Here is a 57,671-nt window from a genome sequence, read left to right on the forward strand (position 1 = left end):
CTTTTTTAATCTTTTTTGAAACTTTTTTTATTAATACTCGCTATACCCTTATTATGAGACGATTGAAGATTATGATTATTTATATTTTACAGAAAGAAATTCCAAACAAGGCCGAAGCGAATAGCAAAGTCTCTATAAGGATAGTTTGGTGCTGAAAAATAATTATAGCCTGTAAAGGCTGCATTAAAGTGTTCAGCTTTTAAAAAGATTCTTGTTTGCCTGATTTTGGCATTGATAAAGAAATCTAATCTTGGAAAATTTCCAATCTCTGAATCATTTTGAACATAGAACTCAGCTAACAATGGATTATATCCATCCATATTATACTTAGTAAAATAATTAAGGGTCACTCCTGTTTGTAGAAATAATGCTTTCTTAAAAAAATGATTAGAATAGTATAGTGTATTTCTAGAAACAAGATCAGGAACATTTACTATTTGTTCTCCATTCAAAACGTTTTGATAAAGTATCGTATTATCTAAAGCAAACTTTCCATATTTGACTTCTTTATTTACCTTAACCCTTGCGTAATTAATTTGCTCTGAACTTTGAAATGGTTTTGTTACATTATTTAATTTATCATGAGCGAAAAAAGTATAATTATCAATATTTGTATAGTCGAAAGTAACATTTACTATTTTAGATGAATTTAAATTTAAAACTAATTGTCTGGTATTTTCATTATCAAAAGAATCGATATTATTCCAATTATAATTGATATAATCACTTTTGTATAATAAGTAATTATAATTTGGAGCTGACGAATTTAATTTTAAAGAAGTCTCTACACTAAAGTTATCATCAAACTTATATTTAGCATTAGCAACGAGCTTACTGCCTTCAAATTCTCCATTAATGTTAGCTAATATTTCTCCTGACAAGTATAGGTCTTTGAACTTCTTGTTATATTGTGCTCCTACAGCAAATGTATTTCCTTTTATTCTATTTGGTAATATTATGTTGTTCAATACAGTAACTCTATTGTAGCCATAATTGTAATTATTATAATCTAAATTAAATTGGAACTCACCAAAAGTAACATTATCATAATTGAAGTAGATACGATTATAAAAACTCTCTAAAGTTGTTTTATCAAAAATAACGCTCGCAAAAGCATCTCCAAAAAAATTGTTTGCACTATTTTGATTAAATTGGTAATATTTATCTTCAAAATGAATAATTTGTCCAACTGTCAAACTATTAGTTATTGAATCTTTAGGGCTAAGAAGCTTATACTCATGTTCTAAATAAAAACGTTTTCCTCTTAAAATATTTTCAGCATTCTCGAATTGAGGGTCAAACACTGCCCTGTCAATAAACTCTTCATTTCCAGATTCAAAATTCTCTATATCTTCATCTTTAATCCCTCCATTTTCTTGGTTTAACAAATCTTGAGTAACAATATGCGCTCTTAAATTGTATCTGTTGTTTTTCGTATGATAATTTGTTGTAATTCTAAAATTACCTGTACTGGTTAAAATATGCTGGTAATTCCCAAGAGATCGCAAACCTTTATAAGCTATCGAAAAGTTAAATTGAGAAGATGTATTTACAGAAAAAAAAGCATCTAAAACCTGACCTTGTTGAAATGCTGTTTTAAAAAATAATTCTGTCAATGGAGTAGGTACGTGATAATAATCAATGTCATCAATCTCCATATAATTAAAATGTCGTGCTCTAGCACCAAATACTGGTAAAATTGAATTGCTAAATAAGTTTTTACTAAGTGAATTATATGTCTGACCAATATTAGAAAACGGTATTAGTTCAAAATTATCTTGTCTAAGATAATTAAACTTATAATCTTTATGAACTGACAAAGTAGTATCTAGAAATGTCGTGTCTCTTTTGCGTGATATGATTTTATATTGTTCTATTGTGGCATCCTCATTTTTAAGACCTTTATTAGAAGTACTTTTTCTATTTACATCACTTGAATCTATATTCTGAATATTTTGGAGTTTATTTATCTTTTGCGCAAAAATGAATTCACTAAAAAGAAGAAAACAAAACACTAAAAAAACATATTTAAGCATTACTGACTATCATTAATTGTTTTATAAACACTTTCAAGATAAAAAAAGAAGGTGTAATTACACACCTTCTTTATATTAAAACATAGAAAAACTAAATTTAATTAATTACAATTTTCTTAGTCACTCTATTTTCTCCAACAGATATCTCTAATAAATAAACTCCTGATTGAACTTCATTCAATTTAATGACTTCATTGAATTCAGCTGCTTGTTTTTTGTATATGTTTTCAAAAACAGTTCTACCACGAATATCATAAACGTTAATAGTTACTGAATCGTTTAAGTTTGAATTTAATTTGATATTGAATTCACCATTATTAGGGTTAGGATAAATTGATAAACTGTTTTCTAAAACTTGATCGTCGATACTTAGTGATTCTTCAATTTCAAAGTTTCTGGTATTAATGTTGTAAAAAATATTATCAACAGCTTCAACCATTATTCTACAAGTTGTAGAATTAACATTAGCCAAGATTACGTCTTCAGATCCATCGTTAGGAGTATTAGCCAATAAAACAGTATCAAAATTCAAACCTCCATCGGTTGATAATAGTATATTGACATTGGTTGCATTAATAGGTGCTGAATTTGTGTTTGAAACATTCCAAGTTATGGTTTGCATCGAATTTCCTTCATAAACTGTACCTGGTGCAGCTTGAGAAGTCACCCTAAATGGACCTGCACTATTATCGGTTGTAACTTTCATAAAATCGACGCCTATTTGTCCTCCAGTAATATCATTATCTCTCACAGTGAAAGAATAATTAATTTCTCTACTGACAAGGACTAATTTTTCCCAACCTGTTGAAGAATTAACGTTGTTAACATAATCTTGTAATCTAGGGATATACCTTGTACTGTTAGTACTTGGCGGAAAAGATCTTACAATAGGACCATTCTCAGTAATATTACTTGGAACTGGAATACTAGGACCTAAGTCAAACTGTTCCCAAGTATATGTTAATGCTCCTTGGCCATCAACATCTGAACCTATTCCAATTAATTTATATGGTGTTCCAACAGGAATTGTGTAATCATTCCCAGCTTCAGCAGTAGGTTCTGAATTATTGGTAGCAGTTTGTGATGCACAGGTACTGTTACCAATTGTCAAATTAAGCCACATTTCGTTAATACTGTTCTGATGAAAATAATCATCAGCAACAGGTTGAATATTAGAATTTGAACCGCAAATACCAGCATAAGACATAATTGTAGTTCCTCCTCCAGGCTCGTATGCTGAACCTGGTGTTACAGGTCCTGCACAATTGTTTGCATTATAAGTATGAAAAGCTCCGTATTGATGCCCCATTTCATGTAAAAGTGTATTTTCAAAAACGACACCTTGAGGAATACTTGAAAGACCTCCAGTAACTGCTCTTGCTTTATTACTCGTACAAGGAGAAAATAGTTGAGCTAATCCACTCCCGGAAGTACTTAGCATATGACCAATATCATAATTATTAGCACCTACAAATAAATCAATAAAAGTTTGAGATTGATTAATTAATGAAGTAATGTCATTGTTAGACAAAAAGGTATCTTCTAAAAAAATAACATTGCTATTGTTGCTAACTATAGTCATAGTTAATGATAGCTCATTTTCATAAACTGCATTAACCCTAGTCATAATGTCGTTCATTACATTTAAAATAGCATCCTTTTTAACAGGATCTGGTGCAGATAATAAACCTAACTGAAGTAGATAATAATTTGAAAATTCTTCAGTACAAGCTAAAGCTAATCTAAATTCTCTCAAAACACCATCATCAACATGTCTGTTAAAACTTTCATTCTCGTCTGAATTAATTATGCTATCCGTAAATTCTTGTTCTTCAGTTAAACATACTATCTGATTTTCTAAAGGGTTTACGTCCTTTTTAAAATACATCATGTAAAACTGTCTGTCTTTAGTTAAACAATCGATATACTGAGTACCTTCCTCAGCATCAAACATTAAACCTTTCAGCCCCATAATCGACATACTGAATCTAATCGTCTTATGTTTATTATTTAATGATTTACCAATAAAGGATCGTGCGCTCTGTACTTCAGACTGCAATTGGTTTTCTAATACAGGTGCATCATAAACTTCAAACTCTTCAAAACCGCCATTGACTAACGGAAAAGTCACAACAATACCAGAAACTGAATTTGCGAGTTTTCGGTCTGGAGCATTTTGTAAACGAGAAAATAAATTATCAAAATCTAAACTAAATGTATTATAATTTAGTGGCATAGAATTAACTTCCCATCGAGGAGTCGTTATTGATTCTTCAGAGATCTGATTCCAAACATCAGATCTGACTTGTGCAAATAAAATTGCTGAACTTAATTGAGATAAAATAAATATCCCAAATATAATTGTAAACTTTTTCATCTATTTTTTTTACTAAAGTAGTTATTAAGTGCTAAAGATAAAAACAATCTATTATTTATTAAGAATATTTTATAGTATTGATTCATAAAAAAACCCACAATCAAATTTTGATTGTGGGTTTTTAGTGTATTTAAAACAAAAATCTGTTATTGGCCTTGTAGAACTACATCTGCCGATATTCCATTTTCGAATATTCCATCTGTTGCTACTGATAAAATGAATGCATCATTACAAGTATCATATGTACCTGATCCAGTAATATCATAAGCAATACCAAAACCATTATCTGATCCATCAGATCCACCTGATAGAATTTCTACTTCTAAGGTAGCAGGATCAATAGCTAATGTTACTGCAGCAAAAAACATATTTGGTAAATCTTGAGCAGCAAAAGTATCAATAAAGCTTGGTCCCCATGTAGTATCGAACATGTAAACATTGTTTCCTAGATCTGTTATAGTAGCTGGATAACCATCTTGAGCAACAGTACCACCACGAGATGACGTTCCAATGTATACAGTACCGTCTACGATTGGATTTAATGCACAAGGAGTAGACACTCTATAACTAACAATACTATCGTCGTCTAAACCAATAGTAACACCATCAACGTCAGTTGAAGATAAAACTACATCAAAAACAATTGGATCTGTCACAGTATCTAAATTATCAAAATTTAATATAATGCTTTTTACTCTAGCACTTCCATCTGGTCCTGGTAAATCATTAGGAGAGAAATTTAACACATTATCTGTTGTAACGATTGAAGAAAAATCACCTTCAACTGGCACTAAAGTATAATTTATATTAATCCCATTTTCATAAACAGGAACTCTTAAACTAACTGGTAAAGATAAAGTTTCCTGTACAGGTGAAACTGTAGTAGCACTTGTAGACGTAGCAAACTCAACCCATCCTGTTGTTGGCTCATCATAGAATTTGGTACTATCGTCGTCACTATCGCAACTAAATGCAAATACAAGAAGTACGATTGGCAATAATTTTAATATTTTTTTCATAAGATAAATTTTAATTTAATTATTATTCTACGATAGTAAAGTCAGTTGACTCTGAATCACCAAAGTTACCACCACCAGATGCATAAGTAACTACGGTTTGAGAAGTACAAACCAAAGCATAGCTACCTTCGATGCTTCCATCAAATTGACCATCTCCATAAGAATCGTAGATTGTAAATGTATAATCTCCAGCTGGTAATGTTGGAATAGCAAAATTATAAGTAGCTGGATCTAAACTACCTGATGCCGCTCCAGCAGGACAAGCAGGAAAATCTGCACATTCAACTACGATACCATTACTATTTGTAATTTCCCAACTTCTTTCATCAGCATATCCGTCTTCATTTAAAATAAGTGTTAAATCAGTACAAACAAATGTAGTAATGTCGTATTCTCTTAAAAAAGTAAATTCAACTGGTGGAAAAGCACTACCTCCACCTGGAACTTCAACTGCTAAAATTAAAGTGTTGAGTACAAAATCTTCCAAACCATCATAGTTAAAAGTTACATCTAATGTCCCTTCGTAAGAATTTGCTGGAATTGTAGCTGTTCCGATTGAATAGTCACTGGCTTCTACAGAAGACTCTACAACCACAACATTAAAAGTTCTGTCTTGTGAATCAGTTGTTGTTGACACTAGAGGAACACTTGTAGTAAGACCTCCTGTTGGAATGTCAAGATTAATTTCACTAACAGAAAAACCAACTGCTGTTCTACCATCAAAAGTCACTGACTCTGTTTCTTCACAAGAAGTAATAAGCAGACAAATGATGAATAATTTAAATATATTTTTCATAATTGTTATTTTTTTTAAGATTAATAACCAGGAGCTTGTTGCCCACTAATTACTGGATTACCATTAATTTCTCCTTGAGGTATAGGAAGTATGAACTTATTTGATGAAGCTGGTAAAGTACATGGAGTTGCTCCTTCACAGTCACCAAGATCTTCACTTCTTAATATACCATCATTAGTTATAGATCTAACTCTCTTGATGTCAGTATATCTATGTCCTTCGAAAGATAACTCTAATCTTCTCTCAGCAATTACACCTTCTACAGCTTCAGCAACATTATCATACTCTATTGCATCAGGTGTAGTTATAAGTCTTGCAGTACGTACTGCTAAAACATCTGCTGCTGCTAAACCAAATTGACTCGTCTTCGCATAAGCTTCTGCTCTAATCAAATAGATTTCAGATATTCTCATAGCTTTAAAATCATTAATAGCTTGAGTATCTGCATTGATTGGATACTTACCAATAACTAATCTGTCTTCATCTACATCACTAGCTGGATCTAAAACAACAGTTTTTCTGATGTCAGCATCATCATATAAATTAAATAACTCTCTTGATATTTCAAATTTAGGACCTTGTCCTGAGAAATTCCAAAGGAAATTGATACCATAATCAGCTCCTTGAACGTTATCATAGTTCCAAACTACTTCAGTTTTGTCTGCATCTTCATTGAACATACCAATATACTGGCTAAAGTCAGCCAAAGGATAGTTTGGAATTAAGTCATTACAATATCCAATTGCCTGAAGATTGTTACCTGTTTCTAAAGCTATTCTAGCTCTTAAAAAAGTCACAAAATCAGGAGTAGCAAAATTGATATCAGAAAAACCTGATGGAAATAAAGCTAAAGCCGCATCTAAATCACTTTGAATACCAGCTAAAACAGTACCAACTGTATCTCTTCCTGGAGTTTCACTAGCTGAAACATAATCTACGTAAGGCACACCTAACGCAGACTCATCAGTCATATCCAAAGCATAATACAATAATAATTCATAATGAGCTAATGCTCTAAAAGCATATGTCTGTGCTAATATGTTGTTATAGGTATCAGCTTCTTCTGCACTTGGAGTGATAGAAGACGCAGCTACTATCAACCTATTCATATCATTTATACCAGAATAACGGTTGTTCCATAGTACTGCACTACCATTTAGTGCTGGATAATCAGCATTCAAAATTTGGTTGTGATAACCTACTTCTTGACCACCATTATCAACACCTAATCTGGTGTTATCTGTAAAGATAGAGTTAAATCCAATGATGTAGTTATAGTTATAATTTCCTATAACCCCATTAAGACCAAATTGAAGATCACTAACGGTATTGTAAGCGGTATCTTCAACTAGTTGATCTACCGGAAACCTATCTAACTGGTCACTACAGCTTACAAAAACTGTCGCGACACTTAAAGTTAATATTACTAAATATTTTTTCATTTCTATTTTTTTTTAAAAAGTTAAATCAAATCCTAAACTAAAAGTTCTAGCTACAGGATATTCGAAGAATGTTGTAGCAACAGTTCCTTCTGGATCAAATCCTCTAAACTTAGTCCAAGTAAACAAGTTCGTTCCTTGTACAAATACACGAACTCCGGTAAACAAGTTAGTTCTTTCAAGTACTTTTTTATCTACGCTATAAGATAAAGATACGTTTCTTAATCTTAAGAAAGAAGCATCCTCTAAATATCTATCACCAGCTACAGCTCTTAAACCACCATATGATAATGCTGGTATATCAGTTACTTGTCCAGGTGTTGTCCAAGCATTTAACATTGATGAGGATAAATTTAAGTTAGCCCCTAAATTAGGATCTTCAATAAGTGCTAAAGAGCTATTTCTCTTCCAACGATCAGCTTGGAATGCAAATAATGCATTTAAAGCAAATCCTTTATAACTAATGTCTGCACCAAAACCACCTGTGTAAGTAGGATCAAAGTTTTTATCTAAATAAATCGCATTATCTAAACTGTACTCATTGGTTAAGTTGCCATCTACATCTAAATAAAGAGGTTCACCATTTGCTGGATTAACTCCTGCCCATCTTGGTAAGAACCAAGTGTTAGCAGCATAACCTTCAGCAATTCTTAATGAACCACCTGTAAATTCTCCTGGTAGAGACTCCACAAGGTTTTTGTTATAGTTAGCATTAGCATTTAAAGTAATTGACCAGTTATTAGATGCTGATTTTCTTAATAAATCATAAGAAATTTGTAAATCAATACCCTTGTTACTCATGTCTGCTACGTTAGTTGTAACAGCAGCTGATCCTGTTCCTGCAGTAGATAATAATTTACCAGCAAATAAATCTGTAGTTAAGTTATCATAAAAATCGATTTCACCCGATAGTCTGTTTTGCCAGAAACCAAAGCTTAAACCAATATTAGCTTGATTTGAAGTTTCCCATTGAATAGCAGGATCAATTAAAGTTCCTAACTGGTAAGAATTTCCTAATTGATATCCACTACCTGAGGTAACTGTCTGTAATCCTTGGTAACGTGTACCAACACCTTGATTACCTACAACACCGTAACTAGCACGTAATTTTAATACAGAAATCCAGTCCACATTCTCCATAAAGCTTTCTTTATCAATATTCCATCTACCTGAAACAGACCAGAATATACCATCTCTATTTTCAACAAAACGAGAAGTAGCATCATTTCTAATAGAACCTGATAAACCATAACGTCCATCATAATCTAAGTCTAAAGTTGCAAATACAGAAGCTAAAGCCAATTCAGATTCACTTGAACCAACATCAGGAATGTAATTATACACATTATCTCCTTCAACAGTATCTCCAGGAGTAAAACCAGAACCAGAAGTTGGTAATGCTGGATTTAAACCATAAGCCTGTAGACTTGCCACCTGTGTATTAGAGTAGTTATACTCAGCAAAAACAGCAGCATTTAAATTTAATTTATCAGTTATGTTATTATCATAACGTACAAATGCGTTTGTAATAAAGTTTGCATCTCTATAGAAACTTTCAAATTGAGTCCCTTTGAATTCAGAGGCATCAGTTGGAGTTCTAAAACTTCTAATACTTCCTGGAGGATTTATAAACAATCGCTCTCTATTAGTGTAATCAACACCGAAAGAAGTTCCGAAAGTTAAATTCTTAGCAAAGTTATAATCCACTGCAATTCTACCAACTATTTTAATTTCAGATTCTTGATCTGTACCTAAAGCAGCTGTGTTTAAAGCGATAAATGGTGTATTTCGAAAACCGTCAACATCATCAAAATTAATTGAACCATCTGCATTATAAGCTCCAGAACCTCCAGTAGAAGTTGGACCTGTACCCCAAATATTAATTGAACCATCTCCGTTGTAAGGAGATAAATAAGGTAAACCAATATAAGGAACAATGAACGGATTATCTAAATCACCACCTGTGTTTTGATCTCTAAGTGCATCTACTACGAAAGAACTAACAGAGTAGTTAGCTGTTAACGTCGTAGAGAAGTTTAATTTATTATCATTAGTATTTGCATTAAAGTTATTTCTAAAAGAAAAACGCTTTAAATCACTACCTAATGTTGTTCCTTCTTGTTTAAAGTATTGAACAGAAGAAAAAGATGAACTATTTTCTCCACCAGTAGTTACTGTAAGTTCGTGTGATTCTGTTTTACCTTGACGCAATAAAATATCTGACCAGTTTGTATTTGCTTGTTGAGCAATAGCATTGATTTGCTGATCCGTTAAACCTTCACCAAATGCTACACCAGGTATTTCACTAGCATACTGTCTTTGGAATGTTAAAAGTTCTCTTGTATTCATTACATCAAACTTAGGAGTAGGTAATTCAGAGAAACCAAATAAAGATCTGTATTTAACCTGAAGACCTGAACCTTTCTTACCAGTTTTAGTTGTAATAAGAATTACACCACCTGCACCTCTGTTACCATAAATAGCAGTTGCAGCAGCATCCTTTAAAACAGACATCGTAGCAATATCATTCTGGTTAATACTACGGAAGTTATCTTGATCAACTGGAACACCATCAATAATAAATAATGGTTCCGTATCACCGTTAAGCGAGTTTCTACCACGAATAATTATTGTAGCACTTTGTCCTGGTTGACCAGATCCAGTACTTACGTTAACACCCGCAGCCTGACCTTGTAACATCTGATCCACAGATGTAATTGGAACCTGCTCGATTGACTCAGCGTTTACAGTTGCTAGAGACGACGTAATCTTAGTACTATTAGTAGCACCTCTATAACCTGTAACCACAATTTCATCTAGAGCAGCAACATCCTCAGTCAATACTACATCTATAGAATTACTTGAACCAACAAGCATTTCAGTACTTTTCATACTGATAAATGAAAAAACCAATGTTTCTCCTTCGCTTGCTTTGATAGAATAATTACCATCAAAATCTGTTTGAACTCCTCTTGAAGTTCCTTTTACAATTACATTCACACCAGGCAATGGCAAACCATCAACTGCCGATGTAACTGTTCCTGTGATTGTTTTCTCTTGTGCAAAAGAAAATTGCATCACAAACGCCATAAAAAGCGTCATTAACCATGTTAACTTTAATTTCATAAAACAATTATTTGAGTTAGTCTAGCGCAAACATCTTAATAATATATTAAATAAACAAGTATTTTTGCCAAAAAAATGTTAACAACCTAACAATTAAAATGTTCATTAAATAATTGCACAATCAATGTGTTTACTAACTTTAAGATGCATTACTTTATGAAAGGTTGCGTTAAAATTTTAACTTTGTCCAAACTTTAACATTCTTGAGTCTTTTAGCTAACTTTTCAAAATTAAAATCAGAGTGCGGAACTGATGAAGCAGGAAGAGGTTGCTTGGCAGGTCCAGTAACGGCTTCAGCAGTTATTTTACCTGATAATTTCGCAAACATCATACTGAATGATTCTAAACAGCTTTCAGAAAAAAAAAGAGAACATTTAAAATCAATAATAGAAAGAGACGCTATTTCATTTTCTGTATCTCATGTTTTTCAAGATGAAATTGACAGCATCAACATTTTAAATGCTTCAATTTTAGCAATGCACAAATCCATTAATGATTTAAATCCACAACCCAATTTTATCATAGTTGATGGAAACAGATTCAAACCTTACCTATCAATTCCTCATCAAACCATAGTTAAAGGCGATAGTAAATTTCTTTCCATTGCAGCGGCTTCTGTTTTAGCCAAAACTTACAGAGATGCTTATATGGCTAAAATTCATGAAGAATATCCAATGTACAACTGGATTAAAAACAAAGGATATCCTACAAAAGAACACAGGCTTGCCATTAAAAAATATGGCATCACAAAATACCATAGAAAATCTTTTAGATTATTGCCCGAACAATTAAAATTAGAACTGTAACTTTTTATATTTGTAAAAATCTTTTCAATGAAAAACATTTGGCTATTAATCCTCTTGTGTGTTTTAATTTCAAGTTGTCATGATGATAAAAAAGCGGCATCAGATATTTTTAATTACATCCCTGAAAATGCATCGTTAATCATCAAAACTCATTCATTGCAAAGTTTAAAAAGCGCAGTAAGCAATAACGCTTTACTACAAGAACTTCTTAACTATTCTCAAATTCAGGATTTTAATAAAAAACTAAAACCAATTTCATTTTTAAAACCTGAAAACGACTTTTTAATTACATTGTCTAAAGACCCAAATGATAGTCTAGAAATTAGTTTTATCACCAATTTTAAGAGCTCTATTTTTGAATTAGATTCTATACCAAATAGCATCTCTGAAAAATTCAGCACCAAGCATACATCGATTTCGAAACTCAATATAGACAACTCCATTTTCTACTCACATGTAAAAGACAGTGTTTTATTTATTTCAAACAGATTAAATTTAGTGGAAGCTTCATTTGAACAAAAAGATTTAAACTCTGAAATTGAAAAACTACTAAACGTATCAAACCAAAACAAATCAGTTTCGGTATTAATCAACCTTAAGAAGAATGCATTTAATCCTCTGACTTTTAAAGATTCAAAATTAAATGCCGCACAGATTTCAAATTATTTACTACTTGATGGCGACATTTCGCAAAACGACATTGTATTAAATGGAATCACAAAAGCTTCAGATTCTACTAAATGCTTAATTAATCTATTTAAAAACACCATTCCGCAGGAAAACAAAATAGCCAAAGCCATACCTTACGACAGTGATTATTTCATTAGTTTCACATATAATCATATAAGGGTTTTTGAAGACCATTTAACAACCTACACTGCTACAGATTCTATCCTTCCAGAGCTATATCCTTTTGAAACTATTATAGAAAGTGGTTTTGTAGAGATTGATGACAATAGAGCCATAATCCTTCAATCTATTGATGCAGCAACGACTCAAGAGAGCTTGTCTTTAAACAGGCATTCTACATACAGATCTGTAGATATTTACAGTTGGGATAATTCTGAATTGATAAACGAATTATTTTCACCCTTAATTCCTGAAACAACAATTTCTTACTATGCCAATATTGAAGATTTCTTCATTTTTACAGAGGACGTCGAATTCTTAGAAAGAATAATCGCCAATTTTCAAAACAATACGACCCTTTTTGAAACAAGTCACTTTCAAAATATGATGCTCAACCTTAGTGATGAATCGTCCTTATTTATTTACAGCAACGAAAACGATTTGAATACGATTTTAAATTTAAATTTTAATGACGATAAAAACTTAAAATTAAAAGACTATAAAACATCTGCAATACAATACATTTATGATACCGACTTTGCTCATGTTAATGCTATATTTAAAACGAACAAGTCTAGAGTTATCAATAACACAGTAACTGAAGATTTAAATATCACATTAGACACCAGTATTTTAAATGAGCCTCAATTGGTTAATAACCATACCAACAATCAAAAAGACATCGCAGTTCAGGACATCAACAACAATTTATATCTCATTTCAAATCAAGGTAAAATATTTTGGAAAAAGCAACTTGACGGACAAATACTAGGACGAATCGAACAGATTGATATGTATAAAAACGGACGATTACAATTAGCTTTTGTGACTTCAAACAACATGTATGTTTTAGATAGAAATGGAAAAAATGTCTCTCCTTTCCCTCTAAAATTTAATGATAAAATCACTCAACCACTCTCCGTTTTCGATTATGACAATAAAAGAAATTACCGCTTAATGCTAACGCAAGGTAAAAACACTTTAATGTATGATCAAAAGGGTAAAATTGTTAGCGGGTTTAAATTTAAAACTGCAAAAAATAACATAACAACTCAACCTAAACATTTTAGAGTTGGCAGAAAAGATTACATAGTCTTTGCAGATGGCAACACTATGGAAGTTTTAGATCGTGTTGGAAAAAGAAGAGTTAATGTTAAAGAAAGTATTGATTTTTCAGGAAATGAGATCTTTCTTTACAAAAACAATTTCACGACAAGTAATTCCAGCGGAGAATTATTAGAGGTTAACCAAAGTGGTCATGTTAAACACCAAAATTTAAAACTCAGCGAAAAACATTCTATTGCTACCACAAGCAAAACACTCGTAGCTTTATCAGATAATAAACTGACGATAAAAACCAAAACTATAAATTTAGATTTTGGAGATTATACAGCTCCAAAAATATTTTATATTAATGATAAAATTTATGTAACTGTCACAGATTTACAGGCTAAAAAAGTATATGTTTTTGACAGTCAGGCAAAGCCTATACGCAACTTTCCTGTATATGGCAATTCATCAATTGAAATGGATGATATTGACAATGACAATTTGATAGAAGTGATTGTAAAAGGTGATGATAATTCAATCATCATTTACGAAATAAACTAGATAACATCATACATTCTTTTTTAAACTAAACGATACTGTTCTATTATGATTAAACGTACAAAAGCCTCAATTTCAAAATGTATTCTTCATAAAGTAGGAAACAAATTTAATAGCACAAAAAATGCGTTTTCAGAACAGGAACTTGAGTTTGACGACATGAGTTATGACCTCATTTTACCATATTTACTACGTCCTTTTTCAAATTTAGCAGAATCCTACCGTTTTAATCACCATTCTAATGTGGAACTCAATGAAATTAATAGTTACGCTTCACAATTGCTCAAAGATGACTCGAACTTTATAGAGACTTCAAAGCATATTGTCATGCATTTATTTGAACAATCAAATTCTGCTCAAATAAAAACGGGAGATGTCATTATTTGTATGTTTCGCGATTTGCAATATGAAGATTATCAAACAGATGCTGTTGGTATATTTAAAGTTGAAAACAAATCGCATTTCTTTCAGACCTATTTAGAGAATGGCAGTTACGATATCATCACACAAAAAGGTATCGCTACAAAAAAAGTAGACAAAGGCTGTTTGATATTAAATGCTGCAGATGGAGAAGGTAAAATCGTACTAAGTGTAGATCACAATAATTACGATGCCCAATACTGGATAAAAAGCTTTTTGAATGTAAAATATCCTGACGATTCAAACGAACATACCAAAAATTATATAGAGATGTGTCGCGAATTTTCCAAGGACATCATGCAACCTCAATTTGGCGGACAAGAACAAAGTAATTTCTTAGCAAAAACGGTTGACTTTTTTAAAGAGCATGAGATTGTAAATATCGAATCGTTTAAAGAAGACGTCTTTGACAAAGAAGATACTATTCCGCTATTTGAAGACTATAAAAAAGGGTATGAAAGTGACCACAACATTGTGATTAGAAATCAGTTTGACGTCTCTGAAATTGTCTTAAAAAAGCAAAAACAAAAGATTAAAACGGAAATTAAATTAGACACCAACATTCAAATTAAACTGGATGTCGATGCTCCTGATGCCTCAGCCGAATATTTAGAACGTGGTTATGATGAGGAAAAAAAAATGCATTTTTACAAAGTGTTTTTTAATGAGGAAGGTTAGTAGAATCCCAAAAAAATTATAGCGTTACAGTTTAGCTTATAAACTCAGCTTCAAACAAGACTCTAAAATGCTTTAAAAGCTTTTCTTTGACTTCAGTTTCATCCACTTTTTCAATTCCTAATTCAACATTAAGAGAGGTCACTGCTTTACCTCTAATACCACAAGGAATAATATTGTCAAAGTATCCTAAATTAGCATTGACATTTAAAGCAAAACCATGCATTGTCACCCAGCGACTAGCACGAACTCCCATTGCACAAATTTTACGAGCAAAAGGTGTTCCAACATCTAACCACACTCCTGTTTCTCCTGGACTACGTTCAGTTTTTAAACCATATTCAGCTAGAGTCAGAATAATCATTTCTTCTAAAAATCTGAGGTATTTATGAATATCTGTAAAGAAATTATCTAAATCTAAAATGGGATAGCCGACGATTTGTCCTGGACCATGATAGGTAATATCTCCTCCTCTATTTATTTTATAAAATGTTGCTCCTTTTTGAGTCAGTTGTTCTTCTGACAATAACAAGTTAGACATATCACCACTTTTACCTAAGGTATAAACATGTGGATGCTCTACAAACAAAAAATAATTATCTGTTGGCAAGCCTAAACTTTCTCTTCTATTTCTGATTTTAGTGTCTAAAATTCCTTTAAAAAGCTGCTCTTGATAATCCCAAGTATCTTTAAAATCTTTTACCCCTAAATCTTTAACTATAACAGTCTTATTCATAGATGACAAAATTACGATAATTTATAGGATTCTTTTAGACACGTACTTGTGAAAAAAGATCACTAGATTAAAGTCAAAAACAGAATTTATTAAAACAAGTATTATTCAGGATTGTTTAAGATTATTAAGGCTGCAATAACTCCAGGAACCCAACCACAAATCCACAACAAAAATACAATAAAAATAGAACCACAACCTTTACCTATAACAGATAATGGAGGAAAAATAATAGCCAGAAGCACTCTCCAAAAACTCATAATTTTAATTTTGATGATTGATGATGTAATTATTTGACGTATTCATTATGAATTTGTTACACCAAGTTAATTATAATGAAGTACATTTTCTATTAACAGAAATTATAGTAGTTTAGTGCTGTGAGATTTTTAAGTGTAATAGCATCCCTTATTTTCTTCGGAAACTTAGTTAATGCTCAACATCAATTTGATGGATACATCGATAATGAGCGTTGGCAAAGCAATGTCTATTTATCTGTAATTGAAGATTACCGAACACTTGATGGCATTAATGATGAGCAAATTATTACTAAAGTAGATTCAGATTCTTCTGGCTATTTTCAGTTTAAAGGAAATCAATTAGACAAGCAACAGAAAATCTATAAACTTCATGTCGACAATTGTGAATCTTACAATCAAAGCAGTAATCACTTTGATGGTCATTGTACAGATAGTAAAGACATTCTTTTTATTGCGAAAAGTACTGATAGTATTACATTTCCATTATCATTTGATGCGCAAATGTTTTGTGATGTGGTCTCTAACAACCCTAAAACCGCTTCTTTTATAAAAATTGATTCTTTAAAAGATGAAATGAAGTTCGCTTATACCGAATTCAGAAGCAAAGCGAATAGAGAATTAAATAACAAAAAATGGTTCAAAACACTTCAAAATTATGGTGAAAGCCTTGATGAACCTCTGGCAGAACTCTATATCTACGCGTTTTTATCAGACAGGAGTAATCAATTTCACAATTATTATCTTGAAGATATTAAAACGAATCGTTATTATGATGAATTATTAGAACGACTGGAAGCAAACTATCCTAATTCATCTTACGTCAGGCAATATAAAGCTGAATTAGCTTCAGACCAGTATATTGTTTCTCCTTCATTGGAAAATGAATCTGCTTTTAATTGGACCAATGTAGTTATCGGATTATTAATTGCTTCTGTTTTATTAAATCTTTGGTTTGTGTTTTCTGCAAAACAAAGAAAGCAAAAACAACATGCTCATGCCAAAGAGCAATTAACCAAACAAGAGCAAAATGTATTAGAGCTTTTGCTTGACGAAAAGACCAATAAAGATATTGCTGAAGCTCTATTTGTAAGTGTTAGCACTGTAAAAACTCATGTTAACAACGTATATAAAAAACTAAGTGTTAATTCCAGAGATGAATTAAAGTCGCTGTTTAACAGATAGTTATAAAATTCAACCCTAGTACTAGTACTCATTTCCAACCCTTAATAACCCTCTTTTTCTATTTCAAACCTTGATGTTTGTAATCGTAACAATCAAAAAACGAACAGACATGAAACATCAAGCAGGTATTAAAAACCAAAGCCAAATCAATCCCATCATTTTTGCACTAAGCATGTTATACGTTATGCTGCTTAGCTGTAATAATTTCGCACAAGAATTAGGCACAATCGAAGACATTGGTGTCTTTCATTTTGACGAAGAAGTTATCGATTATGGCACGATTGCTCAAAATGATAATGGTGTACGCACTTTTAAATTCACCAACAGAGGTCGAGCTCCTATTGTGATTTCTAAAGTAAAAACAACCTGCGGATGTACAGTTCCAACCTATCCTAAACAAGCTATTTTACCTGGCGAATCTGGAACCATCGATATCAAGTATGCAACCAATCGAATTGGCGTATTCTCGAAATCAATAACAGTCATTTCAAACGCAGATAATAAGCAGAAAACATTACGCATTAAAGGAAATGTCATTGCCAAAACTAAAATCGCTTTAAACTAAAAACAATGAGAACGTACACTTTAATTCCAGTAGCTCTATTATTCTCATTTGTTACTATGGCTCAAGACATCAATAATGAAATAAGCATTAATGACGACACCCCTTTTTTACTTGGAAAAATTGACAAAAAGGGATTAACATCCAAAAATTATAATGACTGGTTTTCAAAAAACCATGAAGCATATGAGGTAGACCAAGCTACAATAGAATCCATCGGTTCCAAGCTTAAAGACTATCACATCACGTTATTCATGGGAACTTGGTGTGGTGACAGCAAACTCGAAGTTCCTCGCTTTTATAAAATTTTAGAAGCTTGTAATTTTCCAGAAGAACAACTCACTGTCATAGCATTGAGCCAAAAATCTAACATGTATAAACAAAGTCCGAACCATTATGAAGCAGGATTAAATATTCATCGTGTGCCAACGTTCATTTTTTATAAAAACAGGAAAGAAATCAATCGCATCGTGGAGCATCCAGTTGAATCTTTAGAGAAAGACGTCTTGAACATTATAACTTCAAATACATATCAATCCAACTATCAAATCGTTGCTAAAATCAATAGCATCTTAATAGAAGAGGGTTTAAACGGGTTGAAAAAACAGAGTAAAAAACTAGTAAAAGCCTTTGACGGTAAAGTTAGCAGCATGTATGAACTCAATACTTATGGTCGCATCTTATATTCTACCAATAGAACTAATGAGGCTATTGAAGTCTTTAAGTTAAATGCAGAATTATTTCCAGACAATCCAAGAACTCATATGAGCCTAGCAAATACATTAGGCATTAATGGCTATAAAAATGAAGCCGTAAAAATTATCAAAAAAGCCATAAAGCAATTTCCAGACAATGAGGATCTTATAAAAAATCTTGATGCCTTGGTTAAACATTAAAATCATAAAAAATAAGAAGGCCATTAGGATTACAAAACCTAGTGGTTTTTTTACGTTAATTCTTGTAAATAATGTAATTTTGCAGTTTTAAAATACATTTAGCATGCAGCTTTCTGAACAAGAATTAGTACGTCGCGAAAAACTCGCCAAAATAAAAGCCTTAGGCATCAACCCTTATCCTGCTGATTTATTTCCAGTAAATCACACTTCAAAACAGGTTAAGGATATGTTTGAAGAAGGAAAAAAGGTCATTATTGCTGGTCGATTAATGTCTCGCCGTATTCAAGGCAATGCTAGTTTTGCAGAATTACAGGATAGTGCTGGTAGAATACAGGTTTATTTTAACAGAGATGAAATTTGTTCTGGTGAGGATAAAAGCAAATACAACAATGTTTATAAAAAATTATTAGATATTGGTGATTTTGTTGGTGTTGAAGGTGAATTATTTACCACTAAAGTTGGTGAAAAAACAGTCATGGTTAAAGATTTTACACTTTTAAGTAAAGCTTTAAAGCCATTACCTCAACCACGTGTAGATGCTGAAGGAAAAGTGCATGATGCTTTTACAGATGCTGAACAACGCTATAGACAACGTTATGCTGATTTAGTTGTTAATCCACATGTGAAAGACGTTTTTATCAAACGCACCAAATTATTTAATGCCATGCGTGAATTCTTCAATAACTCTGGTTACTTTGAAGTGGAAACGCCAATTTTACAACCCATTCCTGGAGGTGCTGCTGCACGTCCTTTTATTACGCATCACAATAGTTTAGATATTCCATTATACATGAGAATTGCAAACGAATTGTATTTAAAACGCTTGATTGTTGGTGGTTTTGATGGTGTTTATGAGTTTTCTAAAAACTTCAGAAATGAAGGTATGGACAGAACGCATAACCCAGAATTTACTGCTATGGAAATCTATGTGTCCTATAAAGATTACAACTGGATGATGGAGTTTTGTGAGCGTCTTTTAGAACATTGTGCAAAAGCTGTTAACGGAACAACTGAAGCAACTTTTGGCGAACACAAAATCGATTTCAAAGCTCCTTATGCTCGTGTAACCATGGCAGATTCTATTAAGCATTTTACAGGTTTTGATATCAATGGAAAATCTGAAGCTGAAATTCGTCAGGCTGCAAAAGATATGGGAATTGAAGTTGATGACACCATGGGTAAAGGAAAACTGATTGATGAGATTTTTGGAGAAAAATGTGAAGGCAATTACATTCAACCAACCTTTATCACAGATTATCCTAAGGAAATGAGTCCGTTGTGCAAAGAACATCGCGATAATCCAGACTTAACAGAACGTTTTGAGTTAATGGTATGCGGAAAAGAAATTGCAAATGCCTACTCTGAACTAAACGATCCAATTGATCAACGTGAGCGTTTTGAACACCAACTAAAACTAGCCGCAAAAGGTGATGATGAAGCCACCGAATTTATCGATTATGATTTCCTTCGCGCTTTAGAATACGGAATGCCTCCTACATCTGGAATGGGAATTGGAATGGACAGGTTAATCATGTTTTTAACCAATAATCAATCGATTCAAGAAGTCTTATTTTTTCCTCAAATGCGTCCAGAACGTAAACAAGTTGAAATGACTGAAGAAGAAAAAGCTGTATTTGAATTGCTTAAATCTAATTCACCTATCGATTTAAACGATTTAAAAACTCAATCTGGTTTAAGCAACAAAAAATGGGACAAAACTATTAAAGGTCTAACGAGTAAAAAAGTAGCAAAAGTTGTTAAAAATGATGAGGGTTTGTTTGTTGAAATTCAATAAATAGTACCAATAACTGTTTTTAGTTTTAGAACCAAACCAGTATGATATTAAAACAAAATTACAAAGCATATCTTTTAATAGGATATGCTTTTTTGTTGATTATCCATTTTATTTTAAAAGACAGAATTTTTCCTTTAAGCATCTTCTTCTATGGTTTTCCATTAATTATCATCATTGGCATTACTGTTTTTTTAATTATTCTATTTTACAAGAGACAATGGTACCGCTATTCATTAATAGCAATTTTTACAGTACTTACAATCATTTGGTACGATAATTATTATTTTCAAACGAATACAAATTACGAAGGAAACACTACAAAGATACTCTACTGGAATTTAGCAAAAAGAAACCAACTACCTGTTGATATCATTTCAGAAAAAGTGAACAATTATCAGCCAGAAATTTTAGCTTTTGTTGAAGCTCCTGAAAAAACTCTTAAAAATTTAAATGCCTTAAAAAGCGCTTTACCAAACTATAATTTCACAATCTTAAAAGGAGCAATGCTTGTTGCTGCAAAGGGAAACATAGTCTTCTTAAATTTTGAATATCAAGAAGATAGCTATAAAGCAAATCTATTAGAAGTGACTACAACATCTGAAAAAATTAAATTTATAGTGACAGACCTTACATCAAATTTATTAGTAAATAAAAAGAGACCAATGACATTTGTTTCTGATTTTGCAAAAAGAGAAACTGTCGATTTTATTACTGGTGATTTCAACTCCGTCTATGAAAGCATTTATTTTAATGAATTAAAAAACAATTTTACAAGTTTCCATAAGTATAACAACGGATTTACAGCAACATGGCCTTTAGGCATTCCCTTATTGGAGATAGACCATTTTTGGTTATCTCATAAACACCAACCTATTCAACTCATTAAGTTTCAAAATAATGCTTCTGATCATGCCATGTTAATTTCAGAGTTTAAGTTTAACAGGAATTAATTTTGAATCAGTCTAAATTGCTTTATTTCAAAGGTTAAACATAACTTCATATCGATTTTATGTTTTGCTAAAAAACTTTTTTACTACATTAGCACTCAGCTATTAATCAGAAAAATAGACCCAAATTATGAAAAAATTTAGTTTCCTATTCGTCTTTGCATGTTTAATTCTAGCCTGTAATAACGACGACGACACCATAGATTCCTGCAATAAAGCAACTAATATTTTAGCAGAAAACATCACTACAACTGATGCTACGATTAGTTGGAGCGATCCTAACAATGCTGCATCATACTTTATTGAATACGGTGTTTCAGGTTTTACAATAGGATCAGGAACTATAATTATTGCAAGCGATACAACTACAGAATTACAAAATTTATCAGCAGAAACCACTTATGATGTTTACATTCAGGCAGTTTGTAATACAGATAATTTAAGTATGTATTCAGACGTATATAGTTTTACTACAGCCACTTTACCTGTTATTCCAGAATTTAGACAAAACCTATCTGAATTGAATTTATTCTCTGGAAACTTGGGAGATTTACAACCGTCTCCTTTTGCTTTTAATTACGATTTAAACTCAAAGTTATTTACAGATTATGCAATCAAACAACGCTTAATTGCATTACCAGAAGGAGAAAAAATGACGTTCAATGGTGATGGTTTCCCTATGTTTCCTGACAATACTGTAATTGCTAAAACGTTTTATTATAACAATAATGAAACTGATTTATCTCAAGGAAAAAATATTATTGAGACTAGATTACTCATTAAAATAAATGGCTCCTGGGAACTTGGAAATTATAAGTGGAATGCAGCTCAAACTGATGCAACATTAGATGTTGATGGCGCTGTGGTTCCTGTAACTTGGGTAAATACTGAAGGTGAATCTCAAAGTATTGATTACGAAATTCCTTCAAGTACTGATTGCTTTACTTGTCACAGTAATAATTCGCAAACCACTCCTATTGGTCCAAAATTGAGAACACTAAACTTTAATGTTAATGGTTCTAATCAGTTACAAACATTAATAGATAACAATATGCTTGATGGGTTATCTGATCCATCTACTGTTGGTGTTTTACCAAACTGGGAAGATACAAGTTTAGGATTAGAAAGACGTGCCAGAGCATATATGGATATAAATTGTGCCCATTGTCATATTGAAGGTGGATTTTGTGCTGAAGAATCTAATTTAAGACTGGCATTTGAAACAGCATACGAAGAATCTAATATTTACCAAAAAAGAAATAGTATTGAAGCTAGAATTCAAAATACAATTCCACAATACGGAATGCCTTTAATTGGAACAACCATTGTTCATGATGAAGGAGTAGCTCTATTATTAGATTATTTAAGTTCTTTAGAATAAAATAACCTAAACCATATTTTTAAAAAGTCACTTTTAAAGTGGCTTTTTTTCGTTAAAAAAGTATTAAAAAATAAAGTTTGAAAAGGTAACTCAGCTAGGATTTCTTATTTTCACGTACTAATTTAAAATTCAATTACCTTGAAACATCTCTCCTATAAACTACTTTTTGTAGTTTCAGTATTTTTTGTTGTATCCTGTTCCTCAACAAAAGAAGCAAGCAAATCAAAAAAAGGAACTACTGCTGCCGCTAAAACACCAGCAAAAAAACCTGGCAAAGATGACATTCAACCTTTTAGCAAAGTCATTACAAAAGATGCAAAAAGCGATAAAGGTCTATTTACAGTTCATTCTCTAGATGAGAAGTATTTTTATGAAATTCCAGATTCTCTTTTTGAGCGCGAAATGCTTATGGTAACTCGTATTGCTAAAACTGCAAGTGGCTTAGGCTTTGGTGGCGGAAAGCAAAATGAACAAGTATTACGTTGGCAGAAAAAAGGGAAAAAAGTAATCTTACGCGTGGTATCCTATAATGTATTTGCTGCAGATTCACTTCCTGTGAGTGAAGCTGTTGAAAATTCAAATTTTGAACCTGTATTATTTACATTTCCTATCAAAGCTATTGGTAAAGACTCAACAAGTACTGTTGTAGACGTAACACCTTTATTTGAAAAAGATGTAAAATCTCTTGGTTTACCTAATTTCAGAAGAAGACCATACAAAGTAACACGTTTAGAAAGTGATAAATCATTCATTGAGAGTATTAAAAGTTATCCTAAAAACATTGAAGCTAGACACGTAAAAACATATGCTGCTGGCTCTCCTCCATCTAATTCAAGTACAGGAAGTATTTCTATTGAAATAAACAACTCTATGATTTTACTCCCTGAAAACCCAATGAAACGACGTTATTTTGATGAACGTGTTGGATGGTTTACAAGTCAGCAAACAGATTATGGATTAGAAGATCAGAAAAGCAAAACGCTGGAATATCTAGATCGCTGGAGACTTGAAGTCCGTGATGAGGATATCGAAAAATTCAAACGTGGCGAGTTAGTTGTTCCAAAAAAACAAATCGTATACTATATTGACAGAGCTACTCCAGAAAAATGGCGTAAATATATCAAACAAGGTATTGAAGATTGGCAGGTTGCTTTTGAGGCTGCAGGTTTTAAAGACGCTATTATAGCTAAAGATCCTCCAACCGTTGAAGAAGATCCAGAATGGAGTCCTGAAGATGTTCGATATTCTGTAGTGCGTTATCTGGCATCACCAATTCCAAATGCAAATGGTCCTCATGTTAGCGATCCAAGAACTGGCGAAATTTTAGAAAGTGACATTAACTGGTATCACAACGTTATGACCTTATTACGTGGTTGGTTCTTTGTTCAAACTGCTGCTATTAATCCAGATGCTCAAAGCCCGCAATTTAAAGATGAAGTTATGGGACGCTTAATCCGTTTTGTATCTGCTCATGAAGTTGGACATACCTTAGGTTTACCACATAACATGGGAAGTAGTGTGGCTTATCCTGTTGAAAAATTGCGAGATGCTGCTTTCACTCAAGAATTTGGAACAGCACCATCCATTATGGATTATGCTCGTTTTAACTACGTAGCTCAACCAGGTGATGAAGGTGTGGCTTTAATGCCTAATATTGGTGTTTATGATAAATATGCTATTTCTTGGGGTTACAGACCTATTTTGAACAAAACTGCTAAAGAAGAAAAACCAATTTTGAACCAATGGATAATGGAACATGCTGGAGATCCTAAGTATCGTTTTGGTCATCAACAAGTTGGTGATATTCATGATCCAAGTTCACAAACTGAAGATTTAGGTGACGATGCAATGCTTGCAAGTGATTACGGAATTAAAAACTTAAAACGTATTGTTCCTAACTTAATAAACTGGACCACTGAAGCTGGTGAAGATTATGACGACTTACAAGAAATGTATGGTCATGTGTTATCTCAGTTTAATCGTTATATGGGACATGTTTCTAATAATATTGGTGGTGTATATGAACATTACAAAGCTGCAGATCAGCCAGGTGCTGTTTATACTCCTGTTCCTAAGGAACATCAAAAACGTGCTATGACGTTTCTACAAGAAAACTTGTTTGATACACCAGATTGGTTAATTGATAAAACTATTTTTGATCGTATTGAATATTCAGGTTCTGTTGAGCGTGTGAGAGCATTACAGGAAAGAACATTAAAAAACATTATGAGTTTAGGTAAAATGCAACGTTTAACTGAAGCAGAAACGTTTAATGGTAATGATGCCTATGCGCTTACTGATATGATGAAAGATTTGCGTCAAGGTATTTGGAGTGAATTGCGTACTGGTAAGAAAATAGATACGTACAGACGTAATTTACAACGTGCACATATTGACAGATTAGGTTATTTAATGACTGCTGAAAACCAAAGCGGACGTTCACCTAGTCCTTATATAAAAGCAACAGCTGTAAACACAAGTCAGTCTGATATTAGAGCTGTAGTTAGAGCTGAATTGAAATCATTACGCAATCAATTACGATCTGCTCGAGGAGCTGATGCTATGAGTCGAATTCATATAGCTGATGCTTTAGAGCGTATTGATGCTATCCTAAATCCTAATGGATAATACAACTAAATCTTTTTAATTAAGATTAGAAACAAAAAAGCTTCAGAAATTTCTGAAGCTTTTTTTAATTACTTTTGTTCATCTGTTCATCAACAATCTACATGAGCAATCATAATCTAAAAGCATTATATTTTTGCCATACACATCCTAATTTGTTTTTATAAAAGCATTGTAAAAGCTGCAAACGTGGTATGTGTCATACCTGTATTCATAACAACAAGGAATATTGTCAAAGCTGTTTAAAAACAAATCACAAAAACAGTAGCCTTTATGAAGACACGCAAGAGATGTTTAGAGTTTTTCTTTTCAGTATCATTATTACAACTATAGCAGGCATTTATTTATATGTAAAGAGTCAATCATCAATTGTGAAAGATCTCAATGAAGTTCTCCTGATCGTATTCTTTTTTTCACTTTCAATCGCCAGCACGCATTATCTGATGAAACACACTAGTTTTATGGATGATGTTAGAAAAGTTCCCTTTTTAGGGTTTAAAATTTCAATCGTATTACTGGTTCTAATAGTAGTGTCAGGAATTTCAGTGATTTATATCCTATTTAAAACTATAAAAGTCCTAAAACACTTCTACCTTAAGAGGCTTAAAATCCCTTCACGATAGGCTTCAAAATTCATCAAATTATTATGATTTCCATCATCAATAGTAATAAATGAGGTATTATTTTGAGGCGCGACAGACTTTAGCTTCTGAGCAGAACTGTAAGGAATTATAGAATCATCAGTTCCGTGAAACATAGTGATTGGGCAATTTACATTGCTTATGAATTCGTTAGATGGAAACTCATACTTCAACAATGCTGTAACTGGAAAGACAGGAAAACGATTCTTTGCAACATCTATAATACTGTAATATGGAGTTTCCAAAATAAGTTGTCTGGGCTCATGTCTGGATGCTAAATAAGTAGCAATTGCTGTTCCTAATGAGCGACCATATACTAGTATCTCCTCTTCAGAATAAGATTTTAGAAGGTAATTATAGCAAAATTCTGCATCGTTATAAAACCCTTCTTCATGTAGTCTACCTGTACTCTTTCCGTACGTTCTGTAATCCATAATAAACACATCATAATTTAACGACACAAAATGTTCACCAATATTTCCCCAACGACTTAAATCTCCAGCATTTCCGTGGAAATACAAAATGACTCCTTTCGGATTTTCAGTTTTAAAATGAACTGCATTTATGGAGACATCTTCAGCCGTTTTTAAAAATAACTCTTCAAAAGGATATTTAAATTCATACTGATAATCTTGAGCCAGACTAGTTGGCAAAAACAACATCTTTTCTTGTAAAAAATAAAGAGAAGCTCCAACTAAAACATAGAGTAGTAAAAGAAGTTTAAGGACTATTTTAAGCCTTTTTTTTAGTTGGTTTTGAGGTACGGAAGACATTAACTACTTGGGTTTTTTAAGTCAATACAAGATAAGAAATTAATTAAGAATCTCATTTCAAAGTCATCGGTTAAGATTATCTAAGTTAAAATCATTTACTTTGTAGTTCAATTTAGATGAGATGTATTTTTTACCTGAAAAATTAGACGACTATGTTGTAGCACATTCTCAAGAAGAACCAGAATTACTACAACAACTTACCAGAGAAACCTATCAGAAAATTTTACAACCTATTATGCTTAGTGGTCCTTATCAAGGTCGAGTGCTGAGTATGATTTCAAAGTTAAAATCACCTAAAACTGTGTTAGAGTTAGGAACATTTACAGGTTATGCTACACTATGTCTTGCTGAAGGATTACAAGCGGAAGGAAGAATTGATACTATCGACATCAATGAGGAATTGATGGATTTTCAGCGCAAATACTTTGACAAGTCTGAATATGGAGCACGCATACACCAACATTTAGGAAGTGCATTAGATATTATTCCCAAATTAAAACACACTTATGATATCGTGTTTATTGATGCCGATAAACCTAATTATTCAAATTATTTCCATTTGATTATAGATAACATAAATCCTGGAGGTATTATTCTTTCTGACAATGTGCTTTGGCATGGAAAAGTTATTGAGCCTCTTGATGAAAAAGATACATCTACGAAAGCTGTTTTAGACTTCAATACACTTTTAAAGAATGATAGCCGGATTGAAACAGTGATGTTACCAATTCGAGATGGTTTGACCGTAAGTAGAAAAAAATAGAGCGTTTATTGTTCTCTTTTTATAGATCCTGAGAAGTCTTCAATTTCATCTTTAACCTTGGTTATTTCTTCTTTAATGTCTTGAGTGACATTAGTTTCTATTTTATTTCCTTCGGTAGATGATTTCTTAATTTCAGATTTGATATCATTAGATGCGTCTCTTAAACTACGCATTCCTTTACCCAGACCTTTAGCAACTTCAGGAATTTTATCTGCACCAAAGACCATCACAGCTATAAATAGTATGAACATGACCTCTGTGGTTCCTATAAATAAAAATGTTGCTAATATATTCACAATGCAAATATACTAAGATGTTTCGATTGGATTGAAATTGATCGTTAAATTATTTTCCATAGGTATTCAATTTTAATCATCAACACTTTCAACTTGAATATTAAAAGCCAGAAGTTTATCAATTAAAAACTCAAAAAGCTTAATATCACTGTCTTGCTTACAAACCTCTAAAAATTTAGGGTCTTCAGAAGCATAATAGAAAAACTCTACCTTTAATTCTTCTTGTAATTCTATATGTCCAAAAAGTTCATCAGACATTTCTGAAATAGCTTTATTCATACAAGCATCTTGTTCTTCTAATCTAACCAAACGTTTTAATTTCTTAGTTCGTCCAGAAATTCTATTCAAAATTTTATGAATATTAATTGTAGCAATCAATCCATAATAATATACAAATTTACCAGCATCTGCTTCATGTAAACGTCGTTCTTTCTGGGTTTTAGGTTTTCCTGTATAACCAGGAATACCAACATCATAGAAGTTAAGATCAGGTTCTGCATCGCTATTTTTTATATCAGATAACAAGTCGCCTGTAAGAACTTTACCAACAACAACTTCATCTAATTGATTGACTCGATCTTCGAGATTTACAATTATAAACTTAGAAACAAAAATATCTTGAGTAATCAGTATCGTTTTTGGGATGTACTGAACACTAGATATCAAAATGGTATCATTAATTTGAATAGAAATTACAAAACCACCTTTATCATTTGTAATGGTGTACTCTTCTGCAGAAACATTTAAAATATGTATTCCTTCAAGTTCTGAACTTGCTTCAACCTGACCCTTTAAATCAATGGTTTGAGAAGTCACAGAAAAAACACTTAGGAAAGCGATAATTGAAACCAATATGAGTTTAATCCTTTTCAAGTTGAGTTTTAAATTCTTCTAACTTTTGTTGTAAAAACTTTAACATGACTAAGTCACTTTCAGCTTTACTTAAAGGTAAGAAATTTGGATCATCTGAAACAAAATAAAAAAACTCAATCCGCTTTGACTCTTCTAAGTTATCTATGTCAAATAACATTTCAGACAATTCAGACCTAACTTCTTTCATGGCCTTGTCAATACGTTCTCTGGCAATTTGCGCTTTTAACTTTTTAGTTCTACCAGACAACCAGTTAAGCAAAGGATTTAAAGGCACCAAACCTCCTCCTGTAGTTGCTTCATGCAGTCGTCGTTCAGACTGTGTTTTTAGCTTTCCTGTATATCCTGGAATGCCCAAGTCATAAAAATTTATATCACGTTTAACATTACTATTCTCAATATCTGAAAGCAAATCACCTGTAAGAATCTTACCTACTACAACCTCATCTAATTCTGTGATTTTATCAGTGAGTTCAACTGATATATATTTTGATTGAATAATTTGAGGTGTGACAAAAACCTCTAAAGGTTTATACTGAATGGCAGATATTAAAACAGTATCGTTAATAGATGCTGATATCATAAATTCACCATCATCATTAGTAATGGTAAACGTATTGGCTGTTTTATTTATAATATGAATACGATCTATATCAGAACTCGCAGTAACTTTCCCTTGAATTTCAATAGATTGGCAATAGACACTAACAAACTTAAACAAGCATAAGATTAAAAAAAGAGTATTTTTAATCTTTATCATTTTTGTTATTCAAGAATGTTTGGCTCTTCTGATTCAACACTTCAAGAAACTGTAGCTCTTTACCATAGTTAAGCAAGGTGAAGTCAAAGTTTTCATCTTCTTGTACATATCGTATAAACTCCTCTACACGATGCTCAGGAATATCAAAATTGTCGACCAAAAAGGTTGAGCCAAAGTAGTATTTAATAGCACTCGCAGGTACTTCTGGAATTCCAGCTGCCTTTTTATCTTTGACTTTTGACCTGAACAGTGGCAGTAATAATTGATCTACAACATTACGAATGTTTAAACCATTGACCATAGTTTGCGACTGTGAATGCATAGCAATATTGTTTATTTCAGATCGATTATCGTCTGTAAACTCATACTCATCACTCCTTTTAATTCCGAAATAAAGCGCGTCTAATTTTGGGTTAAATGTTTTTACACTGCTAATATCTGTATCCAGATCTCCAGAAAGCCCCTTAGTCATAACTAAAACTTCATCAAGCTTATTGATTTCTTCTATTAAAAATAAGCGAATTCGCTTAGATTTTAAAATAGCTTCGCTAACTTTAAAATCAAAATTTTGATATTGTAAAGCTCTTACTTCAATAAAGTCGTTTAAGCCCACAGCAAGAGTAAATTCACCATTTTCATTTGTAACCGTTCCCTTATTTGATGACGTATTATAAACAGTTATACCTTCAATATCATTACCTTCTACAATGATTTTCCCTTCGACAATGACACGTCTAACATCTTGAGATATCGCACAAAAACTTATGCAAAACAGTAATATTGGTAATAGCTTTTTCATAGGTTAGTTATTTAGTATAAAAATAATTTCTATTGACTTAATTTCAACATAAAGCCTTGTAAACTTTTGTTAAATTAAAGGTTTACTTAAATTTACGATAAATAAAATGAAGTTTGAAATAGACCTATAATTGATTTAATAAAATACCAATGAAAAATATCCTTATCGCAAGCACATCTACAATTCATGGCAGTGGTCCTCTGGAATATTTATTAGAAGAACTTTCTGTTTTTTTTAAGGACACTTCAGAAATACTTTTCATTCCTTACGCAAGACCTGGTGGAATTACCCATGATGAATATACCTCAAACGTTAATAAAGCATTTAGTCAAATAGGGAAAGTTGCAAAAGGCATTCATGAGTTTAAAGACCCTAAAGTAGCCATTGCAAATGCCAAAGCAATTTTTACTGGTGGAGGCAACACTTTTGTGTTGGTAAATCAGCTTTATAAAAATGATTTATTAGAGCCAATTAAAAAAGCTGTTAACTCTGGGACTCCATATCTTGGAACAAGTGCAGGAAGCAATATTTGCGGACTTACTGTTAACACGACCAATGATATGCCAATCGTTTATCCTCCAAGTTTTAAAACGTTTGGTTTTGTGCCTTTCAATATCAATCCTCATTATTTAGATCCAGATCCAACAAGCACACATAAAGGTGAAACGAGAGAAACCCGTATTAAAGAATTTCATGCTTTTAATACACAACCAGTCGTTGGAATACGTGAAGGAAGCTGGTTAGCTGTTAAAGGTGATTCTATTGTTTTGAAAGGTAAACTTACTGCTCGTATTTTCGAGCACAACAAAACACCTTATGAGGTTCAACCTGATACTAAGCTAGATACATTACGATAAAAAAAGCCTCATCGTTTTGATGAAGCTTTTAGAGCGAGAGACCAGGTTCGAACTGGCGACATTCAGCTTGGAAGGCTGACGCTCTACCAACTGAGCTACTCTCGCTTTCTGAGCGCAAATATATATAAACTTACTCTTCTTTTCAAAGTTAAATCTGCTGCTTTTAATATAATGATAGTCTAAAATTTCAACAACATTATCTGTAATACGTTCTTTTAAAATGGCTTCCGATCATTTATCGCTCGTTAATTATCGTATTCGTATATGACGCCTTGTATTAAAGAAAACCCTTTAAATCTGAAACTAAAAAGACATCATATAAAAGTGAGTATAATTATTATTAACTGAAAATGAATTAGTAAATTCACTCATACATTTATCTAAAACACATTGAAACGCAGGCAATTTATTAAATCAACTTTAGCTTCAGGGCTTAAATTATCTATATTACCACAGTTAGCATTTCAAACTCGTGTAACTCAAATTAGCTATGAAGAATTGATTGGCAAAGGGAATCCTGATCTCTATGGAGAAGGATTCAAATTAAGAAAAGAAGCTTATAATGCTTTCACAAAACTGCAAACTGAGGCACTTAAAAGTGACATTCAGATTCAAATTGTGTCTAGTTATAGAGATTATGACCACCAAAACAGAATTTGGAAACGTAAATACAATCAAAACATCAACAAAGGATTAACACCTTTAGAAAGCATTAATAAAATTATAGAATACTCGACCATACCAGGAACCTCTAGGCATCATTGGGCTACAGATATAGATATTATTGACGCTAATGTAACGCGACCTTCATCTGTATTACAGGCTAGACATTTTGAAGAAAATGGCTGTTACAGAAAATTGAAACTTTGGATGGATGCATATGCAAATACTTTCGGATTTAATCTGGTATATACGAATGCACCACATCGTAAAGGCTTTAAATATGAACCATGGCATTACAGTTATAAACCTCTTTCAAGTATGTATTTATCACAATACAAAAGCTTGAATATTAAAGATATTGTGGCTAACGAAAATTTATTAGGAAACAGGTATCTTTCAGAAGAATTCATTTCCAATTACTTGAACCATAATATTATGGATATTAATCCAGAACTTTTGTAAATTTAATATACAAACAACCAACACCATGAGAGGAAAAAATTTTAAAATCAGACTATTAATTGGTTTAGCAATCGCATTATTTTTTGTTGTCAAAAGATGTAGTCAACGTGAGGAAAACCCATACACAGGTCGTATGCAAACCATATCGATGTCTCCAGATAAGGAAATACAGATTGGACTTGCCAGTGCTCCTGGCATGGCACAACAACATGGAGGTCTTCATCCAAACACGCAATATCAAGCTTTAGTTGATAACGTTGGTCATAAATTAATTACTAGCAGTATCGCTAGAGAAACGCCTTATGAATATGAGTTTCACTTATTAGCAGACCCAAACACGATTAATGCATTTGCATTACCTGGTGGTCAGATATTTATCACATACGCCTTATTTTCTCAATTGGAAAATGAAGATCAGCTTGCAGGTGTATTAGGGCATGAAATTGGTCATGTTCTAGGTCGCCATAGTGCTGAACGCATAGCAGAAAGTGAATATTGGCAAGGCTTAGTAACAGCTGGATCTGTTGGAGGTGACATAGGCGGCTTAGTTAGTGGTATTGGTCAAAACACTTTATTAACAAATGGTAGAGAAGACGAACTAGAAAGTGATGATTTAGGTGTGAAGTTTATGATGAAAGCAGGATATCAACCTGAAGAGATGATTGATGTTATGGAAATATTAAAAGCTGCTGCTGGTCCTAATCGTGTTCCTGAGTTTCAAAGCACACATCCTGATCCAGAAAATAGAATTGAAAAAATTAGAGCCTCTATCGAAAAATACAAAAAGACGCTTTAAAAATAAAGCGTCTTTTTTTAACTAACTCAAATAATTGTCATTATTCCTAATAACTTGTTTTTTTTAAGATTCTAAACTTTTTAAATAAGACAAAGTATCTTTAGCATTTGATGCCTCTGCATATTTTTCAGCAGTCATTCCTTTGTCACTTTTAACATTCAATTTAGCACCATTTTTAACTAAAAGTTTTAAAATATCTAAACGGTTATACCTCGCTGCATACATTGCAGGTGTAAGCCCATTAGAAACTTTGTTAACATCGGTTCCTAAGTCTATTAACTTTTTCACAGTTTCAATATCTCCTTTTACAATAGACATACAAAAAGGATTAACTGTTGATTTCTTGGTAACAACTTCATAAGTAGAAGTATTACTAATAACATTTTTTGCATTTAAAGCGGTTACTGAAAATGCCATTGCAATTGCAACGATAACTACTGATTTTTTCATGATGAAAGATTTTAAATTAATTGATTTGTTTTTTGATTATACTAAATAGACGATATATTTCAAGAAGTGTTACACTAAAAAACTATAAATAACATTTTTTTAACTATTTGTAAACAAATATGTTAAGACAAATACATTTCTTTAAATCTACATAACACCTATTAAATCATTGTTTAAAGTAATTTTAAAGTAGATTTTTTTGTACGCTTATTTAACCATTTCGGTATATAACTTTTATCTTTGAATTTAAATATGAGAACATGAATAAAAAAGTAGTTTTGATGATTCTTGATGGTTGGGGAAAATCACCAGACCCCAAAGTTTCTGCTATAGATAATGCATACACTCCATATATAGACTCACTTTACAAAAAATATTCTAATGCCTCTTTAAGAACTGATGGGCTTCATGTTGGTTTACCTGAAGGACAAATGGGAAACAGTGAAGTTGGACATATGAACCTTGGTGCAGGTCGAATTGTATATCAAGATTTAGTTAAAATCAACTTAGCTGTTAAAAACAACACATTAAAAGATGAGCATGAATTAGTCGAAGCATTTCAATATGCTAAAACAAATAATAAAGCCGTTCATTTTTTAGGCTTGGTTAGTGATGGAGGTGTACATTCACACATTAATCACTTATTCGGGTTAGTTGATGCAGCAAATAATTCTGGGGTTGAACATTCTTATATTCATGCCTTTACTGATGGTCGCGATGTGGATCCAAAATCAGGATTCGGATTCATAACATCTCTAGAATCTCACATTAAAAACACCAATACAAAAATTGCTACTCTTACTGGTCGTTATTATGCAATGGATAGAGATAAACGCTGGGAACGTATAAAATTAGCTTATAATGCAATTGTGAATGGTATTGGTAACTATTCGAAAAATGCTACAGAGGCTATTCAAAACAGTTATGACGATAATATAACTGATGAATTTATCAAACCTATTATAATGGTCAATGACAACAACAAACCAGTTGCAAAAATACAATCGGGTGATGTTGTCATCTTTTTCAATTTCAGAACAGATCGAGGTAGAGAGCTTACGGAAGCACTTTCACAACATGATTTTCATGAGCAAAACATGCATAAACTTGATTTATACTATGTAACCATGACTAATTATGATGAATCGTACAAAAACATAAAAGTTATCTACAATAAAGATAACCTTTCCGAAACTTTGGGAGAAGTATTAGCCAGACATCATAAAACACAAATACGAATTGCTGAAACTGAAAAATATCCGCATGTAACGTTTTTCTTTTCAGGAGGCAGAGAAGAACCTTTTGAAGGAGAAACTCGAATTTTAAGAAACTCACCAAAAGTAGCGACATACGATTTAAAACCAGAAATGAGTGCTTACGAACTTCGTGATGCATTAGTGCCTGAGCTTAAAAAAGGAGAAGTTGATTTTGTGTGCTTAAATTTTGCAAATGGAGATATGGTTGGTCATACAGGAGTTATGGAAGCAGCAATAAAAGCTTGTGAGGCTGTTGATATTTGTGTTAAAGATGTTGTAGAAGCTGCGCTCGAAAAGGACTACACAACGATACTCATTGCAGACCATGGTAATTGTGAAACTATGATTAATCCAGACGGCTCGCCAAACACAGCTCACACGACCAATCCTGTTCCTATTATTTTAATTAATAATGATAAAACAGTAATCAAAGATGGTATATTGGGTGATATAGCACCTACCATCCTTAATCTAATGAATATTGAGCAACCTAAAGCTATGACTCGAAAATCATTGGTCACACTTTAACCCGAAAAAAGATAATTATTGTATTTTTGCAAATTATAAGGATTAACCTATGAACTTTCTAGACAAACTTGTTATTGCCATAGATTTTGATGGAACTATTGTTGAGGATGCCTATCCAAAAATTGGAAAACCGCGCATCTTTGCATTTGAAACCATGAAGCGATTACAGCATGAGGGTCATCGATTAATTCTATGGACATATAGAAGTGGCTCCAAACTTGATGATGCTGTCGCATTTTGTAAAGAAAATGGTATTACATTTTATGCGGTTAACCAAAGTTTCCCTGAAGAAAAATACGATAACACGGTCAGCCGCAAAATTTATGCAGACATCTATATAGATGATCGAAACATTGGTGGTGTTTTAGGTTGGGGCGAAGTGTTTCAATTGATTACAAATGAAACACCAGAGATAAAAGCTCCCAAACGTAAAAAAGGGTTTCTAGGTCTGTTTAAATAGCTTTTACAGCATTTCAAAATATGCTTTATCTATACTTTCTCTGTGGTCTGGATGTGCAATATCAACTAAAGCTTTAACTCGTTCTTTTATTGTTTTTCCGTAGAGATTAGCCACACCATATTCTGTCACCACATAATGAACATGAGCTCTGGTTGTCACCACTCCTGCTCCTGGTTTTAGAACTGGCACAATTCTACTCACTCCTTTTCTAGTTATAGATGGCAATGCAATAATAGCTTTTCCTCCATCACTTAGCGATGCTCCTCTGATAAAATCCATTTGTCCTCCTACTCCAGAATACATAGAAGAACCTATTGAATCAGCGCAAACCTGACCAGTTACATCGACTTCAATTGCAGAGTTTATAGCTACCATTCTTGGGTTTTGCTTAATATATGCTGCATTATTTGTATAGTTAGAGGCACGCATTTCTACAAACGGATTATCATCTACGTAATCATATAAGCGCTTAGAACCCATTAAAAATGTCGATAACGCTCTACCTCGATTAATCTTTTTATAGTTACCGTTTATGACATCATTTAATATTAAATCGATAACACCATCAGAAAACATTTCAGTATGTAACCCTAAATCTTTATGATTAGTTAATCGGGTTAATACAGCATTAGGAATAGAACCAATTCCCATTTGTAATGTGCTTCTGTCTTCAATTAAGTTAGCCACAAAATCCCCAATTTTACTCTCAATTTCATTAGGTTCGGTCATTTTATGAATTGGAAGGGCTTCATCTGACTCCACAAAATAATCAATTTCAGTAATGTGTATAATACCTGCTCCATGAGTTCTTGGCATTTGAGGATTGACTTGTGCAATAACGCATTTAGCGTTATCTATGGCAGCTAAAGATGCTTCAACAGAAACTCCTAATGAACAGTAACCATGACGATCTGGAACAGAAACGTGTATCAAAACTACATCTAAATCTAAAATTCGCTTTTGGAAGAGACGAGGCAATTCACTTAAAAAAACGGGTGTATACGAACCATTCCCAGCTTTTAAAGTATGCCTAACGTTCTTTCCGATAAAAAAGGAATTCACATGAAAACTATTTTTTAATTCTGGGTTTGCATAAGGTGCATCGCCTTCAGTATGCAAATGGCATACTTCAACATTTTTCAATTCCTCATGTCTATCAGATAGAGCATTGATAAGAGTTTGTGGTGCTGCTGCTGCTGCTTGAATGTAAACCCTGTCATTAGACTTAACAACTTTTAAAGCTTCTTCTGCTGTAACGGTTTTATACATTTGATATCGATTTTACGTTGATGCAAAGATAAAATAGAAAGGCTGATTAAAAACTGTCAAATATCATGTTTGGGATAAAATTTTAAATTTTAAATTTAAGTATCTTTGCTCATATTATTCAAACATGATTATAGTAAAAACAAAAGAAGAAATCGAATTGATGCGTCAAAGTGCATTAGTGGTTTCAAAAACATTAGGCATGCTCGCCAAAGAAGTAAAAGCTGGTGTTACCACAAATCAATTAGACAAACTTGCTGAAGATTTTATAAGAGAACAAGGTGCTGTTCCTGGATTTTTAGGACTTTATGACTGTCCGTCAACTTTGCTCTGCAGTGTCAATGAAGCTGTTGTTCATGGCTTACCAACAGACACCCCTTTAAAGGATGGAGATATAGTTTCTATAGATTGCGGAGCTTTAATGAATGGTTTTTATGGTGACCACGCTTATACGTTTGAAATTGGAGAAGTCGCTCCTGAAACTAAAAAATTAATTCAAGTCACTAAAGAGTCTCTGTATGTTGGCATACGTGAGTTCAAACTAGGTAATCGCGTTGGAGATGTTGGTTATGCCATTCAGAATTATTGTGAAGCTCATGGCTATGGTGTTGTACGAGAACTGGTTGGTCATGGTTTAGGACGAAAAATGCATGAAGATCCTGAGATGCCAAATTATGGACGAAGAGGTCGTGGTAAGAAATTTATTGAAGGTATGGTTGTCGCCATTGAACCTATGATTAATGGTGGAACGCATCGCGTAAAACAATTAAAAGATGGCTGGACTATAGTTACCCAAGATGGCAAACCAAGTGTTCATTTTGAACATGATATTGCAATAGTAGATGGGAAACCTGAAATTTTATCAACCTTTGCATATGTTCATGAAGCCTTAGGAATTACGTCCGATGAAGAAGATGAATTTAGAAAAGAAGCCTTAGTGCTCTAAAATGAAACGTCTCTTTAAGCTTATACTAAATGTTATCCCAAGACCTTTATTAATTAGGTTAAGTTATGTCGCCCGACCTATACTTGCTTTTTTTCTAAAAGGAAATCGGTTTACAGATCCAATAGATGGAAAATCTTTTAGAAGCTTTTTACCTTATGGTTATGGGAATCAACGCAATAATGTGTTGTCGCCTTCTACATTATCTTTAGAACGTCATAGACTGCTTTGGTTGTATCTCAAAAATGAAACTGATTTCTTTTCAGCAGAAAAGAAAGTCCTTCATTTTGCTCCTGAACAATGTTTTTTGAAACGCTTTAAAAAGCTAAAAAACATAAATTACACAACGACAGATTTGCTATCTCCTATTGCAGATGTCAAAGCCGATATTTGTAACCTTCCGTTTGAAAATAATAGTTATGATGTCATTTTATGCAATCATGTATTAGAACATATTCCAGATGACACCAAAGCGATGCAGGAATTGTATCGTGTGATGAAATCTGGAGGTTATGGTATTTTTCAAATTCCGCAGGATGTATCTAGAAAAAAAACCTTTGAAGATGACTCTATAACCGATCAAAAGGAGCGTACAAAAATCTTTGGACAATACGATCATGTGAGAGTTTATGGTCGTGATTATTTTGACAAACTTCGAAGCATTGGATTTAAAGTAGAGGAAGTGGATTATTCGTCTCAACTTTCTGGAGATGAAATTGAGCGTTACTGCCTGGCTAAAGGCGAAATTATTCCTGTAGTTTATAAACCTTAACTTTCTGGAAAGTCATTTAAATTTAAAGTTTCCAACTCTTTATTTTCATTTTCAAAAACTAAAAACACTTTTAATTCAGGATGCAATTTTAAAAACTCGGTGACTTTTTCAATACCCATAGCCTGAAAAGCAGTTGCGTACGCATCAGCAGTCATACAATCTTCAGCAATAACAGACACACTTAAAATATTCGTTTTACTAGGATAACCTGTTTTAGTATCTATAATGTGTGCATAGCGATTGCCATATTCGTCAGTTTTGAATTTTCTGTAGGTTCCAGACGTTGCCATACCAACATTTGTGAGCGTAATAGCTTTTAAAACCGATTGTTCGCCGTCAAAACGCGGTTCATCAAGTCCGACTCTCCAAGGGGATTCTTTTTCTATATTAATACCACTGGCACGAATCTCACCTCCTATTTCAACGAGATAATTATTGATATTTTTATTTTCGAGAAAATTTGCAATTACATCTACACCATACCCTTTGGCAATGGCATTAAACTCAATATAGGTTTTTGGTGGTTTAGTCACTTTATTATCAATTATCATGACTTTATCAAACCCTACAAATCGCATTAAACCGTCAATTGTTGTACTATCGGTTAAAAACTTATTTTTATCTGCTCCAAAATCCCATGCATTTACGACATCACCAATGGTTGGATCGAAAACTCCTTCAGTAGCATTATAAATCTTTTTGGAAGCAGAAAATACTTTTTCAAAATGGGCATCCATGGTAATGTCTTCATTTTTGTTTAATCTGGAAAGATCTGAATCTGCGATATAGGTAGACATCGATTGATTAACGACTGCAAACAAACTATCAAACTGTTTAGAATAGTCAATTTCAGAATTATAAATCACAGCATAAGAAGTCCCAAAAACAGGTCCTGAAACTTTAGTATTCTCAGAAGGTTCTTGAACTTGTTTTGATTTCTCTTTGCAAGAGAGAAAACCCAATAACAGCAATCCAACAGTAATAAGCTTCATTTAATTCAAATTTGTTTCGATAACTTGAATACCATTGTATTCAATAAGATAATCTTCATTAAGGTAAATAGGTAGATTTTCACCATTAGGATTTCCTAAACCAACGCCTGCATACAAGACTTTGGCATCCTTTTCAAATGCGTGTTTTTTGAAGGTTTCCATCCAAATCACATCATAATTGTTAGGATTTTCAGGAAGTATAACTGCTTTTACAATCACAAAAAAGTACTGACTGTTTTTATCAATACAAACAAATTGCGGATGTTTTTTCAACTTACTATTTATAGCTACAAATTCAAAACCACGTTGTTCTAAATCTTTACCAACATGGTTCATAGCTAAATTATGAAGTTCTTGATTTGTAAGTGCCTTACTCATAATACAAAGATACAAACTAGCTATTTAAAACGCACAAATTTAGAATCATAAAAGGTATAATTTGATACAGGTATCACTGCATCTTCTTTGAGTTGATACCATGGTGAAATATTTAAATCTTTCAGGTTTTTAACCAAATGCACACTTTGAGCAGGTGTGTTACCTTGAAATAATAAAAATAATTTTTCGCCTTTATCATTAATAACCTCATCGCAAATCATAACAATATGACCTGGTGAACCACCTTTAATAAGCATATCACCTATTTTTAAATCTGAGTCATCTATAGATTTAAGTTCATTATAAAGAGATAACGTACCAGAATACATATAAATTAAGTTCAAATAGTTATAAAAGTTCGGTTTAGTATAATTTGCTGTTGCAGTTTTACTGAAAGTCACCTTATTACCATTAATCTTTGGACGATACCCTTCAGCGTAGTTGTTCCAAGAGCAATAATGCCCTGAAGTAAAATTAAAACCAATTTCAGCTTTTCGGTTATTGTCCCAAAGGTATTCGCTTCGCATTCTAATAAGTGCATCTGCACATTGCTGCAAGCCGTTTTTGGGCACTGGGACTTCTAAAATTCCAATATGACCTCCTTGCCAGAAATAGGGTGTATCATCATAGTTAATAATTTTACTCCCAAAAGGTTTCAAACTATAATGCCTTATATAATTTTGGAAACTTTCTTTTGGATAGCTAACACGCTTATAACCTCTAGGCACATTAACTCTGGTGAAAATCGTTAAGCGATCCTTGTTGATTAAGCTAGGAGCATCATCTAACTTAGTTGCTGTGGTAGTTGTTATTTTTTCAAGAGATTTAGACTGTACGGTATAGGCAACCATAACAACTACAACAATTAATGTGAACAAAAACCTACTCATAAAGTAAAAACGTAAAACCTTTTGATTTTCGTATTTAGAATTCAAAAAATATGACCATTAATTACAATTAATTTATTTCAAATAAAAACCTCAATTTTCTCTTTTTTAAGTATTTATAAAAATGAAACCTAATTTTTAGTATCTTTAAATACATTATAAAACCTAACATTATGAAGTTATTAATCACACTATGTTGTGTGTTAGGTTTTAGTTTACAATCTTACACGCAACAGGACGCTCCATCTCCTATTCTATTCATCTACGACGCTAGTGGTTCAATGTGGGGACAACTAGATGGTAAAAGTAAAAAGGTAATTGCTTCTGAAGTATTATCTACTTCTGTGAACAATCTTCCTAGTAATCAGAATATAGGCCTAATGGCCTATGGACACCGTCAAAAAGGTGATTGTAATGATATAGAGTTTTTAGTAGATTTAAAAAACAACTCTAAAAGTAATATTACAAATGCTGTTAGTAATATGAAGGCTTTAGGCAAAACACCTTTAGCACGTTCAGCTTCGCTTGCCATTAATTCTTTAAAAAAAACCAATACCAAAGCTACTATTATTTTAATAACAGATGGTATAGAATCGTGTGATGGTGATGTCTGTAAAGTGGTTTCAGAAGCTAAAGCCAGTGGAATCGATTTTAAGTTACATATTGTAGGCTTTGGTCTCAAAGAAAGTGAAACCACACAATTAAAATGTGCTGCTAATGCTGGTGGTGGAAACTACTACGATGCTTCAAATGCCAGTGCTTTAGGAGAAGTACTCACTGAGGCTACGACTCAAACTGTTGATAAGCCTGATGGAAACTTCTCAATTTATGCTTCAAAAAACGGACAAGCTGTTGATGCCTGGATTAATGTTACCAAATCTGGAACTAAAGAAGTTGTTGATGGTTCAAGAACCTATCGTGATTCTGGTTGGGTGTATTTACCTCCAGGAACATATGATATTGCTATTAGGCCTTTAGAAGGTTCAGATATTCCTGGTACATCTATAACAGTCAATATGGAAGAAGGAGACATTAAACATAAAAACATCAGCTTTGATGGAGGTACACTAGAAGTTACAGCAACCAATAATGATGAAGGCTGGGATACTGTGGTAAAAATGTTAGATATCAATACTGGAAAAGTTGTTGCCAATACAAGAACCTACGGTCGTACTAAAACTATGGAAGTTCCTGCTGGTCTCTATAAAATCACATTTCAAGCATTAGTAATGAAAGGTAATAACACTTATTTTGAAATTGATAAGATTGAAATTAATTCTAATGAAACAACATCTATATCTCATAATTTTGAGACAGGTAAAGCAAGGATTGGCGTAAAAACATCAAATGGAGAGCTTGTTGATGCTGGTGTGAATTTCATTGACATTAATTCAGGTAAACGTATAACAGGTGGACGAACTTATACCTCTGATAAAAGTAATCCCAGAGAATTTTTATTAAACCCAGGAACATATAAAGTTGAAGTAAGGTCATTAGGAGCTCATGTTGGTCATAATGAAACTTTCACGATTGAAGTAAAGCAAGCTGAAACCGTCACCAAAATCATTACTTTTTAATCATGGCACATAAATTACTAAAACCATATAGCTTTTTACTTTATATACTTGCAATTATCACTTTCTTTTTTATTGGAATTACTGTAGCAGGTTTGGTTGATGCGGGAAAAAACCAAGGCCTTGCTGGTGGTGCAATTGTTTTAGGCTATGCAGTAATTTCTTCGTTAATAGGACTTATCATCTCGTTTTTTGTTGCTAATAAAACCAATAGACAAATTGTTTTCAGACTTAATGTTATTTTGGCATTATCAATTGTAAGTTTTTTCGCTTATTATCAAATTAAATATCAAAAACGTCAAAAAGCTAAAATGATTGAAAACCATAAAACTAAGCAACCTAAACAACAGACGTCTTCAGCTACAAATGGTTTTTCATTTTCAGAACCTATTGCAATACTTAATACCAATAATACCAAAACTCAAACCAAACTTTCGGGTTTAGGTATGTTTACACCAAATCTAAATGAAAATGATATTTTATATTTTTATGGAAACCCTTATTTTAAAAGCTCTCTCTCAAATCGTTTACCAACTGACAGTCTCACTTTTAAGTCTGGAAAATATGGAGGCTATAATATAGCTTTAGCTCCACCATGGTTAGTACCTGAACATTTGAAATTAGATTATGGCATATTATACTTTAAAGCCATTTCGATTACGAAAGAGTTTGTAGAAATTGAAGTAAATACATTGACGAATCAAACGGCATATGTAAACATTATGAGTGGTAAACTAATGTATTGGCCAGAGTTTTTATTAGATATTAATAGTATAGAATTTTTAAATTCTGAAACTCAAAAGGTTTTTGTAAAACCATTAGAACATGCAGGAATAGTGAATGAACATTACAGTTTTATGCGTCCTTTAAAAGTGAAACAAAACTGGATGTATGTTGAATTATTAACTGATAATTTTAATTCTGTAGGTAAAGGTTGGGTAAAATGGATTCATGATGGTAAATTATTAATACACTACTCTTTATTAAGTTGAATTGTATTTTTAATTATTAGCAGTTAAATTTTAATTTTAGTAAAAAAGCCAACTCACATGAGTTGGCTTTTTAAATATCTTTTAGGGACACTTAGGGATATTAATAGTAAGTGTACTCATATCGAGCCGTTTGTCCAAAATTACCATTATCATCTGTATAAGTTCGTTCTAATACAGTTGGATAATTATTTGAGTTAAACACATAGCTGTAAGCGATTGTTCCTATTAATTCATCGGTATCTGCATTATACTCATTTGCTGAACTAATATTATTGATGGTTGAAAATCCATATAGTTTCCTAAATACTTCTGGTTTAACATTAGCATAAGGATGATTTTTATCATCATAAGCATAAGTTAAGTAACTGGGTGTAAAAAAATAATCACTATTTTCATATCTTACCATATTACCATTAGCATCGTATTCTAAATCTTCAGTATTAGAAACACTGCTTAAATCATTGCAAGTATTAAAATCTGCATCAGCTTGCCAGTAATGCGTGAACATACTTACGTATTGCGAAGCATTATATTCAAATTCAATTTTGTCAACCTCTGGATCATCAAACGATGACGTTTCATTATCATAAGTAATATCTTGACATATGCCAATTATGACACCATTATCATACTCAATGTAATCAATTTCTGTTCTGACATCGTTAAACGGATCTGTTTTCACTTCTGTAAACGACAATAAAATGTCGTTAGCATCATATTGAAATGTCGTAATTGTTTGTCCGTAAATAGTCACTGAAGTTAATTTGGTGATGTTTCCAAGAGCATTATACTCATAATCAAATTGTTCTTCAACAACACCACCTGCTGATACTTTTTTAACCGTTTTAATTAATGTACCATTGCTACCTTCTGGTAACATACCATCATCTTCGCTACTATCATCAGAAGAACAAGAAAAAACAGCTAATGCCATTGCAAATAAGAATAATTGTCTCATATACTAAAATTTTGTTAATTTTTTTAACAAATATAGACTAATGATTTAATAAGCCAAGTATTACAAAAATTATTTAGACTTATATTAAAAAAAAACCAACTCATGTGAGTTGGTTTTTAATTTTGAATGAGATTCTGAAACAGGTTCAGAATGACATTATTTTGCATTTTGAATGTTATCCTCCAAAATCATCGAATCTAATGTGTTCATCTGGAATACCAAAATCTTCACCCATTTTCTGAACAGCTTGATTCATTAATGGAGGTCCACAGAAATACAATTCAATATCTTCAGGAGCTTCATGATGGTTTAAATAATTATCAATTACGCAATTATGAATAAATCCTACAAAACCATCTCCTTCTTCATCATGAATATCTTTTTTAACTTTCCAGTTATCTTCTTCCATAGGTTCAGAAAGTGCCATATAGAATTTAAAGTTTGGAAAATCTTTTTCTAATTTTCTAAAGTGTTCAATATAAAACAATTCTCTTTTTGAACGTCCGCCATACCAATATGTCACTTTACGACCAGTTTTAATGGTTCTAAATAATTGGTATAAGTGAGAACGCATTGGAGCCATCCCAGCTCCACCACCAACATATAACATTTCACTGTCTGACTCATTGATAAAGAATTCTCCATAAGGACCAGAAATTACAACTTTATCTCCAGGTTTTTGAGCAAAAATATAAGATGATGCTATTCCAGGATTCACATCCATCCAGGCATTTTTTGCTCGATCCCAAGGTGGAGTAGCAATACGTACATTCAACATAATCTCACGACCTTCCGCTGGATAAGAAGCCATAGAATAGGCTCTTTCTACAGTTTCATCATTTTTCATGACTAATGGCCATAGACCAAATTTATCCCATTCTGCTTGAAATTTATCAGGAGTTTCGTGCTCTTCAGGATGCGCTGTAATATCCATGTCTGAAAACTTAATTTCGCAAGGCGGAATTTCAATTTGGATATAACCACCAGCTTTGTAGCCCATATCTTCCGGAATCTCAACTACAAATTCCTTGATAAATGATGCTACGTTATAGTTACGTACAACAGTTGCTTCCCATTTCTTAATCCCGAAAACTTCTTCAGGAATAGTAATTTCCATATCCTGTTTCACTTTTACCTGACAAGACAAACGTGCTCCTTGCTGTAATTCTTTTCTACTAAAATGAGGTGTTTCTGTAGGCAATGCTTCACCACCTCCTGAAAGCACGTGACACTCACATTGGATACAAGTTCCACCACCTCCACATGCAGATGGCAAAAATATTTTTTCTGCTCCAAGAGTAGTTAATAATGTGTTCCCAGAAGCTACTTCAATTTCTCTTTCACCATTGATTAATATTTTTACTGGACCAGATGGTGACAATTTTTGTTTGACAAATAATAACAACGATACTAGAATTAATGTTACTAGTAAAAATGCTGCCACTGTTGCTAAAACGGTTCCTAAGGTTCCTGCTGCTGCTAAAATCATACTACTCTTCTATTTTAGTGTTGTTAGCTAATTCTGTTTTATCCTGAGTTGGTACTTTTTGTACCTCAACTGTTGTTTCTTCTTTTGCTGCTTCTTCATCACCACCAGTTAACATTCCTCCAAAACTCATAAAACCGATAGCCATAAGTCCTGTAATAATGAACGTAATTCCTAAACCTCTCAATGCAGGTGGAACATTAGAGTATCTGATTTTCTCACGAATAGCTGCAATAGCTAAAATTGCTAAAAACCATCCAATACCTGATCCTACTCCGTAAGTTGTAGCTAAACCTAAAGTAGCAATTTCTCTAGATTGCATAAATAACGAACCACCTAAGATGGCACAGTTTACAGCAATAAGTGGTAAGAAAATACCAAGAGAATTATATAATGAAGGAGAGAATTTCTCTACAACTATTTCTACCAATTGTACCATAGTTGCTATAGTAGCAATGAACATGATAAATGACAAGAAACTTAAATCATAATCTGCATATTCTGCTCCTAACCAAGATAGAGCTCCTGGTTGTAATACATATTGATCTAACAACCAGTTTAAAGGTACTGTTATTGCTAATACGAAAATTACGGCAGCTCCAAGACCAACTGCTGTAGATACTTTTTTAGAGACAGCAAGATAAGAACACATTCCTAAGAATGTCGCAAATACCATGTTATCTATAAATATCGATTTAAAAAATAATTCTACGTGTTCCATGTTTTTTAGTATTCAGTATTCAGTGTTAAATGGTTAATAGTAACTTACTACAATTAACAACCGTTTACTAATTTTTTAATCTTCTACTAATGCTTTATTTCTTGTACGTTGTACCCAAATAATGATTCCTACCACGATTAATGCCATTGGTGATAATAACATGAATCCGTTATTTTCATAACCTAAAGCATACAATCCAGTCTTTTCAATTGGATCTCCCAATACAGGAATTCCTAATAAGGTTCCAGAACCTAAAAGTTCTCTAAAAAAACCTACTATAATTAATATAACTGCATATCCTAAAGAGTTACCAATACCATCTAAGAATGATCGCCATGGTCCGTTACCCAGAGCAAAAGCTTCAAAACGACCCATAATGATACAGTTGGTAATAATTAATCCTACAAATACTGATAGTGTTTTACTCAACTCATAAGCAAAAGCCTTGAGCACTAAATCAACAATAATCACTAAAGTTGCCACAACGATAAGTTGCACTATAATTCGAATTTTTGAAGGAATAATATTTCTCATTAAAGAGATTACCACGTTACCAACACCCAGTACAAACAATACAGATATTGACATTACTATTGACGCTTCTAACTCTGCAGTAATTGCTAAAGCAGAACAAATCCCTAATACCTGAATGGTAATTGGGTTATTATCCGCTAAAGGATCTTTTATTAAAGCTGCGTCTTTTTTTGAAAGTAGTCCCATATTAGTTAGCTTGTTTTTTTAAGTTATCAAAATAAGGTTTGTATAGTTTCAAATCACTTTTAATCATAGCTGAAACTCCGTCACCAGTAATTGTAGCACCTGCAATTGCATCCACCTCATTGTCTGTTTTATCTTCATTTTTAGGATCTGCATTTCCTTTAGCCACAGTAATACCTTTAAACACACCAGACTCAGTTAGTAAATGCTCTCCATAGAAATCATCCATAAAGTAACGTTGCTTGATGTTAGCTCCCAATCCTGGTGTTTCTCCTTTATGATCAAAATAAGCACCTTGAACCACCATATTTTCATCTATTGCAACATAGCCCCAAATTGCATCCCAAAGTCCTTTTCCATAAATTGGAGCAACATATACTGTTTTACCTTCTTTATTATTTCCAATGAATAAAGGTAGTTTTCTTACCTTACCATCTTTGGCATTTGATTTCTGTTTTTTGATATCAATTAAATAAGGTTCCTGACCATTATTTGCATCCATATACTCCTGTCTGGTCATCTGATTGATCATCTTACCATCCTTTACTTCAAGAACCATTTGTTCAGAAACTTTATCTGAAAACAATTTAGGTGCTTCTTCAGTCGATACAAAAACAGCACTACTTTCATCATTATTATTTACACCCATTGCATAGAGAATGTTTTGTTGTTTCTCTAAACGCTGGTTTTCTGTAATAGTAGGCTTTAATGATGCTGCTAAATAAGCTAACAATGAGCCTACAACTAATACCATTACTATGGCAAATATTACAGTATACGAGTTTTTATCTGTTCTTTTTTCCATCGTTAAGCTGTTTTAACTTTTAAACGTTTCATACGACGTTTTACGTTTCCTTGCACTACATAATGATCAATGGTAGGTGCGAAAACATTCATTAATAATATCGCCAAGAATACACCTTCTGGGTAAGCTGGATTAAATACACGAATCATAATAGAAATGAAACCAATTAAGAAACCATAAATCCATTTCCCTTTATTAGTTTGGGAAGCGGTTACTGGATCTGTAGCCATGTAAACAGCTCCAAATAAAATACTACCAATAATTAAATGTTGCCAGAAAGGAACACTCATTAAGCCATAAAATTTACTTGATTCTCCAATCCAACCCATATCTACAACACCATTGAAAATAAGTCCCATAACTAAAGCACCTATTAATGTTGAAATAATAATTCTCCAGCTTCCAATTTTAGTAAAGATTAAGAATAATGCACCAATGATGATTAAGAATTTAGAGGTCTCACCTACTGAACCAGGAATAATTCCCCAGAACATATCCCAGTAATCATAAATCACTGAATTATTTTGTGCATAAGCCCCTAAAATGGTTTCTCCTGAAATAGCATCGAGATTTTCACCAGCTGCAATCATTTGATCGCGTTCAACTGCACCATGAACCCAGACCTTATCACCTGACATCCATGTTGGATAAGCGAAGAATAAAAATGCTCTAATCGTTAAGGCAGGATTTAGAATATTCATTCCTGTACCTCCAAATACTTCTTTTCCGATAACAACACCGAATACAACTGCAACAGCTAACATCCATAAAGGAATATCGACAGGTACAATTAAAGGCACTAACATTCCTGTAACCAAATATCCTTCTTCAACTTCATGTCCTTTAATGACTGCAAATAAAAATTCTACAGCAAGACCAACACCATAAGATACAATCACTAATGGTAGTACTTGCCATAAACCAACAACGAGATTATCCCATGTCCAAAACGTCGATCCTAAAAATCCGCTAGATGCTTCAATGTCTCCTAATGCTAAGTAATGTTGGTAACCAGCATTAAACATTCCGAAGATTAAACAAGGTACCAAAGCCATGATCACTGTGTTCATGGTTCGCTTTAAATCATCAGCAGCTTTTATATGAGTTCCGTTATGAGTTGTCTCATTCGGTAAGTATAAAAAAGTATGGAGTGCATTAAATGCAGGTGCCATTTTAGTTCCTTTATACTTCTCTTTTAAATTGTGTAAATTACTTTTTAAACCCATTATCCTATCTCTTTAAGCATTAAGTCTAAACCTTTTCTAATGATATTTTGATGTGGTTGCTTAGACACACATATAAATTCTGTCAATGCAAAGTCTTCAGGAGCCACTTCATACATTCCTAAAGCTTCCATTTCATCTAAATCTTCATACTTACAGGCCTTTAATATTTGCATTGGATAAATATCTAACGGAAACACTTCTTCATAAGAACCTGTGACAACAAAAGCACGATGCTCACCATTGGTGTTAGTATTTAAGTCATGTTTTTTATTAGGTGTTAGCCAAGAAAACGTCAACGCTCTTGAAGTTGAAATTTTATTAAAAATCGGCTTATTCCAACCAAAAAATTCATAATCGTCACCTTCTGGAATTACAGAGATTAGATTGTCGTAATACCCTAAACTTCCATCTGGCTTTAATTGTTTTCCAGATAACACATTACCAGAAATTATACGATCGTTACCATCTTTATCTACACCATTATCATAAATCATAGTGGCAACTTCACTACCTATTAAAGTTTTAAAATATCTTGGCTTCTTGACTGAAGAACCTGCTAAAGCAACAATTCGTTCAGCATTAAATTTACCAGTAAGTAGTAACTCACCAATTACAACAAGATCTTGAGCATTGATTGTCCAAACGACTTCTCCTTTATTTACGGGATCAATTTTATTGATATGCGTTCCAACATTTCCTGCTGGGTGAGGCCCAGACACATTATGAATCACAGCATCAGTCATACTTGCCAATGGCGAGTTTTTAGACCCTATGCCTATGTGTACCTGACCTTCAGTTAGTTTAGCTAAAGCTGAAACTGCAGCTTGCAACTCAGCTTCTTTACCTTTCAATACAAAATCCAAATCGGCTGCTAAAGGCGCAGTGGCATAACCAGAAATAAAAATCGATTTAGGCGATTTTTCAGGATTGGCAATAACATCATAAGGTCTTTGTTTGATAAAGGGCCAACATCCAGAAGCTAATAAATGTGCTTTAATTGTGGCAGCATCAGAACTCATGTTGAACTTTCCAAAATCGTTATAAGACTGTTGTTTATCTGCTTGAATTTTAATAGCATCAATACGTCGTTTAGGACCTCTTAATACTTCAATCACAGTTCCAGAAACAGGAGATACAAACTTTACCTCTTCATTTGATTTATCGTAAAAGATAACATCTCCAGCCTTTAAGGCAGTTCCTTCTTTTGCAACAAGTTTTGGAATAACGCTGTGAAAATCTTCAGGTCTGATAGTGCAGAAATTACTTATAATGGCTTGTTCTACTGATTTTTCAGCTTCGCCTACAAGTTTTATATCTAGACCTTTTTTAATCTTAATGTCTTTTGACATACGCTTTTTATTGAAATTAGTTGTCTAAAAATCGGTGCAAAAATACGAATTAATTGAGTAAAAAAACAGCTTATTGATGAAGTTTGTTATTTTTATTGATTCTAAATAAAGACATTCAAATTAGAGACAATAATTAACCAGCACAAATAGACATAATGGTGATGTAAAAGAAATTTTACTGAAACGTGAAATTCAGGAAGATGCCACGAGTTTTCATTGTAGTGACATTGCTCGTCCATGGACTATTTGGGTCAACATCTCTTACAATCTCATCTGTCATAGCAAAAACACCTCTAATGGAAGGTGAAAATTTAAACCATTGGTTATAAAAATCAATACCAAAACCTAGCTCATAAAACATGACATTTTTTGTGGTTCTAAATTGACCTGCACTATTATCGTCTGGATTTTCTTCATTACTGGATAAGTTTATCGAAGTAGAAATACCTCCAACTATAAAAGGCTTAAAATTATTTATACGCTTAGTAGAAATTTTTAACAGTAAAGGAAAGTGCACATACGTAGATTTTACTTCACGTAATAAATCTGAATCATTAAACTCCAAACCATTAAAATAGCTAGGATCATACATGATATTTCTTTGAGAAATAAAAAGTCCTGGTTCGAATCTTAAATCTAAATAGTCATTAATACGCAAGTTGGATACTAAACCAACACTAAAACCAACATTTGTTTCAACAAGTATATCTTTTAAATCTTGTTCATAATTAAATTGATAATCATAACTGTTTACACCCAGAAAAAAACCCCAAGACAAACGATCTTTATCAAAGTTTTCGTTATTCTTAATTTTTTCCCTACTAAATAATTGTGCAGTCGCTGTTTGCGTTACGATTAATAAGGCTAAGACTATAAATACTCTTCTCATAAATTTACATTATGCTTTGGATGCAGTGTAAATAGTTGCAACACCAAAGGTCTGTGGTTGATCTTCAACGTTAATAAACCCAGTTTTACGTAAAATATTGTTTAGTGCTTCACCAAAAGGGAAAACCGAAGCTGATTCACACAAATATGAATAAGCAGATTGATCTTTAGAAAACACTTTTCCAATAGTAGGCAAAATATATTTAGTATAAAAGTTATAGCCTTGTTTAAATGGTGTTTTTACAGGAACAGATGTTTCTAAAATAACAAAAATACCTTGTGGTTTTAAAACGCGTAAAATTTCAGCCAGGCCTTTTTCTAAGGTTTCAAAATTACGAACGCCAAAAGCCACTGTTATAGCATCAAATGAATTATCTTCAAAAGGTAAATTCTCAGAATCACCAACAACCATACTAATTACACCATCTAATTTTTTGGTATTGATTTTAGTTCTACCAACCTCTAACATTCCATCACTAATATCTAAACCTACAATCGATTCGGCATTCGTTTTAGCCAAACTAATAGCCAAATCTCCAGTACCTGTGGCAATATCTAATATGTTTTTCGGCTTTGTTTCAGCAACGATATCAACAACTTTATTTCGCCATTTAATATCTATACCAAATGAAATTACACGGTTTAACCCATCATATTCCTTTGATATATTATCAAACATTTGAGTGACCTGTTGTTTCTTGCTTAGGTCACTATCTTTATATGGTTTTACTTTTGACACCTTCAACTTTTTTGCAAATATAAGACATCTATCTTACAGTATTTAAGAATTTACCTTATGAATTATAATCAAGACCCATTTACTTTATTTGAGATAATATTGTAGTATATTTGTATGTTTTTTCAATACAATTTATTTAATGAAAATAATAATTGCTGGAGCAGGAGAAGTCGGATTTCATTTAGCAAAACTATTGTCATATGAATCTCAAGAGATTACACTTATTGACATTAACAAGGAGAATTTAACATATGCTAATGATCATTTAGATATACGAGTTATCAAAGGTGATGTCACCTCAATAGCTATTTTAAAAGAAGCCAGAATTAATACTTCTGAGCTTTTTATAGCAGTGACTTCTTCAGAAACCACAAATATTACAGCTTGCGTTCTCGCCAAGCAATTAGGTGCAAAACGAACAATTGCCAGAATTTCTAATGCTGAATTTATTGACAATAAGGATGACGTTGGATTTACTAAATTTGGTATTGACGAGCTTATTTCTCCAGAAGCACTTGCCGCTTCAGAAATCGAATTATTATTAAATCAGTATGGCTTTAATGATACTTACGAATTTGAAGAAGGTGCCTTAACCATGCTTAGTTTGCGTTTATCCAGAACAGCATCTTTTGTTAGCAAAACAGTTAAAGAAGCTGCTCAGGTTTTTCCTGAACTCCATTTTATTCCTATTGCTATTCAACGCTTTGGAACGCAATACACCATTATTCCCAGAGGAGACACCCAATTTAAAGAAGGCGATAAAGTTGTATTCATGACCTCTAAAGGTGGAGATGATGAGCTTTTTGAGCTATCAGGTCGTGTTAAAGCTGAGGTAAAAAATGTGATGATTCTTGGTGGAAGCAAAATTGGCTTTAAAACAACAAGAGATCTTAGCGAGAATAAATTTAATGTAAAAATCATTGAGAAAGATAAAGACATTGCTTTTGAACTTGCAGATGACTTACCTAACGCCTTAGTCATTAATGGTGACGGTAGAAACGTTGAGCTTTTAGAGGAAGAAAACATCAGTGACATGGATGCTTTTATTTCAGTTACTGGTAATTCAGAAACTAATATCATGTCATGTCTGGTTGCAAAATCAAAAGGCGTTAGAAAAACCATTGCCTTAGTTGAAAACATGGATTATTACCAATTATCTCAATCTATTGGTATTGACACACTTATTAATAAAAAACTTTTAGCAGCAAATAACATCTTTAGGTACATTAGAAAAGGTGAAGTTTTAGCCATGACAAAACTGACTAATATGAATGCTGAACTATTAGAGTTTGAAGTCAATTCGGCAAATTCTAAAATCACCAAAAAACCTATTAAAGATTTAGACTTTCCTCGATCTGCAATTATTGGAGGTATTATTAGAAACGAAACAGGTATTATTCCTTTAGGTAGTTTCCAAATACAAGAAGGCGATAAAGTTGTCGTTTGTTGTTTACCAAGATCTATTACAAAAGTTGAATCTTTTTTCTTTTAAAATGTTCATTAAATTAAGACCATAGCAACCAACCAATGAAACTCAATTTCAAAATTATTTTCCATTTTTTCGGATTGTTATTGTTGTTTAATGGTGGCTTCATGCTGTTGGCTGCATTAATGAGTTTTATCTATAAAGATGGTGTAACAACACAAATTTTATTATCAGGAATATTAGTGGTTATCGTCGGTGGAATTTTGATGCTCACCACAAAAAATCACAAAAAAGAACTAAATAAACGGGAAGGATATCTTGTGGTCTCCTTTGGCTGGATTGTGATGGCGCTTACTGGCACACTACCTTATCTTTTAACCGAATCTATTCCTAGTTTTACAGACGCCTTTTTCGAAACGATGTCTGGTTATACCACGACTGGAGCCTCTATACTAAATGATATTGAATCTATTCCTGAAGGTGTATTATTCTGGCGAAGTCTAACGCACTGGATTGGTGGTATGGGAATTATTGTTCTCGCCATAGCAATTTTACCATTATTAGGTATTGGTGGTATGCAGCTTTTTGCTGCTGAAGCTCCTGGTCCTAATGCAGACAAACTACATCCTCGAATAACAGATACAGCTAAACGACTATGGCTTATTTATTTTGGTTATACAGCTGCTGAAACGATTTTATTACAAGTTGCCGGAATGTCCTTTTTCGATGCCATAAATCATTCCTTATGCACCTTATCAACTGGAGGTTTTTCTACTAAAAATGCTAGTGTTGCGTATTGGAACGGACAACCCATCATCCAGTACATAATTATAGTGTTTATGTTTTTGGCAGGTACCAATTTTGTATTGAGTTACTTTGCGTTTAAAGGAAAAGTACAAAAGGCTATACGAGATGAAGAATTCAAACTCTATTTTAAATTTATAGCATTATTTACAATAATTGCAGCACTCATTATCTATTTTAGAGCAGACTTCTCAATATCTTCAATTGATCATCCAATGGTATATGGCAAAGGTGAAGCTTCAATACGTCATGCTTTGTTTCAGGTGATAGCCATCATTACCACTACTGGATTTGTAACTGCAGATTACACTTTATGGACTCCATATTTAGTGGTATTTTTCTTTGGATTAATGTTTCTTGGCGGATCGGCTGGAAGTACTTCAGGTGGTGTAAAAGTTGTTCGCCATATGATTATGATAAAAAATGGATTTCTCGAATTTAAAAGAGCATTACATCCCAATGCCGTATTACCTGTTCGATACAATAAAAGGAGCGTTACAGGAAATATTGTTTTCAACATTTTAGGTTTCTTCATACTTTATATGATTTCTTTTATTGTTGGTGCTTTGGTGTTTTCTATGTTCCAGATTGATTTTGAATCTTCTATCGGACTTTCTGCTTCAAGTTTAGGAAACGTTGGACCAGCTCTTGGTAATTTCGGACCAGTAAACAACTATGCTGCATTACCTGCACTTGGAAAATGGTGGTCTGCTTTTCTAATGCTTATTGGTCGTTTAGAACTCTTCACAGTGCTGATATTATTAACTCCTTTTTTCTGGAGAAACCGATAACTCTGAAATATTTTTTCAATTTTAACAATTTCAAAACACATTAGTAATTATAGGTAGTTCGAGAATTTTATGCTTGACTTTTAACGCTTTAGAAGACAAATCGCTGTAACATTTTTAAGGATAATACGTCTTATTTGTATAATCATAAAAAATCAACCATCATGGAATTATTAATTACTCAAGAATTAGAACCGTTACCCATACGTCATTTAGAAACAGAATTTGAAACACCTGAAGGCTTATTAAATTCAAACTATAAAAAAGTTGTTAAATGTAATTTAAACAACCTTAATTCAAATTCAATCTTTGGTATTAGGCAACGTGTAAAGAGCAGACAATATCAATTTACTTCAAGTATTGAAACGCTTTTAAAAGTGTCTGTTTTTGCAATCGCCTTAGCAGTTATTTTATAATACTGCATTACAATTAGATCTTTTAACTGGTACGATTGAGTACTCTCAAAACTATCTTTTACATTTATAATTAAGACCTCTTCGATTCGTGATTTACGACATCGGATGGCATTATATACTCTAGTAGTAACATATAATTTCTGAAATATTTCAGAGTAAAAAAAAGATATTATGAGCTCAATGTCAGCAATGAATGTTTCATTAAACAATAATAGAAAACTATTAAAAAACAGAAAGCACAAACCATTTACTAAAATGAATGGAGGACCTGGTAAAACACGAATTTACAAGCCTTACACTTTGCCTAAATTACAACCTCATATTTTAAGACGTATCAGGCTAAAAACCCGCAGACAAAACAAAAGGCTATTCATTAAAAAATTAATGATTGGAATAGTTGTTATCTTAATGCTTACCTATTGGCTTTTTCAACTATAAAAAAAACCAGTTTAGCTAAAACTAAACTGGTTTTCAAATTTCTATAGAAATTAAATTTAAGACAATATATCCTTAATTCGTTTAACAGCTTCAATAATTTGCTCTTGTGAAGCTGCATAAGAGATTCTTATACAATCAGGATTACCAAAAGCTTCTCCTGTAACAGTCGCAACGTTAGCATGCTCTAACAAAAACATAGATAACTCTGTTGCGTTATGGATTGTAGTTCCTTTGATAGTCTTTCCAAAGTAATAAGACACATCTGGAAACACATAAAAGGCACCTTCGGGTTCATTGGTTTTAAACCCTTCAATATCGCTAAGCAAACGTAAAATAAGCTGACGCCTTACTTTAAATTCGTCAATCATGTATTGCACCTTAGAAGGCGGTTCGTTTAAAGCAGTAATAACTGCTCGTTGTGCTATACAATTGGCACCACTAGTCACCTGACCTTGCATCTTGTTACAAGCTCGCGCAATTTCAGCTGGAGCTCCAATATATCCAATTCTCCAGCCTGTCATAGCAAACGCTTTAGAAACTCCATTTACTGTAACGGTTCTATTGTACATGTCTTCAAACTGAGCCATACTGGCATGTTCTCCAACAAAATTGATGTGCTCGTATATTTCATCAGATACTACAATAATATTAGGGTGTTTTTGTAAAACATCAGCTAAAGCTCTAAGTTCTTCTTTACTATATACTGAGCCACTTGGATTACAAGGAGAGCTGTACCAAATCATTTTTGTCTTTGGTGTAATTGCAGCTTCTAATTGTTCTGGAGTGAGTTTAAAGTCATTTTCTATTGAGGTCTTAACCTCTACTGGAACACCTTCATTTAATTTGACAATATCACTATAACTTACCCAGTAAGGACAAGGTAAAATAACCTCATCACCTTTGTTTAAAATAACAGCAGCTACATTTGCTAAGGCTTGTTTTGCACCAGTTGAAACCACTATTTGTGGTAAGGTGTAGTCAAGCTGATTATCTCTTTTAAACTTTGTAATGATAGCTTGTTTTAATTCAACATAACCATCAACAGGAGTGTATGTATTATAATCATCATCAATAGCTTGTTTAGCCGCTTCTTTGATATAATCTGGCGTATTGAAATCTGGTTCTCCAAGACTTAAACCAATGATATCTTTGCCCTGTTCCTTCAATTCTCTTGCTTTAGCTGCCATAGCAAGAGTAGCA

The 57,671-nt window shown here is 32.8% G+C and carries 52 protein-coding genes and 1 tRNA gene (1 of these 53 running past the window's edge); 24 read left to right on the plus strand and 29 right to left on the minus strand.

Translation table 11 applies throughout. The annotated features are described in order from the left end of the window. Positions 1 to 86: 86 nt before the first annotated feature. From ACRHNM_RS13570 to ACRHNM_RS13595, 6 genes are all read right to left on the minus strand, one after another. Positions 87 to 2,036 carry a putative porin gene (locus ACRHNM_RS13570; RefSeq protein WP_431137189.1) on the minus strand — a complete coding sequence of 650 codons (1,950 nt, stop codon included), beginning with the start codon at positions 2,034 to 2,036 and terminating at the stop codon, positions 87 to 89. Between the two features lie 97 nt (positions 2,037 to 2,133). Then, positions 2,134 to 4,413, minus strand: a complete 2,280-nt coding sequence (locus tag ACRHNM_RS13575) for a M12 family metallo-peptidase (protein WP_431137190.1) — start codon at positions 4,411 to 4,413, stop codon at positions 2,134 to 2,136. 146 nt (positions 4,414 to 4,559) lie between these two features. Further along, positions 4,560 to 5,432: a hypothetical protein gene (locus ACRHNM_RS13580; RefSeq protein WP_431137191.1), complete on the minus strand. Its 873-nt coding sequence runs from the start codon at positions 5,430 to 5,432 to the stop codon at positions 4,560 to 4,562. Positions 5,433 to 5,454: 22 nt separating this feature from the next. Beyond that, a complete protein-coding gene (locus ACRHNM_RS13585; RefSeq protein WP_431137192.1) occupies positions 5,455 to 6,228 on the minus strand; it encodes a hypothetical protein in 774 nt (257 codons plus the stop codon). 20 nt (positions 6,229 to 6,248) lie between these two features. Next, positions 6,249 to 7,670 carry a RagB/SusD family nutrient uptake outer membrane protein gene (locus ACRHNM_RS13590; protein ID WP_431137193.1) on the minus strand — a complete coding sequence of 474 codons (1,422 nt, stop codon included), beginning with the start codon at positions 7,668 to 7,670 and terminating at the stop codon, positions 6,249 to 6,251. Positions 7,671 to 7,682: 12 nt separating this feature from the next. Next, on the minus strand, positions 7,683 to 10,793 hold the full coding sequence (locus ACRHNM_RS13595; RefSeq protein WP_431137194.1) for a SusC/RagA family TonB-linked outer membrane protein: 3,111 nt from the start codon (positions 10,791 to 10,793) through the stop codon (positions 7,683 to 7,685). A 203-nt stretch (positions 10,794 to 10,996) separates the two neighbouring features. Between ACRHNM_RS13595 and ACRHNM_RS13600 the strand changes: the two genes are divergently transcribed. From ACRHNM_RS13600 to ACRHNM_RS13610, 3 genes are read left to right on the plus strand one after another with little or no spacing between them, the layout of a single operon-like run. Continuing rightward, positions 10,997 to 11,599, plus strand: coding sequence for a ribonuclease HII (locus ACRHNM_RS13600; RefSeq protein WP_431137195.1), 603 nt, complete (start codon positions 10,997 to 10,999; stop codon positions 11,597 to 11,599). 27 nt (positions 11,600 to 11,626) lie between these two features. Further along, positions 11,627 to 14,059, plus strand: a complete 2,433-nt coding sequence (locus ACRHNM_RS13605; protein WP_431137196.1) for a ribonuclease HII — start codon at positions 11,627 to 11,629, stop codon at positions 14,057 to 14,059. A 45-nt stretch (positions 14,060 to 14,104) separates the two neighbouring features. After that, positions 14,105 to 15,154: a nucleoid-associated protein gene (locus tag ACRHNM_RS13610; RefSeq protein ID WP_431137197.1), complete on the plus strand. Its 1,050-nt coding sequence runs from the start codon at positions 14,105 to 14,107 to the stop codon at positions 15,152 to 15,154. Between the two features lie 31 nt (positions 15,155 to 15,185). On the opposite strand, the gene lipB is transcribed toward ACRHNM_RS13610, so the two are convergent. Together lipB and ACRHNM_RS13620 are read right to left on the minus strand one after the other, a co-directional pair. Further along, on the minus strand, positions 15,186 to 15,887 hold the full coding sequence (gene lipB / locus ACRHNM_RS13615; RefSeq protein WP_431137198.1) for a lipoyl(octanoyl) transferase LipB: 702 nt from the start codon (positions 15,885 to 15,887) through the stop codon (positions 15,186 to 15,188). Between the two features lie 101 nt (positions 15,888 to 15,988). Then, the gene (locus ACRHNM_RS13620) at positions 15,989 to 16,144 is read right to left on the minus strand and encodes a YqaE/Pmp3 family membrane protein (protein ID WP_431137199.1); all 156 of its coding nucleotides are present in this window, start codon (positions 16,142 to 16,144) and stop codon (positions 15,989 to 15,991) included. A gap of 120 nt (positions 16,145 to 16,264) precedes the next feature. Between ACRHNM_RS13620 and ACRHNM_RS13625 the strand changes: the two genes are divergently transcribed. From ACRHNM_RS13625 to ACRHNM_RS13655, 7 genes are all read left to right on the plus strand, one after another. Beyond that, positions 16,265 to 17,326 (plus strand): helix-turn-helix domain-containing protein, encoded by a 1,062-nt coding sequence (locus tag ACRHNM_RS13625; RefSeq protein ID WP_431137200.1) that lies wholly within the window; start codon positions 16,265 to 16,267, stop codon positions 17,324 to 17,326. Positions 17,327 to 17,435: 109 nt separating this feature from the next. Next, a complete protein-coding gene (locus ACRHNM_RS13630) occupies positions 17,436 to 17,891 on the plus strand; it encodes a DUF1573 domain-containing protein (protein WP_431137201.1) in 456 nt (151 codons plus the stop codon). 5 nt (positions 17,892 to 17,896) lie between these two features. Further along, complete coding sequence (locus ACRHNM_RS13635; RefSeq protein ID WP_431137202.1) at positions 17,897 to 18,784, plus strand: thioredoxin family protein; 888 nt, start codon at positions 17,897 to 17,899, stop codon at positions 18,782 to 18,784. A 103-nt stretch (positions 18,785 to 18,887) separates the two neighbouring features. Then, on the plus strand, positions 18,888 to 20,579 hold the full coding sequence (gene lysS / locus ACRHNM_RS13640) for a lysine--tRNA ligase (protein WP_431137203.1): 1,692 nt from the start codon (positions 18,888 to 18,890) through the stop codon (positions 20,577 to 20,579). Between the two features lie 41 nt (positions 20,580 to 20,620). After that, entirely contained in the window at positions 20,621 to 21,529 is a 909-nt protein-coding gene (locus tag ACRHNM_RS13645; RefSeq protein ID WP_431137204.1) for an endonuclease/exonuclease/phosphatase family protein, read from the plus strand. Positions 21,530 to 21,656: 127 nt separating this feature from the next. After that, a complete protein-coding gene (locus ACRHNM_RS13650; RefSeq protein ID WP_431137205.1) occupies positions 21,657 to 22,907 on the plus strand; it encodes a fibronectin type III domain-containing protein in 1,251 nt (416 codons plus the stop codon). 138 nt (positions 22,908 to 23,045) lie between these two features. After that, entirely contained in the window at positions 23,046 to 25,535 is a 2,490-nt protein-coding gene (locus ACRHNM_RS13655; RefSeq protein ID WP_431137206.1) for a zinc-dependent metalloprotease, read from the plus strand. Between the two features lie 586 nt (positions 25,536 to 26,121). Here the strand turns inward: ACRHNM_RS13655 and ACRHNM_RS13660 are convergent. Next, entirely contained in the window at positions 26,122 to 26,946 is an 825-nt protein-coding gene (locus ACRHNM_RS13660; RefSeq protein WP_431137207.1) for an alpha/beta hydrolase, read from the minus strand. Positions 26,947 to 27,067: 121 nt separating this feature from the next. Between ACRHNM_RS13660 and ACRHNM_RS13665 the strand changes: the two genes are divergently transcribed. Next, a complete protein-coding gene (locus ACRHNM_RS13665) occupies positions 27,068 to 27,709 on the plus strand; it encodes an O-methyltransferase (protein WP_431137208.1) in 642 nt (213 codons plus the stop codon). A 5-nt stretch (positions 27,710 to 27,714) separates the two neighbouring features. On the opposite strand, the gene ACRHNM_RS13670 is transcribed toward ACRHNM_RS13665, so the two are convergent. From ACRHNM_RS13670 to ACRHNM_RS13685, 4 genes are all read right to left on the minus strand, one after another. Next, positions 27,715 to 27,999 (minus strand): Sec-independent protein translocase subunit TatA/TatB, encoded by a 285-nt coding sequence (locus tag ACRHNM_RS13670; protein WP_431137288.1) that lies wholly within the window; start codon positions 27,997 to 27,999, stop codon positions 27,715 to 27,717. 78 nt (positions 28,000 to 28,077) lie between these two features. Next, a complete protein-coding gene (locus tag ACRHNM_RS13675) occupies positions 28,078 to 28,878 on the minus strand; it encodes a hypothetical protein (RefSeq protein ID WP_431137209.1) in 801 nt (266 codons plus the stop codon). Next, complete coding sequence (locus tag ACRHNM_RS13680) at positions 28,865 to 29,635, minus strand: carboxypeptidase-like regulatory domain-containing protein (RefSeq protein WP_431137210.1); 771 nt, start codon at positions 29,633 to 29,635, stop codon at positions 28,865 to 28,867. Before ACRHNM_RS13680 ends, ACRHNM_RS13675 begins: the two co-directional genes overlap by 14 nt. After that, a complete protein-coding gene (locus tag ACRHNM_RS13685) occupies positions 29,622 to 30,434 on the minus strand; it encodes a carboxypeptidase-like regulatory domain-containing protein (RefSeq protein WP_431137211.1) in 813 nt (270 codons plus the stop codon). Before ACRHNM_RS13685 ends, ACRHNM_RS13680 begins: the two co-directional genes overlap by 14 nt. 149 nt (positions 30,435 to 30,583) lie before the next feature. Here ACRHNM_RS13685 and pepE point away from each other — a divergent pair, with 149 nt between their 5' ends. Then, positions 30,584 to 31,291: a dipeptidase PepE gene (gene pepE / locus ACRHNM_RS13690; protein ID WP_431137212.1), complete on the plus strand. Its 708-nt coding sequence runs from the start codon at positions 30,584 to 30,586 to the stop codon at positions 31,289 to 31,291. Between the two features lie 32 nt (positions 31,292 to 31,323). Here pepE and ACRHNM_RS13695 read toward each other — a convergent pair. Next, a tRNA-Gly gene (locus ACRHNM_RS13695) sits at positions 31,324 to 31,396 on the minus strand. Between the two features lie 285 nt (positions 31,397 to 31,681). Between ACRHNM_RS13695 and ACRHNM_RS13700 the strand changes: the two genes are divergently transcribed. Continuing rightward, positions 31,682 to 32,416, plus strand: coding sequence for a M15 family metallopeptidase (locus tag ACRHNM_RS13700; protein ID WP_431137213.1), 735 nt, complete (start codon positions 31,682 to 31,684; stop codon positions 32,414 to 32,416). Between the two features lie 25 nt (positions 32,417 to 32,441). Then, positions 32,442 to 33,212: a M48 family metalloprotease gene (locus ACRHNM_RS13705; protein ID WP_431137214.1), complete on the plus strand. Its 771-nt coding sequence runs from the start codon at positions 32,442 to 32,444 to the stop codon at positions 33,210 to 33,212. A 63-nt stretch (positions 33,213 to 33,275) separates the two neighbouring features. Here ACRHNM_RS13705 and ACRHNM_RS13710 read toward each other — a convergent pair whose 3' ends face one another. Then, positions 33,276 to 33,662 (minus strand): ankyrin repeat domain-containing protein, encoded by a 387-nt coding sequence (locus tag ACRHNM_RS13710; RefSeq protein ID WP_431137216.1) that lies wholly within the window; start codon positions 33,660 to 33,662, stop codon positions 33,276 to 33,278. Positions 33,663 to 33,922: 260 nt separating this feature from the next. Here ACRHNM_RS13710 and gpmI point away from each other — a divergent pair, with 260 nt between their 5' ends. Next, positions 33,923 to 35,446, plus strand: a complete 1,524-nt coding sequence (gpmI, locus tag ACRHNM_RS13715) for a 2,3-bisphosphoglycerate-independent phosphoglycerate mutase (RefSeq protein ID WP_431137217.1) — start codon at positions 33,923 to 33,925, stop codon at positions 35,444 to 35,446. Between the two features lie 49 nt (positions 35,447 to 35,495). Next, positions 35,496 to 35,906, plus strand: coding sequence for a BT0820 family HAD-type phosphatase (locus tag ACRHNM_RS13720; protein WP_431137218.1), 411 nt, complete (start codon positions 35,496 to 35,498; stop codon positions 35,904 to 35,906). Positions 35,907 to 35,909: 3 nt separating this feature from the next. Here ACRHNM_RS13720 and ACRHNM_RS13725 read toward each other — a convergent pair whose 3' ends face one another. Further along, positions 35,910 to 37,175, minus strand: a complete 1,266-nt coding sequence (locus ACRHNM_RS13725) for an acetyl-CoA hydrolase/transferase family protein (protein ID WP_431137219.1) — start codon at positions 37,173 to 37,175, stop codon at positions 35,910 to 35,912. 124 nt (positions 37,176 to 37,299) lie between these two features. Here ACRHNM_RS13725 and map point away from each other — a divergent pair, with 124 nt between their 5' ends. Together map and ACRHNM_RS13735 are read left to right on the plus strand one after the other, a co-directional pair. Beyond that, complete coding sequence (gene map / locus ACRHNM_RS13730) at positions 37,300 to 38,118, plus strand: type I methionyl aminopeptidase (RefSeq protein WP_431137220.1); 819 nt, start codon at positions 37,300 to 37,302, stop codon at positions 38,116 to 38,118. 1 nt (position 38,119) lies between these two features. Then, positions 38,120 to 38,887 carry a class I SAM-dependent methyltransferase gene (locus tag ACRHNM_RS13735; protein ID WP_431137221.1) on the plus strand — a complete coding sequence of 256 codons (768 nt, stop codon included), beginning with the start codon at positions 38,120 to 38,122 and terminating at the stop codon, positions 38,885 to 38,887. On the opposite strand, the gene ACRHNM_RS13740 is transcribed toward ACRHNM_RS13735, so the two are convergent. The 3 genes from ACRHNM_RS13740 to ACRHNM_RS13750 are packed head-to-tail and all read right to left on the minus strand — an operon-like array spanning position 38,884 to position 41,192. Beyond that, entirely contained in the window at positions 38,884 to 39,879 is a 996-nt protein-coding gene (locus ACRHNM_RS13740; RefSeq protein ID WP_431137222.1) for an FAD:protein FMN transferase, read from the minus strand. The genes ACRHNM_RS13735 and ACRHNM_RS13740 overlap by 4 nt on opposite strands. Then, on the minus strand, positions 39,880 to 40,257 hold the full coding sequence (locus tag ACRHNM_RS13745) for a Na(+)-translocating NADH-quinone reductase subunit F (RefSeq protein WP_431137223.1): 378 nt from the start codon (positions 40,255 to 40,257) through the stop codon (positions 39,880 to 39,882). A gap of 20 nt (positions 40,258 to 40,277) precedes the next feature. Next, positions 40,278 to 41,192, minus strand: coding sequence for a DUF4846 domain-containing protein (locus ACRHNM_RS13750; RefSeq protein WP_431137224.1), 915 nt, complete (start codon positions 41,190 to 41,192; stop codon positions 40,278 to 40,280). 125 nt (positions 41,193 to 41,317) lie between these two features. Between ACRHNM_RS13750 and ACRHNM_RS13755 the strand changes: the two genes are divergently transcribed. Next, complete coding sequence (locus ACRHNM_RS13755) at positions 41,318 to 42,721, plus strand: vWA domain-containing protein (RefSeq protein WP_431137225.1); 1,404 nt, start codon at positions 41,318 to 41,320, stop codon at positions 42,719 to 42,721. Positions 42,722 to 42,723: 2 nt separating this feature from the next. Continuing rightward, positions 42,724 to 43,710 carry a hypothetical protein gene (locus ACRHNM_RS13760; RefSeq protein WP_431137226.1) on the plus strand — a complete coding sequence of 329 codons (987 nt, stop codon included), beginning with the start codon at positions 42,724 to 42,726 and terminating at the stop codon, positions 43,708 to 43,710. Between the two features lie 100 nt (positions 43,711 to 43,810). Here the strand turns inward: ACRHNM_RS13760 and ACRHNM_RS13765 are convergent, their stop codons facing one another. The 9 genes from ACRHNM_RS13765 to ubiE form a co-directional block, all read right to left on the minus strand. Beyond that, positions 43,811 to 44,668, minus strand: coding sequence for a hypothetical protein (locus tag ACRHNM_RS13765; RefSeq protein ID WP_431137227.1), 858 nt, complete (start codon positions 44,666 to 44,668; stop codon positions 43,811 to 43,813). Between the two features lie 175 nt (positions 44,669 to 44,843). Then, a complete protein-coding gene (gene nqrF / locus ACRHNM_RS13770; RefSeq protein WP_431137289.1) occupies positions 44,844 to 46,154 on the minus strand; it encodes an NADH:ubiquinone reductase (Na(+)-transporting) subunit F in 1,311 nt (436 codons plus the stop codon). A gap of 4 nt (positions 46,155 to 46,158) precedes the next feature. Continuing rightward, entirely contained in the window at positions 46,159 to 46,875 is a 717-nt protein-coding gene (nqrE, locus tag ACRHNM_RS13775; RefSeq protein WP_431137228.1) for an NADH:ubiquinone reductase (Na(+)-transporting) subunit E, read from the minus strand. A 75-nt stretch (positions 46,876 to 46,950) separates the two neighbouring features. Next, a complete protein-coding gene (locus ACRHNM_RS13780; protein WP_431137229.1) occupies positions 46,951 to 47,595 on the minus strand; it encodes an NADH:ubiquinone reductase (Na(+)-transporting) subunit D in 645 nt (214 codons plus the stop codon). Position 47,596: 1 nt separating this feature from the next. Further along, positions 47,597 to 48,397, minus strand: a complete 801-nt coding sequence (locus ACRHNM_RS13785) for a Na(+)-translocating NADH-quinone reductase subunit C (protein WP_431137230.1) — start codon at positions 48,395 to 48,397, stop codon at positions 47,597 to 47,599. Positions 48,398 to 48,399: 2 nt separating this feature from the next. After that, positions 48,400 to 49,623, minus strand: a complete 1,224-nt coding sequence (locus ACRHNM_RS13790) for an NADH:ubiquinone reductase (Na(+)-transporting) subunit B (RefSeq protein ID WP_431137231.1) — start codon at positions 49,621 to 49,623, stop codon at positions 48,400 to 48,402. After that, complete coding sequence (locus ACRHNM_RS13795; protein ID WP_431137232.1) at positions 49,623 to 50,972, minus strand: Na(+)-translocating NADH-quinone reductase subunit A; 1,350 nt, start codon at positions 50,970 to 50,972, stop codon at positions 49,623 to 49,625. The genes ACRHNM_RS13790 and ACRHNM_RS13795 overlap by 1 nt, the downstream gene beginning before the upstream one ends. 175 nt (positions 50,973 to 51,147) lie before the next feature. Further along, complete coding sequence (locus ACRHNM_RS13800) at positions 51,148 to 51,861, minus strand: porin family protein (RefSeq protein ID WP_431137233.1); 714 nt, start codon at positions 51,859 to 51,861, stop codon at positions 51,148 to 51,150. Positions 51,862 to 51,870: 9 nt separating this feature from the next. Then, entirely contained in the window at positions 51,871 to 52,599 is a 729-nt protein-coding gene (gene ubiE / locus ACRHNM_RS13805; RefSeq protein WP_431137234.1) for a bifunctional demethylmenaquinone methyltransferase/2-methoxy-6-polyprenyl-1,4-benzoquinol methylase UbiE, read from the minus strand. A 139-nt stretch (positions 52,600 to 52,738) separates the two neighbouring features. Between ubiE and trkA the strand changes: the two genes are divergently transcribed. From trkA to ACRHNM_RS13825, 4 genes are all read left to right on the plus strand, one after another. Continuing rightward, positions 52,739 to 54,091, plus strand: a complete 1,353-nt coding sequence (gene trkA / locus ACRHNM_RS13810; protein ID WP_431137235.1) for a Trk system potassium transporter TrkA — start codon at positions 52,739 to 52,741, stop codon at positions 54,089 to 54,091. A 35-nt stretch (positions 54,092 to 54,126) separates the two neighbouring features. Continuing rightward, the gene (locus tag ACRHNM_RS13815; protein ID WP_431137236.1) at positions 54,127 to 55,620 is read left to right on the plus strand and encodes a TrkH family potassium uptake protein; all 1,494 of its coding nucleotides are present in this window, start codon (positions 54,127 to 54,129) and stop codon (positions 55,618 to 55,620) included. 161 nt (positions 55,621 to 55,781) lie between these two features. After that, complete coding sequence (locus ACRHNM_RS13820) at positions 55,782 to 56,033, plus strand: hypothetical protein (protein ID WP_431137237.1); 252 nt, start codon at positions 55,782 to 55,784, stop codon at positions 56,031 to 56,033. A 171-nt stretch (positions 56,034 to 56,204) separates the two neighbouring features. Then, positions 56,205 to 56,471: a hypothetical protein gene (locus tag ACRHNM_RS13825; RefSeq protein ID WP_431137238.1), complete on the plus strand. Its 267-nt coding sequence runs from the start codon at positions 56,205 to 56,207 to the stop codon at positions 56,469 to 56,471. Between the two features lie 56 nt (positions 56,472 to 56,527). Here the strand turns inward: ACRHNM_RS13825 and ACRHNM_RS13830 are convergent, their stop codons facing one another. Beyond that, positions 56,528 to 57,671, minus strand: partial view of a pyridoxal phosphate-dependent aminotransferase gene (locus ACRHNM_RS13830; protein WP_431137239.1) — the 3' portion only. The gene runs 41 nt beyond the window's last position; 1,144 of the gene's 1,185 nt are visible here — the last part of the coding sequence; its start codon lies beyond the right edge, outside the window — the gene reads right to left on this strand; it ends in the stop codon at positions 56,528 to 56,530.

The organism is Psychroserpens mesophilus (assembly GCF_050617655.1).
GTDB lineage: Bacteria > Bacteroidota > Bacteroidia > Flavobacteriales > Flavobacteriaceae > Psychroserpens > Psychroserpens mesophilus_A.

Excerpts from the sequence above, each read along its gene's own strand:
- ACRHNM_RS13645 (WP_431137204.1), top strand. The coding sequence starts at position 20,621 with ATGATATTAAAACAAAATTACAAAGCATATCTTTTAATAGGATATGCT.
- ACRHNM_RS13620 (WP_431137199.1), bottom strand. The coding sequence starts at position 16,144 with ATGAGTTTTTGGAGAGTGCTTCTGGCTATTATTTTTCCTCCATTATCT.
- ACRHNM_RS13800 (WP_431137233.1), bottom strand. The coding sequence starts at position 51,861 with ATGAGAAGAGTATTTATAGTCTTAGCCTTATTAATCGTAACGCAAACA.
- ACRHNM_RS13735 (WP_431137221.1), top strand. The coding sequence starts at position 38,120 with ATGAAACGTCTCTTTAAGCTTATACTAAATGTTATCCCAAGACCTTTA.
- ACRHNM_RS13575 (WP_431137190.1), bottom strand. The coding sequence starts at position 4,413 with ATGAAAAAGTTTACAATTATATTTGGGATATTTATTTTATCTCAATTA.
- ACRHNM_RS13705 (WP_431137214.1), top strand. The coding sequence starts at position 32,442 with ATGAGAGGAAAAAATTTTAAAATCAGACTATTAATTGGTTTAGCAATC.
- trkA (WP_431137235.1), top strand. The coding sequence starts at position 52,739 with ATGAAAATAATAATTGCTGGAGCAGGAGAAGTCGGATTTCATTTAGCA.
- ACRHNM_RS13825 (WP_431137238.1), top strand. The coding sequence starts at position 56,205 with ATGAGCTCAATGTCAGCAATGAATGTTTCATTAAACAATAATAGAAAA.
- ACRHNM_RS13795 (WP_431137232.1), bottom strand. The coding sequence starts at position 50,972 with ATGTCAAAAGACATTAAGATTAAAAAAGGTCTAGATATAAAACTTGTA.
- ACRHNM_RS13590 (WP_431137193.1), bottom strand. The coding sequence starts at position 7,670 with ATGAAAAAATATTTAGTAATATTAACTTTAAGTGTCGCGACAGTTTTT.
- ACRHNM_RS13815 (WP_431137236.1), top strand. The coding sequence starts at position 54,127 with ATGAAACTCAATTTCAAAATTATTTTCCATTTTTTCGGATTGTTATTG.
- ACRHNM_RS13585 (WP_431137192.1), bottom strand. The coding sequence starts at position 6,228 with ATGAAAAATATATTTAAATTATTCATCATTTGTCTGCTTATTACTTCT.
- ACRHNM_RS13710 (WP_431137216.1), bottom strand. The coding sequence starts at position 33,662 with ATGAAAAAATCAGTAGTTATCGTTGCAATTGCAATGGCATTTTCAGTA.
- gpmI (WP_431137217.1), top strand. The coding sequence starts at position 33,923 with ATGAATAAAAAAGTAGTTTTGATGATTCTTGATGGTTGGGGAAAATCA.
- ACRHNM_RS13790 (WP_431137231.1), bottom strand. The coding sequence starts at position 49,623 with ATGGGTTTAAAAAGTAATTTACACAATTTAAAAGAGAAGTATAAAGGA.
- ACRHNM_RS13605 (WP_431137196.1), top strand. The coding sequence starts at position 11,627 with ATGAAAAACATTTGGCTATTAATCCTCTTGTGTGTTTTAATTTCAAGT.
- pepE (WP_431137212.1), top strand. The coding sequence starts at position 30,584 with ATGAAAAATATCCTTATCGCAAGCACATCTACAATTCATGGCAGTGGT.
- ACRHNM_RS13760 (WP_431137226.1), top strand. The coding sequence starts at position 42,724 with ATGGCACATAAATTACTAAAACCATATAGCTTTTTACTTTATATACTT.
- map (WP_431137220.1), top strand. The coding sequence starts at position 37,300 with ATGATTATAGTAAAAACAAAAGAAGAAATCGAATTGATGCGTCAAAGT.
- ACRHNM_RS13660 (WP_431137207.1), bottom strand. The coding sequence starts at position 26,946 with ATGTCTTCCGTACCTCAAAACCAACTAAAAAAAAGGCTTAAAATAGTC.
- ACRHNM_RS13765 (WP_431137227.1), bottom strand. The coding sequence starts at position 44,668 with ATGAGACAATTATTCTTATTTGCAATGGCATTAGCTGTTTTTTCTTGT.
- ACRHNM_RS13745 (WP_431137223.1), bottom strand. The coding sequence starts at position 40,257 with ATGAGTAAGGCACTTACAAATCAAGAACTTCATAATTTAGCTATGAAC.
- lipB (WP_431137198.1), bottom strand. The coding sequence starts at position 15,887 with ATGAATAAGACTGTTATAGTTAAAGATTTAGGGGTAAAAGATTTTAAA.
- ACRHNM_RS13610 (WP_431137197.1), top strand. The coding sequence starts at position 14,105 with ATGATTAAACGTACAAAAGCCTCAATTTCAAAATGTATTCTTCATAAA.
- lysS (WP_431137203.1), top strand. The coding sequence starts at position 18,888 with ATGCAGCTTTCTGAACAAGAATTAGTACGTCGCGAAAAACTCGCCAAA.
- ACRHNM_RS13650 (WP_431137205.1), top strand. The coding sequence starts at position 21,657 with ATGAAAAAATTTAGTTTCCTATTCGTCTTTGCATGTTTAATTCTAGCC.
- ACRHNM_RS13755 (WP_431137225.1), top strand. The coding sequence starts at position 41,318 with ATGAAGTTATTAATCACACTATGTTGTGTGTTAGGTTTTAGTTTACAA.
- ACRHNM_RS13635 (WP_431137202.1), top strand. The coding sequence starts at position 17,897 with ATGAGAACGTACACTTTAATTCCAGTAGCTCTATTATTCTCATTTGTT.
- ACRHNM_RS13570 (WP_431137189.1), bottom strand. The coding sequence starts at position 2,036 with ATGCTTAAATATGTTTTTTTAGTGTTTTGTTTTCTTCTTTTTAGTGAA.
- ACRHNM_RS13785 (WP_431137230.1), bottom strand. The coding sequence starts at position 48,397 with ATGGAAAAAAGAACAGATAAAAACTCGTATACTGTAATATTTGCCATA.
- ACRHNM_RS13685 (WP_431137211.1), bottom strand. The coding sequence starts at position 30,434 with ATGAAAAAGCTATTACCAATATTACTGTTTTGCATAAGTTTTTGTGCG.
- ACRHNM_RS13595 (WP_431137194.1), bottom strand. The coding sequence starts at position 10,793 with ATGAAATTAAAGTTAACATGGTTAATGACGCTTTTTATGGCGTTTGTG.
- ACRHNM_RS13580 (WP_431137191.1), bottom strand. The coding sequence starts at position 5,432 with ATGAAAAAAATATTAAAATTATTGCCAATCGTACTTCTTGTATTTGCA.
- ACRHNM_RS13740 (WP_431137222.1), bottom strand. The coding sequence starts at position 39,879 with ATGAAGCTTATTACTGTTGGATTGCTGTTATTGGGTTTTCTCTCTTGC.
- ACRHNM_RS13630 (WP_431137201.1), top strand. The coding sequence starts at position 17,436 with ATGAAACATCAAGCAGGTATTAAAAACCAAAGCCAAATCAATCCCATC.
- ACRHNM_RS13725 (WP_431137219.1), bottom strand. The coding sequence starts at position 37,175 with ATGTATAAAACCGTTACAGCAGAAGAAGCTTTAAAAGTTGTTAAGTCT.
- ACRHNM_RS13720 (WP_431137218.1), top strand. The coding sequence starts at position 35,496 with ATGAACTTTCTAGACAAACTTGTTATTGCCATAGATTTTGATGGAACT.
- ACRHNM_RS13665 (WP_431137208.1), top strand. The coding sequence starts at position 27,068 with ATGTATTTTTTACCTGAAAAATTAGACGACTATGTTGTAGCACATTCT.
- ACRHNM_RS13680 (WP_431137210.1), bottom strand. The coding sequence starts at position 29,635 with ATGATAAAGATTAAAAATACTCTTTTTTTAATCTTATGCTTGTTTAAG.
- nqrE (WP_431137228.1), bottom strand. The coding sequence starts at position 46,875 with ATGGAACACGTAGAATTATTTTTTAAATCGATATTTATAGATAACATG.
- ACRHNM_RS13820 (WP_431137237.1), top strand. The coding sequence starts at position 55,782 with ATGGAATTATTAATTACTCAAGAATTAGAACCGTTACCCATACGTCAT.
- ACRHNM_RS13780 (WP_431137229.1), bottom strand. The coding sequence starts at position 47,595 with ATGGGACTACTTTCAAAAAAAGACGCAGCTTTAATAAAAGATCCTTTA.